General features: G+C 58.4%; 50 protein-coding genes, 1 tRNA gene and 1 riboswitch (2 of these 52 cut by a window edge). Of the genes, 27 read left to right on the top strand and 24 right to left on the bottom strand.

Annotation, left to right across the window (positions count from 1 at the left end):
• Nucleotides 1–303 carry the 5' portion of a glutathione S-transferase family protein gene (locus N434_RS11100; protein WP_110757770.1) on the bottom strand. The gene continues 402 nt to the left of window position 1, outside the view, so only the first 303 of its 705 coding nucleotides appear in the window; it begins with the start codon at nt 301–303; its stop codon lies beyond the left edge, outside the window.
• 101 nt (nt 304–404) lie between these two features.
• Here N434_RS11100 and N434_RS11095 point away from each other — a divergent pair, with 101 nt between their 5' ends.
• The 3 genes from N434_RS11095 to N434_RS11085 all read left to right on the top strand — a co-directional run bounded on the left by N434_RS11095 (nt 405) and on the right by N434_RS11085 (nt 1,779).
• Nucleotides 405–761, top strand: coding sequence for a winged helix-turn-helix transcriptional regulator (locus N434_RS11095; protein WP_110757768.1), 357 nt, complete (start codon nt 405–407; stop codon nt 759–761).
• A 152-nt stretch (nt 762–913) separates the two neighbouring features.
• A tRNA-Leu gene (locus N434_RS11090) sits at nt 914–998 on the top strand.
• A 265-nt stretch (nt 999–1,263) separates the two neighbouring features.
• The gene (locus N434_RS11085) at nt 1,264–1,779 is read left to right on the top strand and encodes a disulfide bond formation protein B (protein WP_065118042.1); all 516 of its coding nucleotides are present in this window, start codon (nt 1,264–1,266) and stop codon (nt 1,777–1,779) included.
• A gap of 29 nt (nt 1,780–1,808) precedes the next feature.
• On the opposite strand, the gene N434_RS11080 is transcribed toward N434_RS11085, so the two are convergent.
• A complete protein-coding gene (locus tag N434_RS11080) occupies nt 1,809–2,366 on the bottom strand; it encodes an HNH endonuclease (protein WP_065118041.1) in 558 nt (185 codons plus the stop codon).
• A gap of 317 nt (nt 2,367–2,683) precedes the next feature.
• Between N434_RS11080 and N434_RS11075 the strand changes: the two genes are divergently transcribed.
• The 3 genes from N434_RS11075 (at nt 2,684) to N434_RS11065 (ending at nt 4,795) form a co-directional block, all read left to right on the top strand.
• A complete protein-coding gene (locus N434_RS11075) occupies nt 2,684–2,986 on the top strand; it encodes a hypothetical protein (RefSeq protein WP_110757990.1) in 303 nt (100 codons plus the stop codon).
• A 141-nt stretch (nt 2,987–3,127) separates the two neighbouring features.
• A complete protein-coding gene (locus N434_RS11070; RefSeq protein ID WP_110757766.1) occupies nt 3,128–3,733 on the top strand; it encodes a transglutaminase-like cysteine peptidase in 606 nt (201 codons plus the stop codon).
• 270 nt (nt 3,734–4,003) lie between these two features.
• The gene (locus N434_RS11065; RefSeq protein ID WP_110757765.1) at nt 4,004–4,795 is read left to right on the top strand and encodes a metallophosphoesterase family protein; all 792 of its coding nucleotides are present in this window, start codon (nt 4,004–4,006) and stop codon (nt 4,793–4,795) included.
• A 136-nt stretch (nt 4,796–4,931) separates the two neighbouring features.
• Here N434_RS11065 and N434_RS11060 read toward each other — a convergent pair whose 3' ends face one another.
• From N434_RS11060 to N434_RS11045, 4 genes are all read right to left on the bottom strand, one after another.
• Complete coding sequence (locus N434_RS11060; RefSeq protein ID WP_110757763.1) at nt 4,932–6,149, bottom strand: glycosyltransferase family 4 protein; 1,218 nt, start codon at nt 6,147–6,149, stop codon at nt 4,932–4,934.
• A complete protein-coding gene (locus N434_RS11055; RefSeq protein WP_110757761.1) occupies nt 6,146–7,483 on the bottom strand; it encodes a polysaccharide pyruvyl transferase family protein in 1,338 nt (445 codons plus the stop codon). The genes N434_RS11060 and N434_RS11055 overlap by 4 nt, the downstream gene beginning before the upstream one ends.
• Entirely contained in the window at nt 7,476–8,954 is a 1,479-nt protein-coding gene (locus N434_RS11050; RefSeq protein WP_110757988.1) for a lipopolysaccharide biosynthesis protein, read from the bottom strand. Before N434_RS11050 ends, N434_RS11055 begins: the two co-directional genes overlap by 8 nt.
• Nucleotides 8,955–9,026: 72 nt before the next feature.
• Nucleotides 9,027–10,262 (bottom strand): glycosyltransferase family 4 protein, encoded by a 1,236-nt coding sequence (locus N434_RS11045; RefSeq protein ID WP_110757759.1) that lies wholly within the window; start codon nt 10,260–10,262, stop codon nt 9,027–9,029.
• Between the two features lie 484 nt (nt 10,263–10,746).
• Here N434_RS11045 and N434_RS11040 point away from each other — a divergent pair, with 484 nt between their 5' ends.
• The 8 genes from N434_RS11040 (at nt 10,747) to N434_RS11005 (ending at nt 21,597) form a co-directional block, all read left to right on the top strand.
• Nucleotides 10,747–12,075, top strand: coding sequence for a hypothetical protein (locus tag N434_RS11040; protein WP_110757757.1), 1,329 nt, complete (start codon nt 10,747–10,749; stop codon nt 12,073–12,075).
• A 129-nt stretch (nt 12,076–12,204) separates the two neighbouring features.
• Nucleotides 12,205–13,323, top strand: coding sequence for an acyltransferase family protein (locus N434_RS11035; protein ID WP_110757755.1), 1,119 nt, complete (start codon nt 12,205–12,207; stop codon nt 13,321–13,323).
• 183 nt (nt 13,324–13,506) lie between these two features.
• Nucleotides 13,507–14,349 carry a hypothetical protein gene (locus tag N434_RS11030; RefSeq protein WP_110757753.1) on the top strand — a complete coding sequence of 281 codons (843 nt, stop codon included), beginning with the start codon at nt 13,507–13,509 and terminating at the stop codon, nt 14,347–14,349.
• Between the two features lie 131 nt (nt 14,350–14,480).
• Entirely contained in the window at nt 14,481–16,736 is a 2,256-nt protein-coding gene (locus tag N434_RS11025; protein ID WP_110757752.1) for a polysaccharide biosynthesis tyrosine autokinase, read from the top strand.
• Nucleotides 16,729–17,406 (top strand): hypothetical protein, encoded by a 678-nt coding sequence (locus N434_RS11020; protein WP_110757750.1) that lies wholly within the window; start codon nt 16,729–16,731, stop codon nt 17,404–17,406. The genes N434_RS11025 and N434_RS11020 overlap by 8 nt, the downstream gene beginning before the upstream one ends.
• A gap of 69 nt (nt 17,407–17,475) precedes the next feature.
• Nucleotides 17,476–19,035 carry an O-antigen ligase family protein gene (locus N434_RS11015; protein WP_181423946.1) on the top strand — a complete coding sequence of 520 codons (1,560 nt, stop codon included), beginning with the start codon at nt 17,476–17,478 and terminating at the stop codon, nt 19,033–19,035.
• A gap of 80 nt (nt 19,036–19,115) precedes the next feature.
• Entirely contained in the window at nt 19,116–20,321 is a 1,206-nt protein-coding gene (locus N434_RS11010) for a glycosyltransferase family 4 protein (RefSeq protein ID WP_110757747.1), read from the top strand.
• A 196-nt stretch (nt 20,322–20,517) separates the two neighbouring features.
• Nucleotides 20,518–21,597: an acyltransferase family protein gene (locus N434_RS11005; RefSeq protein ID WP_110757745.1), complete on the top strand. Its 1,080-nt coding sequence runs from the start codon at nt 20,518–20,520 to the stop codon at nt 21,595–21,597.
• A gap of 79 nt (nt 21,598–21,676) precedes the next feature.
• Here the strand turns inward: N434_RS11005 and N434_RS11000 are convergent, their stop codons facing one another.
• Entirely contained in the window at nt 21,677–22,771 is a 1,095-nt protein-coding gene (locus tag N434_RS11000; protein ID WP_110757743.1) for a glycosyltransferase family 4 protein, read from the bottom strand.
• 54 nt (nt 22,772–22,825) lie between these two features.
• On the bottom strand, nt 22,826–23,974 hold the full coding sequence (locus N434_RS10995; protein WP_110757986.1) for a glycosyltransferase family 4 protein: 1,149 nt from the start codon (nt 23,972–23,974) through the stop codon (nt 22,826–22,828).
• A gap of 421 nt (nt 23,975–24,395) precedes the next feature.
• Here N434_RS10995 and N434_RS10990 point away from each other — a divergent pair, with 421 nt between their 5' ends.
• From N434_RS10990 to eglC, 4 genes are all read left to right on the top strand, one after another.
• A complete protein-coding gene (locus N434_RS10990; protein ID WP_110757984.1) occupies nt 24,396–25,742 on the top strand; it encodes an SGNH/GDSL hydrolase family protein in 1,347 nt (448 codons plus the stop codon).
• A 114-nt stretch (nt 25,743–25,856) separates the two neighbouring features.
• Entirely contained in the window at nt 25,857–27,215 is a 1,359-nt protein-coding gene (locus N434_RS10985; RefSeq protein ID WP_110757983.1) for an O-antigen ligase family protein, read from the top strand.
• Between the two features lie 147 nt (nt 27,216–27,362).
• Nucleotides 27,363–28,451: an acyltransferase family protein gene (locus N434_RS10980; RefSeq protein ID WP_110757741.1), complete on the top strand. Its 1,089-nt coding sequence runs from the start codon at nt 27,363–27,365 to the stop codon at nt 28,449–28,451.
• Nucleotides 28,452–28,808: 357 nt separating this feature from the next.
• A complete protein-coding gene (eglC, locus tag N434_RS10975) occupies nt 28,809–30,206 on the top strand; it encodes an endo-1,3-1,4-beta-glycanase EglC (protein ID WP_110757740.1) in 1,398 nt (465 codons plus the stop codon).
• Nucleotides 30,207–30,286: 80 nt separating this feature from the next.
• Here eglC and N434_RS10970 read toward each other — a convergent pair whose 3' ends face one another.
• From N434_RS10970 to N434_RS10945, 6 genes are all read right to left on the bottom strand, one after another.
• Nucleotides 30,287–31,201: a TIM barrel protein gene (locus tag N434_RS10970; RefSeq protein ID WP_110757738.1), complete on the bottom strand. Its 915-nt coding sequence runs from the start codon at nt 31,199–31,201 to the stop codon at nt 30,287–30,289.
• Between the two features lie 24 nt (nt 31,202–31,225).
• The gene (ugpQ, locus tag N434_RS10965) at nt 31,226–31,951 is read right to left on the bottom strand and encodes a glycerophosphodiester phosphodiesterase (RefSeq protein ID WP_065118021.1); all 726 of its coding nucleotides are present in this window, start codon (nt 31,949–31,951) and stop codon (nt 31,226–31,228) included.
• Between the two features lie 11 nt (nt 31,952–31,962).
• Nucleotides 31,963–33,075, bottom strand: coding sequence for an ABC transporter ATP-binding protein (locus N434_RS10960; protein WP_110757736.1), 1,113 nt, complete (start codon nt 33,073–33,075; stop codon nt 31,963–31,965).
• Between the two features lie 5 nt (nt 33,076–33,080).
• Nucleotides 33,081–34,157 (bottom strand): carbohydrate ABC transporter permease, encoded by a 1,077-nt coding sequence (locus tag N434_RS10955; RefSeq protein WP_110757734.1) that lies wholly within the window; start codon nt 34,155–34,157, stop codon nt 33,081–33,083.
• Nucleotides 34,157–35,068 (bottom strand): carbohydrate ABC transporter permease, encoded by a 912-nt coding sequence (locus N434_RS10950; protein ID WP_065118018.1) that lies wholly within the window; start codon nt 35,066–35,068, stop codon nt 34,157–34,159. The genes N434_RS10955 and N434_RS10950 overlap by 1 nt, the downstream gene beginning before the upstream one ends.
• 67 nt (nt 35,069–35,135) lie before the next feature.
• Nucleotides 35,136–36,509, bottom strand: a complete 1,374-nt coding sequence (locus N434_RS10945; RefSeq protein WP_110757732.1) for an ABC transporter substrate-binding protein — start codon at nt 36,507–36,509, stop codon at nt 35,136–35,138.
• 93 nt (nt 36,510–36,602) lie between these two features.
• Between N434_RS10945 and N434_RS10940 the strand changes: the two genes are divergently transcribed.
• Nucleotides 36,603–37,742 (top strand): ROK family transcriptional regulator, encoded by a 1,140-nt coding sequence (locus tag N434_RS10940; RefSeq protein ID WP_110757730.1) that lies wholly within the window; start codon nt 36,603–36,605, stop codon nt 37,740–37,742.
• 27 nt (nt 37,743–37,769) lie between these two features.
• On the opposite strand, the gene N434_RS10935 is transcribed toward N434_RS10940, so the two are convergent.
• Nucleotides 37,770–38,108 carry a hypothetical protein gene (locus tag N434_RS10935; RefSeq protein ID WP_110757981.1) on the bottom strand — a complete coding sequence of 113 codons (339 nt, stop codon included), beginning with the start codon at nt 38,106–38,108 and terminating at the stop codon, nt 37,770–37,772.
• Nucleotides 38,109–38,274: 166 nt separating this feature from the next.
• Nucleotides 38,275–38,766, bottom strand: a complete 492-nt coding sequence (locus N434_RS10930) for a hypothetical protein (RefSeq protein WP_110757728.1) — start codon at nt 38,764–38,766, stop codon at nt 38,275–38,277.
• 171 nt (nt 38,767–38,937) lie between these two features.
• Here N434_RS10930 and N434_RS10925 point away from each other — a divergent pair, with 171 nt between their 5' ends.
• The 7 genes from N434_RS10925 to N434_RS10895 all read left to right on the top strand — a co-directional run bounded on the left by N434_RS10925 (nt 38,938) and on the right by N434_RS10895 (nt 45,308).
• Nucleotides 38,938–40,890, top strand: coding sequence for a BTAD domain-containing putative transcriptional regulator (locus N434_RS10925; protein ID WP_181423945.1), 1,953 nt, complete (start codon nt 38,938–38,940; stop codon nt 40,888–40,890).
• An 8-nt stretch (nt 40,891–40,898) separates the two neighbouring features.
• Nucleotides 40,899–41,327: a hypothetical protein gene (locus N434_RS10920; RefSeq protein WP_110757726.1), complete on the top strand. Its 429-nt coding sequence runs from the start codon at nt 40,899–40,901 to the stop codon at nt 41,325–41,327.
• A gap of 37 nt (nt 41,328–41,364) precedes the next feature.
• The gene (locus N434_RS10915; protein ID WP_110757977.1) at nt 41,365–42,558 is read left to right on the top strand and encodes a YcaO-like family protein; all 1,194 of its coding nucleotides are present in this window, start codon (nt 41,365–41,367) and stop codon (nt 42,556–42,558) included.
• A complete protein-coding gene (locus N434_RS10910) occupies nt 42,555–43,268 on the top strand; it encodes a TfuA-like protein (protein WP_110757724.1) in 714 nt (237 codons plus the stop codon). The genes N434_RS10915 and N434_RS10910 overlap by 4 nt, the downstream gene beginning before the upstream one ends.
• Nucleotides 43,265–44,419: a hypothetical protein gene (locus N434_RS10905; RefSeq protein WP_110757722.1), complete on the top strand. Its 1,155-nt coding sequence runs from the start codon at nt 43,265–43,267 to the stop codon at nt 44,417–44,419. Before N434_RS10910 ends, N434_RS10905 begins: the two co-directional genes overlap by 4 nt.
• 123 nt (nt 44,420–44,542) lie before the next feature.
• Complete coding sequence (locus tag N434_RS10900; RefSeq protein WP_065118010.1) at nt 44,543–44,980, top strand: helix-turn-helix domain-containing protein; 438 nt, start codon at nt 44,543–44,545, stop codon at nt 44,978–44,980.
• Nucleotides 44,981–45,074: 94 nt separating this feature from the next.
• Entirely contained in the window at nt 45,075–45,308 is a 234-nt protein-coding gene (locus tag N434_RS10895) for a hypothetical protein (protein WP_181423943.1), read from the top strand.
• A gap of 183 nt (nt 45,309–45,491) precedes the next feature.
• Here the strand turns inward: N434_RS10895 and metE are convergent, their stop codons facing one another.
• From metE to xylF, 4 genes are all read right to left on the bottom strand, one after another.
• Complete coding sequence (gene metE / locus N434_RS10890; protein WP_110757718.1) at nt 45,492–47,840, bottom strand: 5-methyltetrahydropteroyltriglutamate--homocysteine S-methyltransferase; 2,349 nt, start codon at nt 47,838–47,840, stop codon at nt 45,492–45,494.
• 100 nt (nt 47,841–47,940) lie between these two features.
• A riboswitch (cobalamin riboswitch) is annotated at nt 47,941–48,152 on the bottom strand.
• A 61-nt stretch (nt 48,153–48,213) separates the two neighbouring features.
• Nucleotides 48,214–48,996: an ATP-binding cassette domain-containing protein gene (locus N434_RS10885; RefSeq protein ID WP_065118008.1), complete on the bottom strand. Its 783-nt coding sequence runs from the start codon at nt 48,994–48,996 to the stop codon at nt 48,214–48,216.
• An 18-nt stretch (nt 48,997–49,014) separates the two neighbouring features.
• Complete coding sequence (locus tag N434_RS10880) at nt 49,015–50,319, bottom strand: sugar ABC transporter permease (RefSeq protein ID WP_474207804.1); 1,305 nt, start codon at nt 50,317–50,319, stop codon at nt 49,015–49,017.
• Between the two features lie 190 nt (nt 50,320–50,509).
• Nucleotides 50,510–51,550, bottom strand: coding sequence for a D-xylose ABC transporter substrate-binding protein (xylF, locus tag N434_RS10875; protein ID WP_065118006.1), 1,041 nt, complete (start codon nt 51,548–51,550; stop codon nt 50,510–50,512).
• A 244-nt stretch (nt 51,551–51,794) separates the two neighbouring features.
• Here xylF and N434_RS10870 point away from each other — a divergent pair, with 244 nt between their 5' ends.
• A complete protein-coding gene (locus tag N434_RS10870; protein WP_181423942.1) occupies nt 51,795–53,027 on the top strand; it encodes an ROK family transcriptional regulator in 1,233 nt (410 codons plus the stop codon).
• 19 nt (nt 53,028–53,046) lie between these two features.
• Here the strand turns inward: N434_RS10870 and N434_RS10865 are convergent, their stop codons facing one another.
• The 4 genes from N434_RS10865 to N434_RS10850 form a co-directional block, all read right to left on the bottom strand.
• Nucleotides 53,047–54,585, bottom strand: a complete 1,539-nt coding sequence (locus N434_RS10865) for a glycerol-3-phosphate dehydrogenase (RefSeq protein ID WP_110757713.1) — start codon at nt 54,583–54,585, stop codon at nt 53,047–53,049.
• 268 nt (nt 54,586–54,853) lie between these two features.
• Nucleotides 54,854–55,270 carry a methylmalonyl-CoA epimerase gene (gene mce, locus N434_RS10860; RefSeq protein WP_110757711.1) on the bottom strand — a complete coding sequence of 139 codons (417 nt, stop codon included), beginning with the start codon at nt 55,268–55,270 and terminating at the stop codon, nt 54,854–54,856.
• A 13-nt stretch (nt 55,271–55,283) separates the two neighbouring features.
• Nucleotides 55,284–57,425, bottom strand: a complete 2,142-nt coding sequence (scpA, locus tag N434_RS10855) for a methylmalonyl-CoA mutase (RefSeq protein WP_110757709.1) — start codon at nt 57,423–57,425, stop codon at nt 55,284–55,286.
• Nucleotides 57,426–57,558: 133 nt separating this feature from the next.
• Nucleotides 57,559–57,671 carry the end of an acetyl-CoA carboxylase biotin carboxylase subunit gene (locus N434_RS10850; protein WP_110757708.1) on the bottom strand. It continues 1,891 nt past the right edge of the window, so only the last 113 of its 2,004 coding nucleotides appear in the window; the start codon falls outside the window, past its right edge — the gene reads right to left on this strand; the stop codon is at nt 57,559–57,561.

Here is a 57,671-nt window from a genome sequence, read left to right as displayed (position 1 = left end):
GAACGCCATGAGCTGGTGCATGAGGTCGGCTTCACGCGACTGGGAATCGAAGCTGATGCGCCGGGCGGTGTCACGCGCCTCCAGCCAGGCAGCGATCGCCATCGTCTCGGTCAAAACCTCACCCCTGTCCGTGACGAGGACCGGGGTTTCGACCCGCCGGTTGATCCGGGTGTAAGATTGCTCCCGCATCTCGCCGAGCATATCCACCCGGCAAAGCCTGTATGGTTTGCCAAGCCATTCGAGCGCTGCGACAAGCCCCATCGAGCTTCCCGCCGGGAAGCCATAAAGTAAAATCGGTTCCATAGTTCATACTCTCAGTTTTCAAGGATGCTGCGCAGCGGGTTGAACTTATCGCCAGACGGCGCCAAGTAAATTACGAACCTTTTTGTAACCACGAGACGCCAATGAAAGACCTTGTATCCCGCTGCCCGATCGAGGAGGTCATGCAGGTGCTGAGTGGCCGCTGGCCGACGCTCCTGCTCTATTATCTGAAGGATGGCACAAAGCGCTTCAGCGATTTGCGCAGGGACAATCCCGCCATCTCGCACAAGATGCTTGCTCTGGAGTTGCGCAAACTGGAAGACGCCGGCATCGTTCACCGGACAGAGTTTCAGGGTTACCCGTTGCGGGTGGAATATGACCTGACGCCTGCCGGCAACAGTCTCGTCCCCCTGATCGATGCACTCGGCGACTGGTGGGAGATGACTGGCTCCACGCCCGAAGATGACAGCAGGCTCGCCCTCGCCTCACCGCACGGCTAAGCACGGCGGGATCACCGATGTCCCAGCAAACGGCCATGGTGATTTCGCCCGGTCAGGCGCGCAGACATTGCCGTCCCACAAGCCAAATTTCGAGCTTTTGGGGTTGCACGCATGGTCTTGCACGTGATAGACGCCGTGGCATTACCACCGTTGCCCCAATGGCGGAATTGGTAGACGCGCCGCACTCAAAATGCGGTTCCGAAAGGAGTGCTGGTTCGATCCCGGCTTGGGGTACCATTTCCAAAACCGCATCGACCTTCCTCGTGTCATCCGAGGCTTTCCAGAGCGCCATTGATGTCAGGCATGGCCGCGCGCAAGCTCACGAAAGCTTGCGCATCCGCCTCCATTTCTTACCAGGCTTTCATTTGCCAGATGCAAAGGACTGGATTAGACGAATCCCGTAACATCCACTGACACCGGCGACTTAATTTCGCCATCACGCCCGCCTTTTTGAAAGCCCGTTCGGGATATCTGCTTCTTCGCGAAGTTTGGGGAAATCTACATGGCCAATGCGACCACTGCCGATAACAGCCGCACGCTTGCCGCTCTTGCGGTAACGGCGGGAATGATCCTCACCGTCGGCTCCGCCCTCGGTTTCCAGCATATTGGCGGTTACACGCCCTGCGCCCTGTGCCTTTTGCAGCGCGATCCCTATTATTACGCCATTCCGCTGGGCATATTGGCCATTGCGACCAGCATCTTCAAACTGCCGGTTCAGATCACGCGGCTGCTTCTTGCCCTCATTGGCGTTGCGATGCTGATCGGCGCCGGGCTCGGCGTCTATCACGCCGGCGTGGAATGGGGGTTCTGGGAAGGTCCGATCACCTGCGCCACCGGCGCGCCTTCCATCACCACCAATGCCGGCGATCTCCTGGGCAATCTCAATGCCATCAAGGCACCGTCCTGCAATGACGCCGCCCTTCGGGTGCTTGGCCTTTCCTTCGCAGGCTGGAACGTCATCGCAAGCATTGCACTTGCGGCCATCGCCTTTTTTGGCGCGAGCCGTAAAAGCCGGTAAGCGGAAAACCACGTTGCAGTCCTGAATGATCAGGGCTGCAGCTCGGTGTCCCAGTAAAGATAATCCATCCAGCTTTCGTGCAGATAGTTGGGCGGGAACAACCGTCCGTTATTGTGCAGATCCTGAACCGTCGGCTGGAAGGGCTTCTGTGCCGGGAACATGCCCGCCTGCCTGGGAAGCTTGCTGCCTTTTTTGAGGTTGCAGGGCGAGCACGCCGCCACGACATTGTGCCATGTGGTTTCACCGCCATGCGCGCGCGGAACCACGTGGTCGAAGGTCAGATCGTCCCGCGAGCCGCAATACTGGCATTCGAACTTGTCCCGAAGGAAAACGTTGAAGCGGGTAAAGGCGGGATTGCGGGTGGGCTGCACATAGGTCTTGAGGCTGACGACGCTCGGCAGCCGCATGGAAAAGCTGGGGGACGACACCGCGTGATCATACTCTGCGATGATGTTCACACGGTCTAGAAAGACAGCCTTGATCGCGTCCTGCCAGGACCATAACGACAAGGGATAATAACTCAGTGGCCTATAGTCTGCGTTCAGAACGAGCGCCGGCAGGGCCTGTGGTGAAACTGCAATCGTCAAGGGCTTCTCCTGAGCGATTCGGCATCTGCACTTGTATATTAGGTCCGTTGTTACAGGATTGTGAAGCCTATAAATGCAGCGGATAAGAGCTTAATTTTTCGGCGGGAAAAAGGCCCTTTTATGTTCCGGACGCGTGGGAGAAAGACAAACCACCGGCCGTCGCATGGCGGCGGCATTGCCGGTGATTCGCGCACGGTCGGTCGGGAAAACGGACTCACGCTCGTTACGCCATCGATGATATGATAGCCGCGCTGACGGGAGAGCATTTTCTCCCGATCGGAACGCACATTGATCGCCCCCCGGCGGGAGGAATGCGCATGGTCTCGCACAGGCATCTGTCGAAAGCTCTGCGGGCTTGTCTGGTGACGGGTCTGCTTGCCGCTGCGACAAGTCTGGCCGTGCCGGCCCATGCGCAGCAATATCAGAATTTCGAAGTCACGCCGGACGGACGCGGCGGTGCGCAGGGCACAATCGGCGGGCGCAATTTCGAAATCGAACGCAATTATGATCGTCCGCCGGCAAGCCGCCGCTCCTCATCCGATACACGGCGCGAATTCAGAAGCACCGCGCCGCGGCAGACATGCCTTGTCGACGCCGAGGGCAGAACCCGCTGTAACTGACGCCATGCCCCCATGATGCCGGCTTTGCCGGACGGCAACAAAATTCGATTTCACTAAAAAGCAATCTATCGACTTAAACGGCCTGCAACAAAGGGCCGTTATGTTCAGGCACAGGGAAAACAACTGTGCAGGGGCAGAGACATGGCGAAGGAAAAAAGCCGTCTGGTCAAGACTTTGGCAGTCGCCGTCGGCATGGCGGCAAGCATCGCGACAACGGCACCGGCTGTCCAGCTTGGGGGCCTTGCCAAGAACCCGACCATATCACGGCCCGGCCAGTTCATGACAACGAGCCGTCCGACCATCGCGCCCATCGCCTTCGCAAAATTCTGCGACAACGCCGCCGACCAGTGCGTCCGGATCGGCGATCGCGACACGGTCGAGCTGACGAAACAGAAGCGCACGGAGCTCCAGCGCATCAATGCGGAAATCAATACGGCAATCGTCTATATCAGCGAAACGGCCGGAGAGGACGAGTGGAAGCTGAACCCGGCAAGCGGTGACTGCGACGACTACGCGGTGACCAAGCGGCAGCGCCTTTTGCGGGCCGGCTGGCCATCGGGCGCGCTGCGCATCGCCACAGCCCGCACCCCGAACGGTATCGGCCATGCGGTTCTGGTTGTCAGCACGACACAGGGTGATCTGGTGCTGGACAACCGCACCAATGTCGTCAAGCCGTGGAAAGCTGTCGATCTGAAATGGATCAAGATACAGTCGCACGAAAACCCGCGCGTCTGGCTCAAGCTTTAGAACGTCTGCCGCCAGAACCGCGCGTCCCATCCTTTCGCAACGCCGGACGGCCGTTCGATCCGCGATTTATGGCATCGTATCTTTCGAATGTGAAAGAGGATATTCTACCCTCAATTGCGACCCTGTCAGCGACAAAAGACACCGCTGACAGCGCATCTTGCCGGAGTGCTGGCGGATATCGGACCGTCCGGTCGTCCCTGCCCAGGAGGGCGATGCGGTGTCCGCATTCAACGGCCTTGACCTTGTATCGGAGAGACAGTATCGGCAGCTATGCCCAAGGTGCTCAACTGGATTCGCGGTCGTAGACAGCCAGCCCCCCGCGACGACCGGAGGCGCCGCAGGTTGGACCTTGGCGACAAGCCCGCCTCCTTTCCGATCTATGCCATTGGCGACGTGCATGGTTGCCTCGATCTGCTTTTGCAGGCGGAACGGAAAATCCTGGCGGATCTGGCGCCCGACCCTTCCCCCGCCCTGGTCGTTCTTGTTGGTGATTATGTCGATCGCGGGCCGGATTCCTGCGGTGTCCTTGAGCATCTTCTGCAGCCGCCCCCGGCGCCGCTGCGCCGTATCGCACTTTGCGGCAATCACGAGCAGCTGTTCAGCGACTTTCTCGAAAATCCGCAGGGCAACATGCACTGGCTGGATTTCGGTGGCCGCCAGACGCTTTTGTCCTATGGCGTCGATATCGACTATTTCATGCATAAGGGCCGCCTGCGGCTGCAGCCTTTCCGGGATGCGCTGATCGGTGCGATCCCGCAGGCCCACCGCCAGCTTTTATCCAGCCTGCCGATCTATGCCCGCATCGGACCCTATATCTTCGTGCACGCCGGTTTGCGGCCGGGACGTTCGCTGGATGCGCAGACCGACGAAGACATGTTATGGATCAGGGAACCGTTCCTGTCGCAGGGAGCAGGGCTGGATTTCCTTGTCATCCATGGCCATACACCGGTGACGGAACCACAGACCGGGCCGCAGCGGATCGGCATCGACACCGGGGCTTTCACGACGGGCAGACTCACAATCCTGAAGCTTTCCAATGCCGGTTTGCAGCTGATTGTCTGACGGCTGAAACAGTCACAAGGTTGCACCTGATCGGCCCGGCACAGGGTGAAATTGCAGCGTGGAGGCTTACGGTTTCAAACCCGTCTTGCGAAAAACACAGTGGTCGCGACGCCATGGCAAGCTCGGGTGGGCTCGACTATTTGCCATTCAGAATGCCCTCGAGAACCATCATCTGCTGACGGTTCCATTCAAGAGCGTCTTCAAACGCCCTGTTTCCCAGTTCCTGTCGCAGACCCTTCCCGGAGGTGAGGCGCAGGATGGCTTCGGCAAAGGCCTGGTGATCCCCATCCTCGATAACGACGACACCGTTGCGATACCGCTCCGAAAGCCCCCGCACGCCGGTACGGCTGCTGACAGTCGGAATACCGGCAGCCAGAGCATCGAGCAGTTTGATATTGATACCGGTGCCAAGCGTGATGGGATTGATAGACAGCGGCGCGCGCGAAAAGGCATCTTTCAGATCATCCACGCGGCCGAGCTTGATAACCCCTTCCCTGTCCTCGATCTTGCCGCAGATGCTGCCTGCCAGAACCAGATGAACATCCGGACGCCTCGCCCGCACCAGCGGCAGGACATTCTGCAGGAACCCATTCAGGGAAATGATATTCGCGTCATTACCGGAACCGAGAAACAGAAAATCGCTCGGCGAGAAATCTTCCACCCGCGCATGAAGATCGAGAATATGACTGACGGTCGCGACGGCAGGTGACTCCCCGCCCAGCCGCTGCCTGAATGCCTGTTCCTCTTCCTCCTGTATGGCGACGACCACATCCGCCCGGCGGAAGGCTTTGCATTCCACCCGCGGAGGCACCGAGAACCAGTATCCATATTTGTTGGCGGTCTTCACGAACGCCTTATGGCGATCGGCGAAGGAATCATGGGTATCGAGAATCCGCAGCACATTTTCCGGCAACCCCAGGAAGGCCCTTGAATGAAAGGCATATTCGACAATGACCGCGTCGATCCCTTCCCGACGCTGAATATCCCGCACATCCCGGCCGATTTCCGGGTAATAAAACTCATCGAGGTAATTATAGAAACCGCTGTCGTGACCGAGAAGCCGGTGAACCTTGCGAATGGCCCGAAACGCGGTGAAACCAGCTTCAAGAGCCATATCCTGAACGAGCCGAGATTTAAAACTGCCCCTCTGCCGGGAAATGAAATGCACGCATCCGGTCCCGAATTCAGCCTCATGCACGGCTGAATCGAAGTCGGTCGCAATCGGCGTATCGGCATAGACGAAATGTACCTCGTGCCCAAGGCTTCGGACAGCCCGCGTCAGCTGCAATATACGGCTGCGATTGCCTTCGGTCGCGGGAACGGCGGGAATGGCTGAGACGAAAGCGACTTTCATGAGATCGACTGGTTCCGCTCCGGAAAGGCCTCGAATATCTGAAAATTGCTCTTCGACAGGCCAAGAACTTCCGGCAGTTTCCGTTGCACCTGCGCGCGAAGTTCATCCGCATTATCGACAAATTCCATCAGTGCTGTCCTGATCCCCTCATCCGTATAGAAGGCGGAAGGAGAGAGCAGATCAGAGGAAGACAGGGCAAAGTGCTGATATAGCCCTTCGAACTTGCCCTGGTAAGCAATGCATATGACCGGCACGCCCTTGCCAAGCCCCGCTATAGCAAGATGCATTCTGCCGCTGACAATGCCGTCGAGCTGACCCGCGACCCCCTTGAGAACGGGAGCCGACCACTCACCCTCCAGATATCGCACCCGATCGTCGAGCGAGGGAGGCAGCAGCTCCGCAATGGCCCGAAGGCAGGACTGGTCACCAAACCCGTCCCGATAGTCATGCGGAATAAGCAGCCAGCAGACCGGTCGCGCGTCGGCCACAAACCGCAGCGCCTCCGCCCCGCGCTGGATGATCGTCTCGATCTGACTGCGATCCGCATTCTTGAACAGCATGGGATGCAGGTTAAAACCCATCACCCTGTATCCCTCGGCGCGCTTCCGCGCGATCCAGGAACTGGTATCCGCATCGGCCTCCGACGCAGCGAGACTGAAGGCTGAATCGGCAACCAGCGTCGCGTTCGTCTTCGCGAAGGATTTCAGGCGGCCGAGGGAAACCGGATCGCGCACATTGATCGAGACGCCGGAATGAAGCGCGCTGTAAAACATCGACAGAGAGGGATGCGGCGCCTCGTTGAAACTGAAGCCGAGGATGACATTTTTTATGCCGGCCGCGGCGGCGAGATCGGCACTCGCCAGAAGTTTGGCACTGACCAATGGATGGTAATATCCATCCATGACGTCAGCACCGATCACCACGACGCAATCATATCGCCTTGCCTCGAACTGGTTGCAAAGTACCCCGATGAAGTCGGCGTTTCCGAAGAGGTCAACGGGATTGAAACCTCGCTGCCGAACCAGACCGGCAGCATCTGCGCCCTCAAGCAGGACATCGATCTCGACAGCGGGATTTCGCGCGCGGGCCTGTTGCACGGTCGCCGTGATCATGGCGTCATCGCCGATGGAGCCGAAGACCGAAAAGGGGTCGCAGGCGACGATCAAGATCCGGTTGATGTGCTCTCCACCGGCCAAGGGTTTGATCCGGCGTTTCTGCTCTTGCAGCACATCGAAAAAACGGCGAATCGCGACTTCTTCATTGCGGCGTTCGTTGAACTTCACCCATTCGCGATGAAGCGGCGCGGGGAGTATTTTTTTGACGAGCTTACGCATTCGCTTCCTTCCGTGAGCGCATCTTGCTCATGACGAAAAGCAGAGCCGATCGGGCCTGCCTTCGCGCAAGCAGCGCCATGAGCGAAAAATAAATGACGACAAAGGCGGAACCGAGCATGAGGCCGGACATGAAATCGCCAAGGGCCAGGCTGGCGACTTCAGGGCGCATCCACTGAACCAGAAAAAAGCCCAGACCGCTGCTGGCGAAACTCGGCAAAAGCAGAAAAATTATTCGCAGCAACGGGACATCGAGTTCCCGCGAGACAAAAAAGAAGGTGAAGGGTGTGGAGGCAAGCTGCCCCAGAACATAAACGATCACGAGTTCACTGATACTGTCTGTCGGTATCAAGAGGATCATCAGGATCGTCGAAACCGACTTGACGGTACCTGCGATCAACACCTTGTTTGGCTGGCCGCGCGCGGAGAGGAACGGACCATTCTGAAACTGCACGCATTGCAGGGCGCCAAGAAGAAGCAGGGGCCGCGCGATCTCATCCGCCCCTTGCCATTGCGCCCCGAACAGGACGCGGCAAATCTCCGGCGCCAAAGCGGCAAAAAGCACGAAGGCCGGGGTGGAGACGATGGCCGATATCACGATCAACTGCTTGTAAAGTTCCGCCATGCGCTCGCGCTCATGCGATACGCGGGAAAGCACCGTCAGCGAGACATCATACAGGGCCGACTGAAGCAATTGCATGAGAAGCTGATAGAGCCTGCTGCCAACGGTGTAGAGCCCGAAGACCGCCACGCCATAACGCCCCAGAATGATGAAGTCGATCAGGCGCGTCGACCCGAATTCCACGATGCGCAAGCCGAGCGCCGAGGAGCCAAAACGAAGCAGTTCAACAAGGCTGCCGGGCCTCAGTGTGGTGCCCGGAAGCCAGTGGGGTTTTCGCCAAAGCCAGATCAGCGTGACGATCGTTGCAACATAGGTCTGAACGACAAGGCTCCAGACACCCAGTCCCATGATGGCGAAAGCGATCGCCACACCACCGCCGATGATATTCGAAATGAAGGTTCTGATGGCCAGCGGCTTGAAGGCGAGTGCGCGCCGATAATTCACCTCCTGAAAAAGCGACGCGGTATTCAACGGCAGCAGGATGCATATCGCCACGATGATCGGCGCCAGCCCATCAACCTCGAACCAGCTTTCCAGCTCGGACGAAAACACGCAAACGGCAGTGGCCAGAAGGGTCGCAACCGCCACCGAAACATAAAATGGCAGATTGATGTCGCTCGGCTCCAGATTGCGCTTCTGGACAATCGCATCCGCAAATCCGAATTCCGACAGCATCTGGATCAGCATCAGGACCAGTCCGGCCGCGGCGACCATGCCGTAATCGGTAGGGCTGAGGAAACGGGCGAGAACGATGAAGAGAACGGAGGTGAAAAGTTTCCCTCCCCAGTTCTGGATGATGGACCAGAACACGCCTCTCACGGCTGCGGAGCCTATTGAATTTGTATCTGCCATCCGTCCGATATGGCTTTCCACCATAAGCTTTTCCCTTCGAAGAAAACTTGCCACAGCAGATTAATTTCGCGACTAGGATGCACGTAAGGTCCGGTTCTGGGCGCCTTTCGCCAGCACGTCTTCGTAGAGCTTCACATAATTTTCGCCGACCCGCCGGGAGGTGGATTCCTCGACGATGTTTCCGAAATCGGCCTCCGTCGGCAATTGCTCACGCGACAATGTCAGCACCCGGCGGATGCGGGCGGCGAGATCGGTGGCGTTGCCCGGTTCGAACAGCCAGTCGTAATTGGTCTCGCCGATCAGTTCGGGAATGCCGCCCGAGGCCGCGCCGATGACCGGAACACCCATCGCATAGGCCTCATAGATCGTACGTGGCGAAGGTTCGGCCCAGAAAGAGGGCACGATCAGAACGTCGATCTCCTCGAAAAACTCCTTCGGCTTCGCCCAGCCGATGAACTCGATCGGCAGATCGCCCGCCTGTGCCTTGAAGCGTTCGATGGAATCGTCCATCGCCTGGCCGGCGACCAGACAGCGCCAGTTGCCATGGCCGATTTGCCTGAAGGCGTCGACCATGTTGCCAACGCCCTTTTCCGTATTGATGCGGCCGATATAACCGAAGGTCAGCGGCCGCCCGCTCCGGTCTATCCGCCGGCGGGCGACCGGATCGCCATCCGGAACGGTGCAGGAATAAAAGATGACGCGGCGCAGGCTTTCCGGAATATGATGGAAGAGCCCGTGATTGACATGCGTCCTGAGGATTTCCGTTCCGACGCTTGCGACCGCACCAATATAACGCTGGGTGAACTTCTTGGTGAAATTCACCACCTGACAGCCGAGATGGATATGCTCACAGGGCTTGCCGCCCTTGAACATGGCGGCGTTGCCGCACAGGAGATCATATTCGCAGATCGTATGGACGATCGGAATGCCGCGCCTGTGCGCCGCCCGCCAGACCAGCGTGGTCACGTCCAGCAGTGAATGGGTGTTGAGAACATCCGGCCTGAAATCATCAAGAACGGCTTCGAACTGCTTCTCGACGTTGAAATTCCATTGCTGCCTGATCTTCTGCATGCGCCGTTGCTGCGGCGTATATTGCGGCCAGTCCTCAAGCCAGAAGTCATTATTGTGGAACATGCGGTAAACGCTGACGCCATTGCGCACCGTCTTCTGCTCCGCCTGCCGTTCAATGCAGGCGGCGCCGACCGTATGCCCCATGGAAACGAGTTCCTCGGCAAGATGCTCGACCGACCGTTCACATCCCCCGACAATATGCGGCGGATAAAGACTGCTCAAATGGAGAATTCGCATGCGGATACGCTCTATTTTCCTTAATCGAAAATTTATGACTTCCGCTCTGGCCATGCCGCTCTCCCGAACTGCCGGGAGAAAGTGAGGCATTTGCAAAAAAATACAAAAGCCGGGGCGGAACTAACATTTGAAAATATGAATAACCAAAAATCCGCTTTCAAAAAGCACTGGAATTGATGGCATTTCAAGTGATTTTTTTCGCGGCGCGACAAAAGCCATTCCGTGTTGCGAAAAGAACCGGTCCCGTGTTAGGCTTCCACACATATGAAATACCCTCACCGATGCGGTCGTTTATCCGGCGCGGGTCAGCACCATTGCGTTATATTTTTATTTCGGAAACATTGATTTGAAGGCGTGCGAAATGCCGCGAAGCTCCCGGGACATTGTGATCATTCGATATTGAGAGGCGTCGCCGGTATTTGACCGGCTCCCTCCAGATCATGCCGGCGCCCCGCACTTTCGTCATGATTGTCAGGAGACGCAGATGAACGGAAAACGACCGGTCACCATGGGCCGCCTGACGCGCCGCAACCTGCTTTCGGCCGCGCCTTTCGCATTGGCTGCCGCCGGCGGCCTTTATCCTGCATCCGGGCGAGCCCAGTCCGTTTTTTCCGCCGATACCGAAACCTTTCTGGACAGTGTCGGCGTGTGCGGCCATTTCGCCCGCCCCACGGGCATTTATCCCGAAGCCTTCGAACGCATACTGCCGGAACTTGAGGCACTGGGCGTGCGCCATCTGCGCGATGAGGGGCTGATCACCGCGAGAGACAACCGCGACAGCCCCGCCTTTCGCCGCCTGCGCCGGATTGTGGCAGCCGGCCTTCGCCTCACCATCATCTGTTATGACGACCTCAATCCCTATGTCTCCACTCCGCTCGACAGGATCGCCGATTTCCACAGCTGGTGCGACGACGGCATCGTTGTCCTGGAAGGCAGCAATGAACCGACGTTGACGAAGGATCCCGTCAATGCGCCGGGCATTTCTGCACGGCATCAAACGGCACTGCACGAGATGATCCGCTCGACCCCCGAGCTGAGCGCCATCCCGCTTGCCGCACCGAGTTATGTCCTGACGAACAGGGAGCTGGCGCCTGATCTGCAAGCCATCAGCGACTACGGCAATATTCACCCCTATGCCGGAATGGAGCATCCCGAAACGACCGGACCGGGGGCCCTTTCCAGATCCGTCGCCGCCTCGACGCATATAGCAGCCGGACGGCCGGTGCTTGCCACGGAAATCGGCTATCATACCTCGATGGAACCGAAGACCTTCCATTTCCCCGTTACCGAGGGCATCAAGGCGCGCTACATGCCCCGTGCGCTTTTGTGGTGTTTCATCAGCGGCATCCGCCGGGCCTATATTTACGAAATGGTTTCGAGCTACGCACAGGACAATACGAACCCGGAATCGTCCTTTGGACTGCTGCGCCACGATCTGAGCCGTACCCCCGCTTTCGAGGCGGTGCGCGCCCTTCTTTCGCTTTGCAAGGCAACGCGGCCAGGCGGCCCGGCGGAACGGCGCCTCGATTTTTCCGGGAGCGATTCCGAACGGGTGACGTTGCAGCTGAAAAGACCGGACGGCGCGCTGCTTGTACCGGTTTGGCTTGGTATCCGGGGCTGGCAATGGCCGGCGCGGATCGAAAATCCGCCAGTCGAACGGCTGGCAGCTTTTGCAGTAACCGGGCCTCATACCAACATCATTGCACACCGCTTCGGTGACGACGGTTCCGTGAGCCAGCAGGTGATCCCCCGGCAAGATGACCAATACCGGCTTTCCGTCAGCGACCAGCTCACGGTTCTGGAGATATTCTGATGAAGAAACGGAAAATTTTGCCCTCGAAAATCTACATATATCAACAGTATAATTTGTGATATATTATTCTTAACAGACAATATATTTTCGCTAAATCGGACGAAAACATAGTGTATTTCTTTTTTATAGATGATAACGATGCAAAAAATTACGAATGAGCCCGGCGTTAGGGCACAACGCCTCGATATTATTCAGGTGATGCGTGCCGTGGCGGCAGCCATGGTCGTTGCCTTGCACGCCAATATCAACTGGGAATTCACATTCTTCCCGCTTCATGCGCTGAGGCTCGGCGCCGGCGTGGACCTGTTTTTTGTCATTTCCGGTTTCGTCATCGTTTATGCTTCCCGGCCGTATTTTGCGGCCCGCGGCGGACGCTCGGCGTTTCTCTTGCGCCGGCTTCTGCGCATTGTTCCTCTCTACTGGTTCGTGCTGACGCTGCGGGTTATTGCGCTGGCCGGGGCCGCTTTTCTCGGCGTAAAGGCATTTCCGCCACTCCAGGCAATCCTGACGTCCTATCTTTTCATTCCCTATGACGCCATGGGATATGGCGACGCCTATCCGTTTCCCATTGTCGATCTCGGCTGGACACTGAACTACGAGATGTTTTTTTATGCCGTCTTCGCGGCTTTCATCTTTCTGCCGCTCGAACGCGCCGTTCTGGCGACGGCAAGTGTGCTGTTCGTTGCCGTCCTGTCAGGCCCGGTCTTCAATCTTCCCCTGCCGTTCAGCTTCTGGCTTCAGCCGATCATTCTGGAATTCGTTGCCGGAATGGTGCTCGCTGTTCTCTTTTTGCGTGGCGTGCGCATCTCCCCGCTGATCGGCGCTGGAATGGCTCTTTGCGGCCTCGCCGTCTGGACGTTTCTGGAACTCTACATGTTCGGGGCGCCTTGCGGTCCGGGCTGTTATTCCTTTCCCCGACTGCTCGTTTTTGGCGGTGGCGCCATTCTTCTCATGGCCGCCGCCACCCTGACACGGGGCATCGCCCTGCCTCGTTTCGCGCAACCGCTTGCGGCGCTCGGGGATTCCTCCTACGCGCTCTACCTGCTGCATCCCTTCATTTTTCTGGGCTTCAAGGCTGTCTTGGGCGGCTTCACGCTCCCGCAGGGCTGGAGCAGTCTCGCCTTTCTCGTCGTCGTCGCCAGCACCGTTGCCATAGCGCATGCATTTCACATTTTTATCGAAATGCCTGCAAACGCATGGCTTCGTGATCGCCTGATAACACCCCGGCGAAAAGTCGCGACGTCCTGACGCCAGGGCAAAAATCCGGGCGCTGGCCGTTAAGGATAGGGAGAAGTTCAAATCCGCAGCCTATTTTAACACTTGAACCTTTGCTTGGGCTGTGCGATTTAAAAGAAAATTTTAAGATGTTGGATAACCATGTTCGACATCAATTGTACTTAAATTCGTATTTTAAAAATTTGGAGAGTTGTGATGTCCCGCCTTCGTAATGGCTCGACGCTCACTGGTGCAATCTTGATGACCAGTGTGGTTCTTTTTTCCGCAGCGGCCAATGCCCAGAATGTTGAAACAGCGCCGGCCCAGACGCCAGCGGCAGAGAGTGCAGCTGCAAGTGCGCCCGTGAAGGCTGCGGATGAAACCACCGCCGCATTTCTCGCTCGCGTCCACGGCACCAATCCCGATATGGTGACGCTTTCCGCCGCGGAACTGTTCAAGCAGTCGCCAACGCAGGGAACGGTTGGCGATCTGATCACCATCGCATCCAGCACCGATGCGGCCGCCGCCGATCTCACCGCGAAGGTGACGAACGGTTTTCCGGTCATCGCCGTTTCCACCAGCGCGGCGCAATTTTCCGAACAGCTTTCCGCACTGGTTCTGAGTGATTCCAGCCAGCTGCCCGCCATCGTCGCGCTCGCTCAAAAGGTCGCGAACAAGGACTTCTCCGAAGTTGTCGGCGAAGGTCTGGCGCTTGCCTATTCCACGGCGATGCAGAGGGGCAATTCGATATTGGCAGCCGCCATTCAGCTGCAGACCAAGGGCACGGGCGTACCTTCCGACCTTCTTATCGCCTTCAGCGAAAACATCGAGGGAACGGCGGCTGGTCCGGCGGCTCCTGCAGCTGCGGCCGCCGCCGCATCGCCGATCGGCGGCGCAGGGTCCACACCGGCCAGCGCAAACAGCATCGGTGGCTCGGGGACAGGCGGCCTGGCGGATGGCGGTACGGTACAAGCAGGTGGTTCTGGCGCCCCGGCTGGCCGTGGCAGATCGCTTTCAACCGGCAGCACCAGCACCGTGACAAGCACAAGCCCCGTTTGAACCTGATGTCATCGCCCTTCCACACAGGAACGGCGATCACTTGTCTTACAATGCAACCGAGACTTGGCGGGCTCTTTGCACGCCGAAAAGAGCGAGGCTGACAGTTGTTGCAAAGACACGATCCCCTGACGATGGCCGATATCGATAAAAACGCCTTCGCGGCCGATTTTATCGATATCGACGCCGCTCTTGCGACGATCCGCCGACAATGGCGTATCGTCCTTGCAACCATCGCCATCGCCGGGACAATCGGGCTCGCCTATGCCGCGACCGCTGTTCCCATCTATTCGGCCACGGCGACCCTGCTGATCGACCGCAACAACAGCCAGGTCGTTGAGCAGCTTTCGACGATTGGCGGTGTCATAGAAGATGAGGCGTCCATTCTCAGCCAGGTCGAGGTCCTGCAATCGGAAACCATCGGGCTTGCCGTCGTCGACAATCTCAACCTGACGGAAAACCAGGAATTCAGGGCCACGCGCGCATCGCTTCTAAGTTCGATGCTGGGCACGGTCCGCTCGCTGGTCAATGTCTCGCAATGGTTTTCGCCCGCAAAGGAAGCCGTTGTCGATGACGGGACGCTGAAGAGAGCGCTGTCGGACCGCCTGTTGCAGGGACTCTCCGTCAAGCGCATCGGCCGCACCTACGCGCTGGAGCTGACCTATAATTCCACCTCGCCTGCTCTCGCCGCCCAGATCGTCAACGCCGTGGCGGCCGCCTATCTGGTCGACAAGCTGAACTCCAAATACGAGGCGACAAAACGCGCCAGCGACTGGCTATCCGATCGCATCGCCGAACTGCGGCAAAGGGCGCTCGATACCGATCTGGCCGTGCAGAAATTTCGCGCCGAACATAATCTGATCGAGACCGGCAATAACGGTCTGCTTTCCGACCAGCAGCTGGCGGAACTCAACAGTGCACAGATCCTGGCACAATCCGAGACCGCCAGAGCGCGCGCGCGCGTGCAGCGTATCGAACACATCCTCGCCACCGACGATGTTGATGCGGTGGTGACCGATATTCTCGACAGTTCCGTCGCAAATGACCTGCGCAAGAAATACCTCGAATCCTCCAAGATCGAGGCCGAGATCACCGGCCGGCTTGGCAAGAACCACGTCCAGGCCGTGCGGCTGCGCAATGAAATGCAGGAATATCGCCGGTTGATGTTCCAGGAAGTCAGCCGCATCGCGCAAAGTTACAAAAGCGATCTGGAGGTCGCCGAGGCGCGGGAAAGAACGCTCGAGGCAAGCGTCGCCAAGGCCACCACTGTCAGCAATTCGGCCAGCCAGACACAGGTGCAGCTTCGTGAATTGCAGCGCGAGGCGGAAACCTACAAGAACATGTATCAAACCTTCCTGCAGCGTTATCAGGAAGCGATGCAGCAGCAATCCTTCCCCGTGACGGAAGCACGCGTGATTTCCAAGGCGATTCCGCCAAAAATCCCCAGCAAGCCGAACAAACCGATGCTTCTGGCGCTATTCATGATCATGGGCGCCGCAGCCGGCGGTGGCATCGCCATGTTCCGCGAGTTCCGTGACCGTTTCTTCCGTACCGGAGAACAGGTTCGCGATGTGCTCGGACTGGAGTTTCTCGGCAATACCCCGCTCATTCCGAACAAGCCGGTCGAGGAAATTCTCCCCAAGGCACAGGAAAGCGGTCCGACGGCCACCCGCCCGTCCGGCGTTGCCCGCTACGCCGTCGATCACCCGTTGTCCTCCTTTGCCGAAACGCTGCGCAGCACACGGCTTGCGCTCGATCTCGGCATTCCCGCCAAAAGCGGCGCGCGGGTGGTGGGTGTGGTATCGGCCTTGCCAAGCGAGGGAAAATCCACCATCTCCATCAATCTGGCACAGCTTCTGGCCGGACAGGGCGCACGGGTTTTGTTGCTGGATGCGGATATCCGCAATCCGGGCGCCACGCGCGCCCTGGGTCGTCATGCCGGAGAGGGTCTGCTCGAAGTGCTGCTCGAAGGCCGCAATGTGCGGGATGTCCTCCTGCACGATGAAAAGACAGGGCTCGCTTTCCTGCCCACCGTCGTCAAGCAGCGTGTGCCGCATTCCTCCGAGCTCCTGACATCGCCACAGATGCACAAATTGCTGGCCGAAGCGAGCGGCGTCTTCGATTATATAATCGTCGACCTGCCACCGCTCGGCCCGGTGGTCGATGCCCGGGCGATGGCAAGCCGGATCGACGGTTTCGTTTTTGTGACCGAGTGGGGTAAAACCGCCCGCAGGGCGGTCCGCAACACCATCGAAAATGAAGTCCATATCCGCAAAAAATGCCTTGGCGTCATTCTCAACAAGGTGGATACGGAAAAGCTGAAACTTTACCGGGCCTACGGCTCAAGCGAATATTATTATTCACGTTACACGCGCTATTATCATGACTAGCCGGGGCGATGTGACGCTGCTGCACAAAGTCCTCGCGGCCCTGCCGGTTCTCGTCATTTCCGCATTTGTTTTATCCATCGCGGCGCAGGCATTTTCCGAAACCCGGCGTTTTTCCGACATCGTTGCGATGGCGAGAATTGCCGACGACAAAGCCGGTCTGGCACCCGATCTCCTTGCGAAAACCGTCAGCCAGCTCCAGCCCGTCATCGCAGGGAAAATCTGTCGGGCAGATATCGTCAAGGCGGGGTTGCGACTGGTTCTGGCTGATCTCGATGCGAATATCGAGGATGCGGCAACCGAGACCACCGCAGCGCGTCTTGGCTTTGCCGAAACCTATATTCGGCATGCGCTCTCCTGTTTTCCCGCCAATGGCGATGTGTGGCTGCGCCTTGCCATGGTTCGTTCGCTGCGCAACGCCTCGCCGCTGGAGACAGCCGTATTGATGAATTTTTCCCAGCTTTACGGGCCGGCGGACGCCAATCTGATACGCGGGCGCTTTGTCATGTGGCAGCAATTTCCAAGAGGGGCCCTGCCACAGGCCGAAGCGGCCCGAGATGCGGATATAGCGGTCGTCTGCGGCAAGGAAGGGGAAATCCTGCGCTGGACCCTGCGCGATGTGTGCCAACAGGAGCAACCAGGCGAAATCAATCGCAACAAGCCGAAGCAATAAAGTCGAGCGCGCGGCGGCACGCCGTCTCGCATATCACCACCGCAACCAGGTCTTGCAAAGCCGGAACCGATGATACCCACCCTTACCCGATCCGGAATACTCTCCTCCTCGCCGTCGCGACCGGTGGTATTTCGCGATTATTTCCGGGTGATCGCCACAGGGGCGTTCTGGGCGATTTTCCTGCTGGCGCTTCTCAATCGCGGCGCAACCGAGGTTGAGAGCCGTATCGTCGTCACGCTGGCGATGTATTTCCTGCTGGTGCCCGCCATTCTTGTCTTCGGGCCACCCCGCGGCGGCACCGGCAAGGCACTCGCGGCCGCCTGCTTTCTGCTTGCGGCGCTCATCATCCAGATGCTGCTGCAGGCATCATCCCTGCCGCGCATTGCTTCGCCCAATCCGGCATGGTCCGCCGCCACCATGTTCACACAAATCGCACCGGCGGCAACCATCTCGCTCACCCCGGCGGATGACCGGCTCGGCCTACTCAGTGCCGCCCTGCCCTTCGGCGCCTTCATGGCCAGTCTCGTGATTTTCGATACTGACGAGCGCGCGGCAAAAATGCTGCGGTGGTTCGCGATAGGCGGCGGCTGGCTCGCGCTGGGGTCAATCGTGCAATTCCTGCTGTTTCCGGAAATGCTGGGCTTCATTCAGAAACGCTTCTATCTCGGCAGCCTGACCGGCCTTTTTGTCAATCGCAACACCGCCGCAACCTTCTTCGGCCTCATCCTGCTTGCGCTCTTCTCATTGTTTCACAAGAGGCTGCAGGCTCCGGACTGGCACATGGTAAGGGCGCTTGTGGCCAATCGCCTGACGGTGCCGGCCGAACAGAAGCGCCTCATCCGCAGGGCTGCCTTCATCGGCGTGCTTGCTGCCCTCTGCTTCATCGCCCTGATGCTGACCGGTTCGCGCGCCGGGATCATGTCGAGCTTTGCGGCGCTGCTTTTCCTTATTCTCCTCACCGTTTTTAACTCACCCTCGAGAACGAGCCGCAGCGCGGCTCCCCGGCGAAGGCGGCGCGGGTTCAAACGCCGGGCGGCAATCATGCTCGCCATCGCCGTCGGCCTGTTCTCGCTCTTTGCCAATCGTGTGGCGCTTCGCATGGAGACGCGGCTGGAAGACGACATGCGCTTTTGCTACATGCCGGGCATCTCGCGGGCCATCAGCGACAGCTGGCCCTGGGGATCGGGACTTGCAAGTTTTGCGGAAACCTATGCGCCCTATCATGCGGCACAATGCGGGGTGAACGCCGTCGTCACCCATGCCCATAATGTCTATGCCGAAGGCCTGCTGACGCTGGGCGCTGCCTTTCCGTTTTACGCCGCCTTTTTTGTGCTTGCCCAATTGATCATTTTCGCGTTCGGGATGCGCAGGCGCAAAAGTTATCGTTATGCCGCGCATCTCGGCCTTTCCGGTCTGGCACTTGTCGTCCTGCATTCAACCCTTGATTTTTCCTTGCAGATTCCCGGCTTCGCCATGGCCTATGCCATCTTCCTTGCTCCCGTCGTCACGCTTTGCCTCAATCCACCCGGAACAGAGCGGGATGGACGCCGACGACACAGGCAGGCTTCCGGCGAGCCTTCAACACCCGGCCATGCGCGGCTCGATGAACAGGCATTTCAACACCCCTAACACCCGGCCGCCGCGTTCCTGCCATGGATACCGAACCGGGTGACGATTGCAGAGTTGAATATAGAAGCGGAAATTTCGGTATGCGGATATTGCAGGTAACGTCGCTATTTTCTCCAGACCGGGTGGGAGGCGCGGAAATCTTCGTGGAAGACCTCGCGCGCGGGCTGGCGGGCAAGGGACATAAGGTTGCCGTGGCCGCCATTTCGCGGGAACAGCAGGCCAGGGAACAACGCGACGGCTTCACCATCCACCGCCTCGGGCATACGACGCCATTTTTCATCGGGGACTGGGAACAGCAACCGGGATGGAAGCGAAAATATTACAAGATCGCCGTACAGCTCGACCCTCGCCTCGTGCGCCGGCTCGCACGTGTCATCGATGATTTTCGCCCGGACGTCGTCAACACCCATTCGCTGTCGGAGTTGACCCCGCTGATCTGGCCGATGATCCGCAAACGGGGCATTCCGCTCGTCCATTCCCTGCATGATTTCACCAGCATGTGCACCAATGGCTCGCTGTTTCACGACGGACATATTTGTGACGGCAACAACAGGAAATGCCGCGCCTTTTCCTATCTGCACCGGCGGTGCCAATGTGCCGTCGACGCCGTAGCCGGCGTCGGTCGCGATATTGTCGAACGGCATGTGCAGGCCGGCTTCTTCTCGCATGTCCCGGCAGACCGTCGCACCGTGATCTGGAACGCCATCGCACCACCCGCCTCTCAGGAAAATCGCGCTCCCCGCGCGCCCGGACAGCCTCTCGTTTTCGGCTATCTCGGTCGTATCGAAGCCCCCAAAGGTGCCGATCTGCTGATCGAAGCGCTGCGGCTCCTGCCGCCGGAGGGCTGGCAGCTGGTCATGGCCGGTCGTGCGCCGGGGGGCATCGGCTCCTACCAGCAAAAAACCAGGGGTCTTCCGGTCGCATTTCCCGGCTATGTTGAGGCGGACACGTTTTTTGCCGGTATAGATTGTCTGATCGTACCACCTTTATGGCCGGAAGCCTTCGGGCGCACCGTTGCCGAAGCCATTCTGCGCGGCGTACCCGTCATCGGCGCCAATCTCGCCGGCGTCGCCGAACAGATTGGCCATGACAGACCCGAGCGCCTGTTTGCACCGGGCAACGCCACCGAACTGGCCGCACGCATGGCTACAGCCATGCGCAACCCCGCCATTCTCGCAGAGTCCCCGGAAACAAGAGAAAGGATTTCCCATGCCGTATCACCCGAACGGGTGATTGCGGCATATGAAGCGCTTTATTCGGATTTGCGCGACAAAATCAAACCGTAGCAGCAGATTTCGGGCACGCCTGATTGTTTTATATATTCGCGTGAACTCTACCATGCTATCGTGAGCCCTGGATTTCCCACGCCATGTCATTTTGGCAGAGGCCCGCCTATCTACTCAAGATATATTCCGTCATTCAAAAATATAAAAAATAATATTCTTTCCAATAAATTTCTCAATTACAGTTTTTGAGCCAGCAATGATTTACAATCTTCAGATTTTACGCGCATTTGCGGCGATACTGGTATTTTTTTACCATAGCGAAATTTACTGGAAAGATATTCTTCCTTCAACTTGGTTTTTTTACCTTGGCCTAGCAGGCGTCGATATATTTTTTGTTTTAAGTGGCTTCATCATGGCCGCGACAACGGCTTCGCGAGATATCACAGCCTCATCATTTCTCAGTCACCGTATTTTTCGTGTCGTTCCGCTCTACTGGATCATCACGCTGTTTTTCACTTTCCTGTTTTTGTCGGGTCTCAATCCCGTGGGCGTAACGGAGCTTACGCCGGAATATTTCTTAAAATCCTTGTTCTTCATACCTTTTTTGCGTAGCGGTGCCGCTGAGCCGATCGTGACCGTTGGTTGGACACTTAACTACGAAATCTTCTTTTACCTCATTTTTTCGATCTGCCTCTTAATTCCAAGGATCCAGCTACGACATCCGGCGGTGGCGATACTCATCCTGATCACACTTTTACCGCGATTCTTCGGATCCCAGAATTTTTACGCGACGTATTATGGAAATCCGATCATACTCGAATTCTGTTTCGGCATCGCCTGCTATCATTGTCTCGCATGGATGGAAAAGACGTGCGAGCCAAATCGGATCCTCCCTTTTGCCGCTGCTTTTCTCGTCTTGTCTTTAGTATTCCTTCTTGCCCCGACCTTCACTTTCTCCGGAACAGGAGCGTTGGCTTATTTCTCTGCCTTTGTCCGCCCATTCACATGGGGCTTGGCCAGCTTCTTCATCGTCTTGTCGGCCGTGTCTCTGGAACGAGCGGGACATATATGGCGGCGCTTTGGCTTCATCGAAATCGGCAATGCAAGCTATTCGATCTATCTTATTCACGGCTTGATGCTGCATGGGGCATCCAAGGTGGCCAAGATACTCTCATCCGATCCATTAACGTTTGCGTTGGTAACGACTATTGGCGCACTTGTCCTGTCGATTGCGGCAGGCCTCATCATGTTTCGGTATGTGGAAGCACCCCTCAACAAATCACTGCGTGGATCCTTCACGCGTTTTCTCGCTAAGCCCAGTCCCTCAACTGGCTAACACATGTCCTGAGTCATGGTGGCGACACCCCGGGAAGTCAGCCGATTTTCTTTTGCCTCGACAACGAAGCGTGGCCTTCTCACACCTTTTCATGAAAAAGCTGCGCATAGCTGTCTGCCGCCTTCTGCCATGAATATAACGCACGGTTTTCATAACCAGCCTCACGAAGAGAGTCTGCCAGAGCCGGTTCGCGGAAAAGCCGCTCCAGCGCTGCCAGAAGACTGTCCGGATCAGCGGGATCAAAGGTAAGAGCCCCCTTGCCGGCAATTTCGGGCGTGGCGGAACGGTTGGAGCAGACGACCGGGCATCCCAGTTGCTGCGCCTCCAGCACCGGAAGGCAGAACCCCTCATAGGTCGAAGGCACGCAAAGACATGCCGCGTGGCGGTAAAGCGCGGCCAGTTGCCGGTCGTCTATGCCGGAAAGCCGGATCAGCCGCGTCTTCAGCTCCGGGTCGTCCAGCATGCTGCCGATTTCCTCGGCATCATCGCGGCCGACATGCACGACATGCAGGTCCGGCATTGTCCTGCCCAGCCGCGCAAAAGCCTTGCCAAGAAGGGCGAAATTCTTGTTGGACGTCGCATTTCCGACCGCCAGTATATAGGGACCTGCAACCGGACGCGCACCGTCGGGAGCCTCGAGGCCGATCTTCAATGTACTGTCGGAATGGATCGTCATGCTTTTCCCCGCAGCGACGGGATAAAAGCGCGCCAGATCCCTGCGCGTCGCCTCGGATACACAGGTGATCTGATCCGAACCGGCCATCATCAAGCGGAAGATGAAATCGGTCGTGAGCGTCGCGCGCCAGCCGATCTGTTCGGGGATGGTCTTGAAATAAAGATCGTGAACGAGAGTAATCCGCCGTCTGCCGCCGAGCGGACTTCCGAAGGGATCGGCATTGAACAGCACGTCGATGCCCTGCCGGCGGCAAAGTGCCGGCAACACCGCGGCCTGGCGCAGCACATCGAAAACCATGATACGGGGTCGCGGCGTCTCAATCAGCTGTAACCGACTGTCACGCAGGTTTTCGGGCAATTGGGCCCGTGTCCAGGGGGAGCGCAGGATATAGTCGTCCCGCGTCTGCTCCAGCAGCCGCTCCAGCAGGCTGAAGGTCACACGGGCTACGCCGGAGGGCTTGCCGCCATACTGGCTCGGCATGTTGACGAGAATGCGCATCCTGCTCTTTCCAATTGCCCGCATTGTCCACCCCGGTCGATTATCAGCTCGGTGCTATATCGCTTCCGACAGCAGGGCAGAGACCGAACGGCAGGTCTCCTCCAGCGAAAACCGACGGTTCACATCCTCCCGTCCATTCTGTGCCAGCCTTTCCGCCAAGGCCGGTTGCGACAGGATGGAGCCGAGCGCTGCGGCCAGCGCCGAAGCGTCACCCGGCGGCACCAGAAGACCTGTTTCGCCATCCCGGATGATCTCGGTCACCCCACCGCCACGTGTGGCGACAACCGGCCTGCCACACATCATCGCTTCGACCACCACCCTGCCAAAAGGTTCGGCGACAATCGAGGTATGGGCAACGGCATCCACAGCCGCCATCAATTCCGGCACATCCGAACGGAAGCCGAGAAAACGAACGCGACCATCAAGTCCAAGACGGGATGCCTGTTCACGGATCCGCGCCTCATAGGCTTCCTGTCCGAAAAGCGCACCGCCGACGATGATGGCCTGCACGCCATCCATCGCCGCAATGGCTTCCAGGAAAACATGCTGACCTTTCCACTCACTCAGCCGGCCGAACAGCCCGACAATCGGCTGCGGTCCAAGGCCCAGTTCGCCACGCAGCCGTGCGGCTCTGTCAGGGCCGTGTACCACGGCCATTGCAGGATCGAAGCCATTGTAAACGATACGGACCTTGTCCGCCTCGCCGCCGGCTTCAACGAACGCCCGGCCGGTTTCCCCGGAATTGACGGCCACCAGCCTTGCGAAAAAGCGGGCAAAGGCCAGCGAGGCGCGGCGATTGGCGGAACTGAAGGCAGGGTCGGTGACGATATCGTGCAAAATCCAGACGAGCGGGCGGCGACTGAGTTTCGCTGCGAGCGCGCAGACAAAAAGCGCCTTTTGCGAATTGGCGCAGATAACATCGTAGTGTCTCGCCTGCCGGCTCAACTGCCAGGCAACGGCCGCCACGTCGGCCGCACCGCGCACCATCGCACCGAACGATGAGTCACGCCGGATCGACAGCATCTTCTCTCCGGCAGACAGCAGGACCGGAGGTCTGCCGGCCGCCGCCAGGTCCTCGGCGGCGCCACCGCCACTGAGAAAACAGGCGCGCCAGGAATGCGGCCCGGCCTTGATCAGATCGGCAAGGAAAAGCTCGGCTCCGCCCTTTTCTCCGGTATGGCTGACAAAAAGAGCTGACGTCATGCTGTCACCCGCCATGCGCGGATACCGCGCGGAAGCATTTGTCCGGAATGACGGGCATGATGAGACGCCCTGCGAAAAAGTTCGGCGCAGGCTGCAACGGCGGGGATATCTTCCCGCGTCGATCTAGTATAAGAATGGCAATATCTGCTTTCGATTAGAAAAAACGACATTCAAACCTTTATGCGGCTTTATATTTTAGCCGCCCGCAATAAAAATAATAATATCCCGTTTAAATATTTTAGAAAAAATTGAAGAAAATTTCATGACGTTTAATTTTGCCGCTGCTCGGCGTTCCACTCCTGACGCTTTTTCCCCGGACCTTGTGGTGGGGTTATCCTAGCGCCAGACCAGGAGAACGAACGATGACACCGCTCAAACCCAAGATATGCACATATATGCCGGCAACGGAAGAGGTGCCGGCATGATCGGCCTGACGCTTGGCATTATTCCGGGAAACACGGGTGCCGTGGTCCCTTCGCTGAACGCGCTTTCGCCCTTGCGCGCACGCCTGACCGCCGGCCAGGACGCCACGATCTTCGTGAATGGCGACAGCACCGCCTATGCCGACGCGGGACCATTCCAGCAATTCGCCACAATGCTTGGCGACCTGCACGATGCGAAGGTCGTATTGTACCGCTGGGCGGAATGGCAGACAAATGCCGCAACCGGACCGAAAGCCTATGCCGATCCGGTCACATTACGCGCCGGCGCGGGAGCCACGCTGACTGTCTATCTCGCGGCGCTGCCCGGCGGCATGGCGGGCTACATGCTTGCAGAACAGCGTGCAGCAGCGCTGAGGATCCCGCGCCCCGATCTGTGCATCCTGCATCAGGGGCACAATATGCAGAGTTTCGAAGCACCGGGCGGTATCCTGAGTTCCGGAAGATCCGCCCTGCTCGGGCCGCTCGGCATGACCGAATGGCAATGGCCTGGCGCTCCCCAGCTTATCACCACCCAGAACCCCTGGCGGGACAGTACGGATTACGACAAGGTCTATCAGGCGATCCTCGACCTGGCACGATCCCACCCGAATCTGACGCTGGCGGACACGCATGCGGCATTTGTGGCAAAGGGTAAGGATGCCGCGCTTTACCGGGACAACATCCATCCCAACGAGGCCGGCTCGCAGCTTGTCGCCCGGGTTCTGTTTGGTTCCTATCTGGCTTCGGCGGCGGATATAGGCTTTCAGACGCCTTGCTGGCCGAAGCTTCCCGCCACAAATCTCATTGCCAACGGAGATTTCACCGATTGGTCAGGTACCGCGCCGGCAGGCTGGAACCTCAGCGCACCCGGCACCGCCACCAAAAGCACCGAAACCACCTTTTCCCCATCCTTTGCTTACAGCCTCGCCTTACGCGCCAATGGCAGCCAGTCGGCCGCACTGTTTCGTTACTTCCGCAACAAGGAGGCCGCGGCGATGATCGGTAAAACCATATCCTTTTCGGTCCTCTATAAAAACAACGCAGAGCAACGACCGCCCTATATTACTCTGATTGCAAAAAGCGGCGGAGCGATACGAACGATCAGTTGCTCGGCCCTGCAATTTGCAAGTGCCATGACAACTACAAACAGCGGCTGGATGTGGGCGACAGCAAACGGAATCCCAATCGATCCCGATATCAACCCGGATGGCTATGCATTTTACCTGCGGATGCTTCCAGGCTTCGGCACCACACCACCCAGTTCCAACGAACCGCTTTATATCCAGCGGATCATTTCGGTCGAAGGTGGCCTACCAAAAGGCAATTTGAGCAGCGAAGAACCATGAGAACTGTAATGTCCGCAAGACAAATATCCATCGCCATCCTACTGCTGTCTAGCAGTGATGGTACACTTTCAACAGCGTGATAGCAGGTCTATCAGCGAAAGATACAGGCAGAAAATGACCAACAATGCCAACACAATGGCATCGCAAGGATCCTCTTTGCCGGGTTTCGTTGCCGCGATGCCATTCTACCCCTCAAAAACAGTAAATATTCCGCCGCTTCTCTTGGCTATATTCGTCTTTTTCATCGGATTCTTCATTCAATGTAATATCGTAACCAGCAATGTTGGGCTACGCTTCCTCAATATAACCGACATGCTCGTGTTAATGACGATACCGGTTCTAACGGTACTATACGTCCGGTGCCTTACCTCTTGTATCATCGCGATTTACCTCGCCCCGCTCACGTTCTTTTTTGCCCTCTCAACTTTATTTGCCGACGGCCGGGGTGACGGTGAGTTTTACACAACCGCAATGACCTATTTTTATATGATTTACTTCCTCTTCTTCACTTACGTTCTATTTAAAGAAAACCTCCTCGAAATGTTCTGTTGGGGTACTTTTGCTGGCTTTCTTGCCGTGACGACCCTCCTGTTCCTAGACACAATCATTCACGATCAGTTAGCGCCTCTGGGCCTGTCCTTTATGTTCGACGAGACTGCTGTGCTAGAAGCCGCAGCAAACGGTGAAATGAGCGCGATGCTTCTACGCATCGAAAAAGCAGGAGGAATATGGTCTGCGGGGAATATGGCTGGTCCAGCCTTCGCCCTTGCGGGCGCCGCAGCTGCATTTCTTGCCGAAACCCGCAGACGTCCCGCGCTGTTCGCCTTGTTTCTACTCATTTATCTGGCAAGCTTCACGCTAACGCTTAACAGATCTGGAGTGTTTGCTGTTCTAGCTATTGGCTTATATTTTTACGTCAGAAACTTTTCGGTCAGAATGCTCTTGAGCACATATTTAGGCTTCGTCTTATCAGCTCTCGTGATCGCCGCCATTTTGCCGTTAGGTGCCTTTGATTTTGTCGAGCAGGCTTTTTCGAAACGTTTTCTGGATGACAGCAATACCAGCAATAACCTTCAAGAACGATGGTCGACCATTAGCAGTGGATTTCAGGTAATGTTCGAGCACCCATTCGGCGTCGGCTATTCCTTAAGAAGTCAGGAACTAGCGAAAATGACGAAAGTCGGTACACCTCATAACGGTTTTTTGGCGACCGCTTATACATCCGGTATAGGCTTCTGTCTTATTAGCGCCTTTGCACTCTTCTATACAATCTTCCGCAAACGAAAAATCAGCTTTTTTGCCTATTCAGCCCTTGGAGTCGTCATCGGCTATCAGTTTGAGGAATTAAATTTCAATCCCGTCTTCATGGCGCACATTGGGCTGGCCGCCGGATATACCTTTATCGACCTTGATTTTAGAGCATTTTTGAAAAACACAGTCATGAAGACCGGAATTCTTAATAAATTTCCCTAAAAATCTATAAATCCTAGATTGCCAAATGAAAAAAAATTCGATTAATACCACAATTCATCGAAAATAAATAGTATTCACTACAAATCTATAAACTAACATTTAAAATAAATAAAATAGATATTTAGAAAAAATTTAAGAGTATTTAAAATGAATAAAAGACAACGAATTGCAAATATAGATCAATTGCGCGGCATTGCCGCTCTTTCAGTCGTTCTTGCCCACTTTGCAGCTTACTCATTTATAAATAATTCTCATATTCCCACTAATTCATACATAGAAGTATTTCTAAAAAATATACTTGTAGGTGAATATGTTAATTTCGGCCGCTTTGGTGTTATTTTATTCTTTATAATCAGTGGGTATGTAATTCCATTTAGTTTCCCAGCACGAAATCCGATTCGGGGATTTATAATAAGTCGCCTCTTCAGGCTTTATCCATTATTTTGGGCATCGCTCACAGCGGCACTAATTGTACGATTTTATGCCGGACACCACGTATCAATTTATGATATATTTGCAAACATTACAATGATACCTGATTTACTTCTTTCTCATCGCATTCTCGATGTTTATTGGACTTTAGCATATGAAATTATATTTTATACGATCGTTGCCGCAATATATGCGTTGTTCGGTCCGCTTAATTTGGCAACTGCTCGTCAAGGCGCGTTATTTTGTGCCAGCGTATCAATCGCGATTTCAATGGCGCAGATATTCGGCCAAACGATAGCTGGCGGCGACAAAATTATCCTTATAAGCTTTATGTTTCTTGGTTCTGTTATCCGAAAAAACCAAATAAACCTTAATAGAATATTCGATATCTGGCTATTTTTAGTCATAACTACGATCATTATCGGAATAATTCTAAGGGGGTATATTCATTATGTAATTTTCGTTTACGGGAATGACGTCAGATTCGAGAACTTTAACTCTATCATTGTCACTCATTGCCTTGCCATATTTATCTTTATCGGAGCACTGTCTTGGTTTGACAAATTTAACTCTCCATCTCTTATATACATGGGATACATAAGTTATTCTCTATATATCACCCACCCTATATTGATGGAAATATTTTCCCTTCTCAATTTCGACCAAATAATGATAAGAAATGGTTTGTACATACCTATTTTATTTACTTCCACGATTGCCCTGAGCGCAATCACTTACCATTTCATCGAGCGACCATTCATTCGGATGGGAAAGAGCATGAATCAAAGCATAGCTAACGCATAAATATTCAAAAACTGAATTAAATACTGAAATATGATATACATCAAAAAATACAGCACAAGAGCATGGGATATAATGTTACATCCCTTCAATACCGTGAAGTTTTTGCTTTGAATATCTACTTTCCTATCCGATCCAGAATCTGTTCGCTGACTGCAAACGCGAAGCCTTGCCCGCTTACCTAAAACGGATGCTTAAATGGGTGATCGACAGCTGAGTAGTGCACTTCTATATCGAATTTGCACCTTTCGTACTGGAAGACGCACCCCTAATTTCTGGCTCTAACAGGACGCTTTTTGCCCTGTTAGGCTGTCTCGCAGGAGGAGTGAGGAAACCAACGCTAACGGACAGGAGACGGCAATGGCCCGGACAGTGGTGAATGCGCTTGGAGACACACTCTATTATAGCGGGAGTTCCACCGGATTTTTCTCCGCCACGGGTTCCGGCCCGCTGCTCGCCGGCACAGCCGGCAATGATTCCATGTGGGGCGACAGTTCCGTCAATGTAACGATGGCGGGCGGCACGGGGGACGATATTTATTATCTTTATTCCAGCATCAACCGCGCCGTCGAAAATGCCGGGGAAGGCATCGATACCATCGATACGTGGATGAGCTATACCCTGCCCGACAATTTCGAAAATCTGAGGGTAACAGGCGACGGCCGTTATGCTTTCGGGAATTCGCTTGACAATATCATTACCGGCGGGTCGGGCAGCCAGACAATCGATGGCGGGGCCGGCAATGATGTGCTGATCGGCGGCGGCGGTGCGGATACGTTCGTTTTCACCAAGGGCAACGGCACCGACCTCATCATGGATTTCGGCGCCGACGACACGATCCGGCTCAACGGTTATGACATCACATCCTTCGACCAGCTCGTCAGCAACGCCACGCAGCAGGGCAATGATCTGTGGCTGAATTTTTCAAATGGCGAGGCCGTCGTTCTGGCCGGAACGACCGTTGACGATCTTCAGGCCAGCCAGTTCGAACTCAGCCTCGACCGCTCATCCCTGACCCAGACCTTTGCCGATGAATTCGATGCGTTATCGTTGCGCAATGGCGATCAGGGAACCTGGGACGCCAAATATTGGTGGGCCCCGGAAAAGGGAAGTTCGCTGACGACGAATGGCGAGGCGCAATGGTACATCAACCCCTCCTATGCCGGCACGTCCGAGGTCAATCCCTTCAGCGTGGAAAACGGCGTCCTGACCATTACCGCCGCCGAAACCCCGCAATCCATCGCCGATGAGGTCGAGGGTTACGACTATACGTCCGGCATGCTGAACACCTATTCCTCCTTCAGCCAGACCTATGGCTATTTCGAAATCCGCGCCGATATGCCGACCGACCGGGGCGCATGGCCGGCCTTCTGGCTTCTGCCGGAGGACGGATCATGGCCGCCGGAACTCGATGTCATCGAAATGCGCGGCCAGAATCCCAATACGCTCATCATGTCCACCCATTCCAACGCCACCGGTGAGCAGACATCGGTCATCAACAATGTCAGCGTACCGAGCACGGAAGGGTTTCACACCTACGGCGTGCTGTGGGACGCCGAACACATCACCTGGTATTTCGATGATGTCGCCGTTGCCCAGACGGATACGCCTGACGATATGCACGACCCCATGTATATGGTGGTCAATCTCGCCGTCGGCGGCATGGCGGGAACACCTTCGGCCGATGATTTCAGCGACGGCTCGCAGATGATGATCGACTATATCAGGGCCTATTCGCTTTCCGACTGGGCCGCTTGATAAAAACGCCGGCAGTCGCGTCCAGAACTGCCGGCGTTTCAGGCGTCAGCCCTTTGGGGGCCGTGCCCTGTTCGAGCTTCTCACTCGGCCGCAAGCTGCGTCCGTGCGGCATAAAGCGACATGAGGTGCCGCGCGGTTTCCAGGCTAGCCGGCTGCTCGGCGCGGTAACGACGGCCGATTTCCATCATCAGCACGGTGTCCGGCAGGAAAGTCAGTTCCGAGAAGATGCTTTCCCACTCGATATCACCCCAGCCGAGCGGCATGTGCAGGTCGCCGATACCCAGCGCGGTATTTTCCTGTGTGAAATAAGGCTCGTAAAAGCCCTGCGGCCGGCCGAAGGAATCGTGCACATGCAGGTGGCCGGCAACGGGCGCCATGGCGCGCAGCTGTTCGCGGAAGTCGAGGCCACGATAGGTGGATTCGAGATAGGCATGGCTGAAATCGATCAGCGCCACGACATTATCGTGACCGACAGCCTTGACGGTCGCTGCCACCTCGGCCGGCGTCTGACGATACTGGCCGGGTTCGGTGGAGAAGATGTTCTCAAGCGCGATACGCACGCCATAGGGTTTGCAGAATTCCGCAAGTTCGAACAGCGCTTCGCGCTCACGGGCATCGGCATCGGCCCGCTCGGCAATCTGGTCGGCACGCAGCGCGCCACTATGCTGGACGAGGATGCCCGCACCGATACGGTCGCAGAGGACAGCGAGCGCCTTGGCGGCATCGATCTGGTAACGGCAGGTGACCGGGTCCATGAAATTGGACGAAACCAGGCCATGCACGGTGTAGCGGAAATCGAACTCTTTCACGAGCGCCACGAAACGGTCGGCACGCTCTTCGATGATGCGGCCACCGGCGATCATGTCGAGGCTGGTCGCGGCGATTTCCACCGTGTCGCAGCCAATCTCGGCCAGCGCGCGCAGATCGCTTTCAAGGGTGGCCAGTTCGCCGTCGTCCGAGCCGGCGTTGAAACCGGTACCAATCAGATTGCTCATGTCTTCATCTCCACGGGATAAGGGTTAGGCGAGTTCAGGCAGCCGTGCGGTACGACGTGCCGTATCGAACAGGTCAGGGCGGTCGATATTGACGTAGTCTACTCCGGCCAATGCGATCTCATTATGAAGGTCGATGTCATCGCCGCCGTCATAAACCATGACGTCCAGACCGGCCTTGCGGCATGCCTCGACAAGACCGGGCCTGCGCATCTGCGCCGGCGTGATCTCTATGATGGAGGCATGGTGCACCGCCGCCGCCAGCGAGGGCGATTTGGCGATGTCGAGCGTCATCATCTTGCGAAATTCCGGTGCGGCCGCAGCCAGACCCCGGCGCATATCCTCGGAAAAGGAGAAGAAAAACGTATCGCGCACCATGCCGAGATCCCGCACCAGCGCAGCGACCTTGACGGGATCGCAATATTTCAGCTCGATATAAACGCCGCAGCGGCCGCGCAGATGACGCAGATAGGCATCGAGACGCGGCACGACCGCCCCCTTGAAGCTTTCGCCAAACCAGCCGCCGGCATCCAGCGCATCGATTTCGCTCGACAGGGCATGGCCGATCGGTCCCGTGCCGTTTGTGGTCCGATCGAGCGTTTCGTCGTGAAAAACGTAGAGCACGCCATCCGCGCTCTCGCGCACGTCAAGCTCGATGTAATCAGCACCCTGCTGCAAGGCGAGATCGGCTGCGGCGAAGGTGTTTTCGGGTGCGAACCGGTTCGCGCCGCGGTGGGAGACGATTTTGGGCATGGAATGTCCTGTCAGTTTACGGGCTCCGGCACGCGCGCCGGAATGGTCGAAGGATGCGAAAGGTCAGCGTGCCGTCCGGCAATGCGATTGCCGGCGGCGTCGAAAACCAGCGTCAGGGCGGATGCGCAGGCAAGGCCGACCCGTTCACCCGGTGCGTGTCTTATCGTCTCGCCATATTCCAGCGCGTGGATGATGCCGGCGGGCGTATCGACCGTATAGAAAACCTCGCGCCCCATCGGCTCGACGGCGACGATCTCGCCCCCAAGCCGTGCTTCGGCGGGTTTGACGAGCGCAATATCCTCGGGACGCAATCCGAAGGTGATCTCGCCATCATAACGGGCGTTGAGGCCGAGCCGAGCGTCGCCGATCCGTAATTCTTCGCGCTCGGCCCGCCCCTTCAGAAGGTTCATCGGCGGCGTGCCGATGAAACCGGCGACGAACAGATTGTCCGGCCGGCGATAAAGATCGTCAGGCGTGCCGATCTGGGCAATCGCACCATTGTTCATGCAGATGATCCTGTCGGCCATGGTGATCGCTTCGATCTGGTCATGGGTGACGATCAGCGTCGTGATCTTAAGCCGCTTCTGCAGGCTTTTCAGCTCGGCCCGCATGGTGATGCGCAGCGTCGCATCAAGGTTGGAGAGCGGCTCGTCCAGCAAAAGGATGTTCGGCTCCTTGACCAGCGCCCGGGCCAGCGCCACGCGCTGCTGCTGGCCGCCGGAAAGCTGCGACGGCCGCCGGTCCAGCAGCGCGGTGATCTGCACGAGGCCTGCCGCCTCTTCCACCCGCCGCGCCGCCTCATCACGCGGAACATTCTTGAAGCGCAGCGGAAAGGCGATGTTCTCCCGCACCGTCAGATTGGGATAAAGCGCATAGGACTGGAAAACGATGCCGACATTGCGGTCGCGCGCGTCGATGCGGTTGACGTTGTGACCATCAAAGGCGATCTCGCCGCCGGTCGGGGCATAAAGCCCGGCCAGCAGGAAAAGCGTGGTCGATTTTCCGCATCCGGACGGGCCAAGAACCGCGACGAATTCGCCATCTTCGATGGCAAGCGTCATCGGTTGCAGGACCCGGGTGTCGCCCCAGCTTTTGGTGACTTTGTTAAGGGTGATCCTGGCCATGGCAATTATCCTTTGATCCCGCCGAAACTCATCTGGGTGATGTATTTTTGCGTGAAGATGTAGATGATCAGCACAGGCAGCAGATAAACGATGCCGACAGCGGCGATCATGCCGTAATTCACGCCCACGCTGTCCTGTGCCACGAAGAAGAGATAGAGGCTCATCGTCATCTGGCTTTTTTCGATGAGCAGGGTCTGGACGAAGACATATTCTTCCCAGCCGCGCAGAAAGGTGAAGGTGGCAACCGCAATCAGCCCGCTTCTGACCTGCGGCAGAACCACCATGCGGAAGGCCTGGAAGCGGGTTGCCCCATCGGTGACGGCGCTCATCTCGATGTCCCAGGGAACATTGTCGAAGAAGCCCTTGAGAACAAAGATCGCAAAGGGCAATTCCAATGCGCTCATGACCAGCACGACGCCGAAGAGGTTGTTGAGCAGGCCCATGTAATGCAGCTGCACGAAGATCGCGACGGTGAGCGCCAGCGCCGGAAAGGCATGCAGCAACAGCAGCCCGCGCAGGATGTTTTCACGCCCGACAAAGGCAAAACGCGACAGCGCATAGGCCGCAGGCGTGGCGACCAGCGCCACGATCAGCGTCTGGGAAGCGGCAAACAGCAGCGAGCTTTGCATGGCGGTCCAGACGGACGGCATCAGCGCCATGCGGGTGGTGCCGGTCTTTTCAATATCGCGGCTCCACAGGAAGCTATAGTTCTCAATGGTCAAATGCGGCAGCACCAGCACGAAAACCAGCGCCGCGACAACAGCGGCAAGCGCCAGCCAGAGCAGCACGGGGTTGCGCAGACGCGCTGAAAACAGTGCGATCGCAATCGCCCCGCAATAGGCAAGGGCGGCGATTGCGCCACTGCGCCAGAGAACCAGTCGGCTGAGATTGTCGTCGGATGTCGTCAGCGATTTCACCAGCAGCCAGAGATAGGGCAGGAGAACCGGAACGGAAACGACCGTCAGGAACACCAGAATGACGGGAAGAAAGCCGGCGCGATGGGCGCGGCTGCGGCTTTCAAGACGCGCCCAGTCCGGTTTCGTATCCGAGGCACGCCGGGTGTAAGTTTGCACAAGCGTCATCACAGCACCTCGATCTTGGCGGGAGCAAATGTGGAGCGCATGTTGCTGAGGCGCCATTGAACGAGAGTGACGGCAACGCCGATGGCCATGAGGCCGAGCGCAAGTGCTGCACCATAGGCGTAAGCGCCGTTTTCGAAGGCACGCCGGTAGATATAGAGCGCATAGGTGGTTGAATCATAAACCGGGCCGCCGCCGGTGATCAGCAGAATATATTCATAGGTCGTCATCAGCGACAGCGCCTGGTAGAGCGTGATGAAGCGGATCGGGGCGGAAAGCGCCGGAGCGACGACGTGGCGCAGCACGCCCCATTCGCTGGCGCCGTCAACGCGCGCCGCATTGGCGAGATGCGAGGGTATCGAGCGGATCGATGATGTCAGGATGACCATGGCAAAGGATGCGCCGACGACACCATTTGCCACCACCACCAGAAACAACGGAAAATCATTGCGCAGGTTCAATGCCGGTGCGCCAAGCGCACCGAGGAACTGGTTGAGCAGACCCGAAGAGGTGGGATCGGCGATCCAGATCCAGAGCACGCCGTAAAGCACGGCCGGGCTCATGCGCGGCAAAAGCCACAGGCCACGGAAGAAATTGCCGATCCGGTCCGGGATCGCCGTCGTCGTGACGGCCAGCAACGCACCGAGGCCGATATTGAAGAAAAACAGCGTCGCGCCGACATAGATGAAGGTCGTCAGGAGCACGACTGGCAGGCGCACGTCACGCTGCACCATGCGCTGGAAATTCTCGACCGTGAATTTGCCGACCTTCAGATTTGCGCCCATGTCGGTAAAGGCGATCACCAGATTGACGACGATGGGCGCGAGAAAAAACACGCCGAGCAAAGCGAGAGCCGGCGCGAGGTAAAAGATCGGCCGGGCCGGGCGGCGCGCCCTGAGCTGGAATTGAGACATCACGACATATCCGTGGGAACGCAGGAAAGCCGCCCGGCGGAACCGGGCGGCATGGTTTCAGGCAAACTCAGTTGCTTGCGGCATCGCGGATTTCGATTTCCGCACCAAATTGCAGCTCGAGCTCGTCGGCAATGAAATCAACCGCCTGTTCGGCCGTCATCTTGCCGGTCTCGACCGCCTGCAGGCCGCTGAACAGCACCTTGTTGTAGCTGCCGAACTTGGTGTGGTTCGGCACGAACTGCGCGTCCTTCATCATCGGCGAAGCGGCGGAAAGAACCCAGTTGTCCCGGTATTTCGGCATGGCGGTCTGCGCGTTGCTGATGGCCGTGTGATAGGAGGTAACGGCATGCTCATTGTTGAAATAGGGCAATGTCGCCAGCGCCACGAGATCGGCGGCGAGGTCGGCATGGGCGCTCTTCGGGTTGAGCGTGTAAAGCAGCGGATGCGACAGGTTGGCCGGTTTGCCGCCCTTTTCGGCTGCCGGCGCGGAAATCCAGCCGATCTTGTTGAAATATCCCGCACCATCGGTTGGCCAGGTGGCGCCGTTCTTGTCGCCCACCTGCCAGGCAACGGCCCACACACCCTGGTGGAAGATGAAGGCCTTCTCCTGCTTGAAGGCTGTCTGGATCGCCTCCCAGCTCATGGCGGTATTGTCGACCGGAGTAACGCCCTGCTTGGCGTTGCGCTCATACCAGCCGAGCGCCTTGACCATCTCCGCCTTCGGGAAAACCAGTTTGCCGGTCTTTTCGTCCATGAACTTCACGCCATAGGACTGGAACACCATCAGATAATCGATGCCGACATTCGGACGATGCAGCATGCCATATTGCGCCGCCTTGCCGTCGACCACTTCCTTCGACAGCGCGGTCAGATCGTCGAGCGTGAATTCTCCGGCATCGACCCTGGCCGGCAGGCTCTCGATGAAGGCCTCGTCCTTGCCGATCTTGCGCAGCATGTCCTTGTTGTAAAAGAACATGCGGATTTCGGCGTCCTGCGGGATGCCATAAATCTTGCCGTCGGTGGCCTTGGCCGATTCCCACAGGACCGGCAGGATATCGCCATAGACCCAGGGAGCGGCGGCGATCCTGTCTTCCATCGCCATCGCATAACCGTCCTGCGCGAACTGGCCGATCCATTCATGCGGCAGAATATAGATATCCGGTCCCTGCCCTACCGAAAACGCCTTCAGCGTATCGAGCGCAAAGCCATCCCAGCCCTGCACGCTGCTGTTGTTCGTATCGATGACGATACGCTTGTCGACGCCGGCGGCCTTGAACTGCGCGTTCATGATGCCGGCGGCCGCCTCGATATTGGTGATGCGGGCAGGCGCATTCTTGTCGGCCAGCGTCCAGAGCTTGATGTTGATGTCTTCGGCAAAGGCAACGGCCGGCAAAAGCGCACCGAGCGCCACCGTGGCCGCCAAGGAGAGAGACTTGAACATGTGATCCATTCCCGTTGAAACTGATTATTTAATTAAGTTGCTTAATTTACAGCTTTATGACATTCCCGATGTCAAAGCGGGGAGAGCGGAACTTTGGCTGAGAAAAGAAACGGCGGGCTTTCGGGTATCGGCGCGACACAGGGTGCGCTCCTTGGCTATATCCGGCGCAAGGGCTCGGCCTCGCGGGTCGAACTTGCCGAACATTGCAGCGTAACGCCGGCCGCCGTCAGCATGATGACGCGCAACCTGCTTGAACGCGGCATTATCGAGGAAGGCGCACGCCGGCAGGAAGGCCGTGGCGCACCGCATATCGATCTCACCCTCAGGAAAAATGTCGGCTACGCGCTCGGCGCCCATGCCAATCGCTATTCGGTGATGCTGACCCTGCTGAACTTCGGCGGGGAAATCGTCGGCGAGTTGCAGATGCGCGGTTCCTACGACGCCTTTTCCGACGTCCAGCGCGCGCTTCAGGACGGTTCCGAGGCGCTGCTTTCGAAAAATGCCATCGACCGGGGTGACCTGATCGGCGCCGCGATTGCCATGCCCACCCGCTTTCGCAAGCAGGCAATGTCGCTCGACCTTGCCGAGGAGGTGATTTCCTGGGCGGGTTCCGATCTTTCAACCATGTTGCGTGACGCGCTTCGCTGCCCGGTGATCATCGAAAACGACGCCAATGCGGCCGCGATGGGCGAACTCACACTCGGCAACAAGGCGGGACACGCGAACTTCGCCTATCTCTACCTGTCCGAAGGCATCGGTGGCGGCATCATCATCAGGAACGAACTCTACCGCGGTTATCTCGGCAATGCCGGCGAGATCGGCGCCCTGCGCGGCCGTGGAGGCTCCCGCCCCTCCTTCGAAGATCTGGCGGCCTGGTGCCTTGAACATGTGGGCGAAAAACCCTCCGGGCGGGCACCCGATGTCTGGACGGAGTATCTGTCACGCAATGCCGAAATGCTCGATGCATGGCTGGACCGGGCCGGGCCGCAGGTTGCTCGCCTTGGTTTCGCCGTCAGCGCCGTGCTCGCGCCCACCGCCGTTTATGTCGGCGGCACCCTGCCGAAAATCGTTCGCGAGAAACTGGTGCAATGGCTGGATTACGAATGGTCGGACCCGTTCAACGGCTCACAGGTCATTCAGCCGCAGGTCCTGCTGCCGGAAGTCGTTGCCACGGACCCCGTGGCCTTCGGTGCGGCGGCGATGATCCTGCACGGCATCAGCGAGCTGGGCTGACGGTGTAAGCATTTGGCCGGCAAGGCCTCAGCCGAGATTGTTCACCATGAAATAGATCAGCCAGCAATGTGCGATCGCCAGCGCCGCCCAGGCCCATTTCGCGACCCTGATATCGGCATCAACGACCCTGCTGATCTCGGTCCTGCCCGGTGGCTCTTCCCTGCCCCCGCCATCCCGTACCAGGGATGGCGACGACGCCGTGGAATCCGGCTCGCTGACGACATAAATCCTGTCGCTGCGGATCGATGCACGCGGTTCGGCATCGACGCTTTCCGCAGGGGAAAGCGCATCGTCGCCGGAGACGCCATTCACCGCCAGAAGCTGTGATGACGCCCGCCTGTTACGCATGTTACCTCGATTGGGCATCATAATTTTCCACATAATAAAAATAAAAATATTCACCAGTGACACCGGACAAAGCCGTGGCTTGCCCGGGCATGTCGCCGATACGTGCCCGGTCACGCCGCACCGATCGACCAGGTATTCCCCCGTGCCCCTGCGTCCCCCGTGAACGCAAAAGCACCCTATGCAATCACCGAGCCGGACCCGCCGGCAAATCGCGCCTGACGGCGTAAGGCTTGGCCTCCCGCTGAATCAGGAAAACCGATTTCTCGACGGGAAGCGTCTCCATGGTCCGGTAGCGCTGAAACCGTCTGGAATATTCGAACCGGATCAGCCTGCCTTCGAATTTACCCGCCAGAACGCGATAGCCGTTGACGAATTCGTTCAGGATTTCCAGTTCCTCTCCCCACAGCCAGCCACCGTAAGAGGTGCCCTCGTTCGAGCGCAGGACGATTTCGAAAAAATGCCCGCCCGCCACCACCGGCATGCGGAAGAGAATATCCAGATTGTCCTCGTCCTGGTCATCACATTTTTCCGCCGACAACCTGGCATGGGCAACCTTCGCATGAACCAGCGCCGAGATCGGATAGAACGGCCGTCCCTTGAACCACATGAATTCGCTGACCGCATATCCGACATCGTCGGCACGCTGGTAAGGTTCGATACGTGGCTCGAACGCCATGTAGCTTCCGTTGAACGCTATCACTTTCGAAAATTCCCGATGCCTGCGCGCTGCATGTCCGCTGTTTTCCACCCGCCCTTCATGCTTCTGTCTGCGACAATAGGCACGCCGCGTCACACCAGCGTCAAATGGAAGGCTATGATGACTTTCAATTTCCCGGACACGTGCTAGATGATGATTCATGAGGGGACGAAAGTGGCTGGGAACGCTGAACTGATACCGATCCGGCTTTTTGGCACCCCGCGTTGTGACGCGGTGCGGGAAGCGTTTTTCCCGTCAAAGGGCTTTGCCCTGATAGCCGCCCTCATTCTCGCCCCCAACCAGTCGCTTTCCCGCCAGAACGCCGCTTCGCTCCTGTGGGAAAATGTCGAGCAGAAACGGGCGCTCGGCAATTTGCGCCAGCTGATCCTGCGTCTCCAGAAATTGCCCAATGAAGACGAAGCCATTCTTCTGACCGAAGGAAACGACCTCAAGGCCGGAAAGCTGGCGCAGCGGACCGACCTTGCGATCTTCCTTGCCGGCGCAAGAGCCGAAGACCCGATGCGGCGGCTGCAGGCGCTGCTCGAATTCGGCGGCGACCTGCTGGACGGGCTGGATGCCGGGCAGGATCACCTCTACCTCTGGCTGCTGTCTGAACGGCGGCGCCTCAAGGACCTGTTCTTCTCAAGCTACACGCAGCTTCTGGAGGAACTCACACGTTTCGGCCGCGCCAGCTCCAACGATATTGCAAGACTTGCCGAATGCGCGCGCAAGATCGAGCCGGAGCGCGAGGAAACCTACCGTGCCGCCATGGCCGCCTATGCACGCGTCGGTAATATCAGCGCCAGCGAGGGCATGTTCCAGCTTTTGCTGGAGCAGCTCCGCCAGGAAGCAGGCTCACCGGAGCCGGAGACCGTGGCGCTGAGGCGGCGGATACAGAGCCTCGCCTCGACGATAACCACCCCCGCCGAGCCGGACGAAGGCAGCCGGCGAAAAACCACGGCAAAACCGCGTGTCGCCTTCGGTCTTCCGGCGCGGGTGGACGGGCTGCCGGCATCACCCGTCATGCACGCCTTTGTCGAGGATGTCGCCAACAGCCTGGTGCGTTACCGCACCTTCACCGTTCTTTCGCCGCACAGCACCTTCGCGCTTTCCAGCAGCCGGACAGACGATGGTTACGCCATGCTGCGGGCCGATTACCGCATCATGTCGTCGGTCTTCGACGACGCCCGCATGTCGGTGGCGCTGATCGAGGAAGGGACCGGCGAGATCGTCTGGTCGCTGGAAGTGATCCTCACCGAGCGGCACATCCACGCCGCCTTCCGCCTGCTCTCCAAGCAGGTGGCGGCGGCGCTTGCCCGCGAGATCGAGCGGCTTCAGGTGGAACCAGACCGTAACCACAGCGGCGAGGCCTACCGGCAATTGCTGGAAGGCCAGCAGCTTTTGCGCGGCAAATGCGACCTGCCGCTCCTGCGCAGGGCCCGTTCGATGTTCCGCAAGGCCGTCGACCTCGATCACAGCATGGCCGTCGCCCGTGCCCGGGTGGCCCAGAGCCTGCAGCTGGAATGGCTGATGCTGGGCGGCAACGATCCGCACCTGCTGCACCGCGCCAAGGCGGAAGCGGACGCCTCCGTGGAGATCGACCCCGCCCTCGGCGTCGGCCACTGGATGTGCGCGGTGGTGGCGCTTTATCAGCGGGATTTCGACATATCCGCCGAAAAATTCTTCGAGGCGGAGGCGCTCGCCCCCAACTCGGCCGACCTCCTGCTCCAGCATGCCGATGCGCTTGCCCATTTCGGCGATGCCGAAACCGCCTGGGGAAAGTTCCAGCAGGCGATCGATCTCAATCCGCTCGCACCCGATATCTACTGGTGGGCGGGCGCCAGCATCGCCTTCAAGCGCGAGGATTACGGCGCTGCGGTGGAATTGTGCGGGCGAATGGAAAATGACGAGCCGGCCCTGCGGGTGCTGACCGCAAGCCACGCGCTGCATGGTGATTTGACCGCCGCCCGGGAAGCCGGCGGCAGGCTTCAGGAAAACTATCCGGGTATGACGGCGAGGGAGATCAGCAGCCTGTCTCCAGACCGTGACCCGATAGCGAATGAAAAATTCTATCACGCACTTCGATTAGCTGGGATCAAATAGGAGATAATATGTCCTCACATTTCTTCATTGTCGGAAAAAAGGGCTTCGGCGTTCTTTTCATTCGCACGGCGCCGCTCCGGGTCGCATCCGTATCGCATGAGACGATTGCGGCCTATGAAGCCAGCCACCCGGGCGTGGATGGCTATGCACGCGTCGCGGCTGCGGCAAAAGCCATGCTCGTTCGCCAGGATGGCAAGCCCGAGGCCGAGCTGGACCAGGTCCAGATCCAGGGCATCGAAGCCCTCGTCTCCGGCGGCGCGGTGGTTTCCGAAGCCGATTTCGCCTTCATCGGCGAAGTGAGTGACGCCGGCTGGGACTTCAACCGCATGGTGCAGGCACCGATCGGCGCGGCGCTGAAGGCGGTTGGACCGACAGGCTCCGTCACCGGCGAACTGTTCGACGCCATCCTTGCCGACGACGCCAACACTGCACCCTGATCGCGGTTACGCAGCCTTGACCGCTGGCGGTGCTCCCATATCAACGACAGCGGCCCCAGGACATGCAGACGCTTCGTTCTTCGATCCCGAACTGCTGCGGCGGTTCGGGATTACCCGTGTCGGCGATGTGACCGGTCTCGACATTATCGGCATACCCGTCTGGTTTGCGGTGCGCCCCAATTCACGCGGGCTTTCGGTTTCGCAGGGCAAGGGACTTGTCGCGGAACAGGCCCGGATCTCGGCGATCATGGAAGCGATCGAAGGCGCGGTCGCCGAAGATACCCGCAAACATCTCTCCACCTTTGGCTCCCTTGAGAACCTGCGGGAAAAAGGCATTCCCCTCGTCCCGTTCGAGACCATCGGCCGTGTCGATCCCGACCGGCTCGATGTGCGGCGCGAGCGTGCCTGGGTGAAAGGAATATCCGTTCGCCAGCAGCGCGACGTATTCGCGCCCTACGAACTTGTCGGCATGGATTTCCGCACGGATTTCCCCTGGGACAGGCACGCCTTCCTGATGAGTTCGCAAGGTCTCGCGGCGGGGTTTGACCATGACCATGCGGTTTTCCACGCCCTGCTCGAACTCATCGAAAACGACGCCTGTTTTCTCGTCGACACCTTCGAAACCCGAACGATCGTGCCGGAGCCGGTCGCGTTTCCGGCCGGTGTCGATGCGTCCTTTGACAGCCTTGTCCAACGGCTTTCGGACATCGATCTGACGCCGTCCTTCTTCGACATGACGAATGCACTTGGCGTGCCGGTGGTGATCGCAAGCCTTCCCCGCTCCGTCAACGCGCAGGACGGGCCCGCAACCCGCAGTGCGGCGGGTGCTGCCTGCCGGCCCGGAACCTATGACGCCGCCGTTGCGGCGCTGCTCGAAGCGATCCAGTCGCGGCTGACGGATATCAGCGGCGCCAGGGACGATCTCTCTCCGCTGCGTTACCAGCGGGAGATGTTGACCGCGCCCGCGTCCGGCCGGCAACCGGTGGAACGGACCCCGGTGCGGCTTGATCTTGCACAGGACGATCAAACTCTGCCGCCCTGGCGCCTGCTTGCACAACGCCTTTTCGACGCGGGGATCGACGATATTCATGTCTTTACGCTGGAAACGGGTGTTGCGGGCCTCCATGTCGTGCGGGTTCTGGCAAGCGGCCTCACCCCGACCAGCGGTGGCCTGCAGAATATTTCGCCACGAACGCTCGATCATTTCCTCAGTGCCGGAGGCCTTCGATGACGACCGTGGTTTTTGCAGGTCCTTCCATCCATGGCATCGCAGGCGAAGAAATCCCGCAGGTCGATCTGCGCGGGCCGGCTGCCTGCGGCGATATTTTCGATGCGGTGCAGCAGGGTGCCCGAACGATCGGCCTGATTGACGGCCTTTATGGCGATTGCGCCGCCGTCTGGCACAAGGAAATCCTGCATGCCCTGTCATCCGGCGTCACCATTCTCGGCGCCGCCAGCATGGGCGCCCTGAGGGCCGCGGAATGCGCCGCCTTCGGCATGATCGGTATCGGCGACATCTTCGAGTCCTATCGCGACGGGCAGCGTTTTTCCGATGCGGATGTGGCGGTGAGCCATGCGCCGGCTGAACTCGGTTATCGCCCGCTGACGATCGCACTGGTCGATGCCGAAGCCACGCTGCAGGCATGCCACGATAAAGTCACGCCGGAAGAACACGGCACCCTGCTGCGCGCCGCCCGACAGCTGCATTTCACCCGCAGAACATGGCGCACCATCGCCGCCGAAGCACGGCTTGGCTTGGAATTCGCGAATATGCTGGCGAAAGAGGCGGTTTCCTTAAAAAGAAACGACGCAGCCAGACTGCTGGCGATGCTCGATACGGGAGACCGGCCGAGCCCGCCACCGACATCGTGGAAATTCCAGAACACCGTGTTTTTTCAGCAATTGGCAGCGCGGCAAATGGCGGGAAAAAATACGCCGTGACGGCTGCCCGGTTCCCGTCCCTCGTTCCCGATTGTGGCGGACTGATCCACACAATCGCATTCGCGCTCCCGACAGCTTTTTTTACAGATGGCAGCGACAGAGAAGACGTTTCACCGCTCATTCCCCTCGGAAACCTGCTTTCGGCCCTGCCCCGCGAGATAATAGCCGTCATCGTCATCGACCGGGCCTGCATTCCATCCGCGCGGCACTGGCTTGGCGGGCTTGCGATCACCTGCGTCACTGAGCTGCTTGCCCTCGATGCAAACGGCAACATCGCGCATCCCTGGATACAGGATGTGTTCCATGTCCGGGCCGGGAGCGATGGCGCGACGACTGAACTGGTTTCAGCGAGGGGAAACCCCTGTGCCGACGCACTCGCCAATCGTTTCGGGCTCGCGACCGCCGCTGCTGACATCCTTCTGGATGGCGGCAACCAGCTGGTCGGTCTGGATTTTCGACTGGTGGGCCACTCAAGCCTGCAGGGCGGCGGGACCGGTGGTCGCCCCGCCGGGCATTTGCAACAGCGACAAAGGATACAGGCTCTCGATGGCAGGACGCTATACAGTTTCGGATACCGTCCGGAAGATCTGGGTGCCTCTGCCGCCCCGGCCGGCCTTTCCCCTGTAAAATCACCCCCTTCGACCATGCCCGGCGGGAAAATGCACCAATGTGGTTTCCATGTTGACCAGTTCGTTTCCGTCACCGGTCTCAGGCGGGACGACCGACCGCTGCTTCTGGTCGCCGACCCCATGACGCATGGGGGATGCAGCGCCCGTGCAGTCAGCGATCTCAAACAAAAACTCGATGCTTCCGTGCTTTCGCTCATCCGGCAAGGGTTCGCGATAGCGCGAAATCCCATTCCCGTTTCACCGGCCATCGACAGCAACAAATGCATTCCGCGACTTTACAACAATGTCATTCTTGAAAATGTCGCACGACCGGGTCAAATACAGCCATTCGTCTGGCTGCCCCATTTCGGCGACAGGGAGACGCTTGAATGGTTCGATGAAGAGAACCGGAAAATCTGGAAAGGGCTCGGTTTTGATTCCATTGGCGTGGCGGGATGGAGCCATCTTGCAAGCCGCAACGGGGCGTTGCGTTGCGCTACAAAGGTTATGCGCCGGGCTCCGGCGAGTGTCCCGCCACTGTAAAAACCGCGTTATCTTGTCAACAAAGGTTCATATTACCCGTGGAAATTGTGTTGAATGTCTACCTTCAACAATATTAATTGATAATTATCCGATTTAAGACCCTCACCCATGGAGGAATTTATTATGCAGCCCAAACTTCCCAGCCCGATCGACGTGCATGTGGGAACCCAGATCAGAATGCGACGCAAATCCCTCGGCATGAGCCAGAGCGCTCTGGCCGGCCGGCTCGGCATTACCTTTCAGCAGGTCCAGAAGTACGAAAAAGGCGCCAATCGCGTTGGTGCATCGCGTCTGCAGGCCATCGCATCGGTTCTCGGTGTCGACGTCAGCTCGCTTTTCGCCAATGCCACGCCCGATGTCGGAAACGACAATCCGGCCATCGGCTCGATAAACGCCATGCAGTCCTTTGTCGCTTCGAATGAAGGATTTTCGCTCAATCAGGCCTTTTCGCGAATCAAGAGCGCAAGCGTTCGCCGCAGCATCGTCGCCCTCGTGACGTCGCTCGCCGCAACCGAAACGGCGGAAAACACATCCGCGCCGGAAAAGAAAAACGACGAGTAACGCAGGTGTGACGCTCGCGTGACGCTCGATATGGTCGAAAATGAATAACGCGGCATCAGCGCGTTTTCATACTGTCGATTGTCGAGAGGGAAGCATGGTGGCGTCTACCACAGTAATACTTGAACAGGACAATGCAGACGAGATTCTGGCGCTTGGAAGGATGGTTTCCTATCTTTGCCAGCGCTCGAAATCCATGGAACTGGGCATGTCGACCTATTTCCTGGAAATGGCGCTGTTGTCGCTGGCCCAGGATATCAATCAGCACGGCCTGCCGCCCGCAGCCGTAGAGTTGAATGCCGGTGCTTTCGCCCAGGCCGATCTGCATTGAGCAATTTCATGTCCACAGCCGCATCGATGCGCGAGACAGGGTGTACCCGCACGGTCCTCCAGCCGGGGCCATCCAAGGTTAATCGGCGCATCCTGCGTCTGCGGATATTCGCATAGCCCCTCCCAAGGGATTTCATCGCAAATGATGATCGAGGCCCGGTCTTTCGCCGGGCCTCGTCCATTATCAGGATACCGTTCGCCGAAGTTCCACGGCGGCCGCAACCATGTTGACGAGCGCCGGCCTGACCTCCTCCCATTTACGGGTTTTCAGGCCGCAATCGGGATTGATCCAGAGTTGCCGGTCGTCAAGCCGTTGCCGCGCCAGCACCAGAAGATCGACCATCTCGCCCACGGCCGGCACGCGTGGCGAATGGATGTCGTAAACGCCGGGGCCGATCTGGTTCGGATATTTGTAGGTCCGGAAGGCATCCAGCAGTTCCATCTTCGAGCGTGACGTCTCGATGGAGATCACGTCGGCGTCCATCGCCGCGATCGCGTCGATGATCTGGTTGAATTCGGAATAGCACATATGGGTGTGCACCTGCGTCCGGTCGTCCACGCCGCTCGAGCAAATGCGGAAGCACTCCACGGCCCAGCCAAGATAATCCTGCCAGTCCCGGTGGCGCAGCGGTAAACCTTCACGAAGAGCTGCCTCGTCGATCTGGATCATCTGCGCACCGGCAGCCTCGAGATCATTGACCTCATCGCGAATGGCGAGCGCGATCTGGCGGCACGTCAGGCTTCTTGCGATATCATCGCGGACGAACGACCAGTTGAGGATCGTCACCGGGCCGGTCAACATGCCCTTGACGGGCTTATCAGTGAGTGACTGCGAATATTCCCACCAGCGAACCGTCATGGGTTTCGGCCGCGCCACATCACCAAAGATGATCGGCGGGCGGACGTAACGCGAGCCGTAACTCTGCACCCATGCATGCCGGGTGAAGGCGAAGCCGGAAAGCTGTTCACCGAAATATTGCACCATGTCGTTGCGTTCAAACTCACCGTGGACGAGAACATCAAGGCCGATTTCCTCCTGCCAGCGAATGGTCGCTTCGGTTTCCTTCTGCAGGAAACCTTCGTATTGCGCATCGGTCAGCGCCCCCTTCGAATGTGCGGAGCGGGCCTTGCGCACCTCTGGCGTCTGCGGGAAGGAACCGATGGTCGTCGTCGGGAAAAGCGGCAGCGCAATGGCCTGTGACTGCACCTTCTGGCGCTCGGCAAATGGGCTCACCCGTTTCCTGTCGGCCTCGCCAATCGTTGCGATACGCTTTTGCACGGTGGCATCCGTCACCTTTGGTGAGGATGCGCGTGCGGCAACCGCTTTCGAGGCAGCCTCCAGTTCCGCCGCAACAGTGGCCTTGCCCTCACCTAGAGCCTTGCCAAGTGTGGCAAGCTCATCGAGCTTCTGGGTGGCGAAGGAAAGCCAGCTTTTCAGATCGGCGTCGAGGCCGGTTTCCAGTTCGAGATCGACCGGAACATGCAGCAGCGAGCAGGAAGGCGCGATTTGAAACGCTTCCAGACCCCGCGCGGCAATGGCCACCTCCAGCCGCGTGACGATTGCGGCAAGATCGGCACGCCAGATGTTGCGACCATCAATAACGCCGAGGGAGAGGACCCGGCCGGCGGGCAACGCCTTCAACACCGCCTCGAATGCGCCGGGTGCTCGCACCAGATCCACATGAAGGCCCGCAACCGGCAGCACCGTGACAGCTTCGAGATTGTCCTCGAGCCCACCGAAATAGGTGGCGAGCAGGATTTTCAGGTCCGGCGCGGCTTTCGACAGGGCCTGATAGGCGACGGCAAGCGCATGGCGCTCACCTTCGGAAAGATCCAGCACCGCAACCGGTTCGTCAATCTGCACCCAGTCGGCACCGGCGGCCTGCAGGCGGCGCAGCAATTCTGCATAAACCGGCAGCAGCTTCGCCAGCAGATCGAGCGGCTTGAACGCGGCCTCCCGCGCCTTGGCGAGCTTCAGGAAGGTGACCGGTCCGAGGATAACGGGACGAGTGTGAATACCAAGCGCCTTCGCCTCAAGGAAATGCTCGACGGGCTTTTGCGAGGTGAGCACGAAATGCTGATCCCCGGAAACCTCCGGCACCATGTAATGATAATTCGTATCGAACCACTTGGTCATTTCCAGCGCCGGAACGCCCCGACCGTGACGGGTATTTTGCCCGTGAGCATGGCCGCAATCCGCATGGGCCTCGCTCTGGCTGCCGCGCGCCATGGCGAAATAGGTCGACAGGGAGACATCTCCACCCGTCCATTCGTAAACCGAGGGAATGGCACCCACCATCACGGCCGTATCAAGAACATGGTCGTAGAGGGAGAAATCATTGGAGGGGATATGGGTAATCCCCTTTTGCTGCTGAAGCGCCCAGTTTTCGGCGCGCAGCCGGGCAGCGGTTTCGAGCAGTTCCGTCTCGGAAATCTTGCCGGACCAGAAGCCTTCAAGCGCGAACTTCAGTTCGCGATGGCGTCCGATCCTCGGAAAACCGAGCGATGCGACTGGAATGGTCTTGTCTGGCATTGTCATACCCCATTTGGTTGTGGGGGCATGGGTAAAGCGGACGCGTGCAGGCCCGGCCTGTGCCGGACCATTGCAGCAACCACCGGGACACCCCGCCCGTGGACGTTATTTTGTCCTGGCAGGTCTCCTGGCTTACGGGTCGTCGCCTTTGCCCGTCTTCCCGGGGTTTATCCCAGTGACATGTTGGACAAAGGCTCGCCGCTTACAGTTGCGGGGGCAGCTCCGGTCTTGCCGATCGTCGGCGCACCGTATTCCCTCTTAGCTCCGGGATCGAACAAACAAGCCCGGAGAACCATGACACCCGCATTTCTCACCACGGGCGCCACAATGTCAATAGACATAAAGAAATCTTTATATCTTTATTTCTCTGAATTCAGGATACGACCGCACCGGGGCCTGGCACAGCACCCGCCGGCACCTTGCCCAGAATGATCATGCCAAGCACCTCGTCCTTGGTGACATCCTGCGTGCGGGCATGGCCCACCACCTTGCCGTTCTTCATCACGAAGACCCTGTCGGCCAGATCGAAAACGTCGTGAATATCGTGGCTGATGAGGAAGATGCCGATGCCCTGCCGCTTCAGCTCCTTGACCAGATCGCCCACCTGCGCCGTTTCCTGCGGCCCGAGTGCGGCGGTCGGCTCGTCCATGATGAGGATGCGGGCATCGAACAGAATGGCGCGGGCAATGGCGACGGATTGCCGCTGGCCGCCGGACAGTGCCTTCACCGGTTCCTTGAACCGCCGGAAATTCGGGTTGAGACGCCCCATCACCTCGCGGGCGGAAGCCTCCATGGCGACATCGTCAAGCGTGCCCCATTTCGTCTTCAGCTCGCGGCCGAGATAAAGATTGGCGGCCGCATCGACATTATCGGCCACGGCAAGCGTCTGGTAGATGGTCTCGATACCGTATTTCTTGGCGTCGCGGGGATTGCGGATATCGGCATCCTCGCCATTGATGAGGATATCGCCGCCATCGCGCCGGTAAGCGCCGGAAAGAATCTTGATAAGGGTCGATTTACCCGCGCCGTTGTGGCCGAGAAGGGCGACCACCTCACCGGGGAAAAGATCGACAGAGGCGTTTTCCACCGCATGGATGCCGCCGAAGGAAATGGAAATATTGCGCATTTCCACGAGGGGCGTGACTTGGTCGGTCATAGGAGTTCTCCTCGGTTCTTACTTGGCGCGGGCGCGGTAGATGGTGTCGAGCCAGACGGCGACGACCAGGACCACACCGACGACGATGCGCTGGAAGGGCGTATCGATGCCCACCAGCACCATGCCGGATTGCAGCGATTGCATGACGAGCGCGCCGAGCATCGCGCCCGCTATGGTGCCGACACCGCCGGCAAGCGAGGTGCCGCCGATGACGGCCGCCGCGATGGTATAAAGCTCGTCCAGTTCGCCCTGGGCATTGGTGGCCGCGTTGAGGCGGGCGGTGGAGATGGCTGCGGCGATGGCGCACAGAACGCCCATCAGCGTGAAGATCTTTACCGTCACCCAGCGGGTCTTGATGCCGGCGAGTTCGGCTGCTTCCGGATTGCCGCCGATGGCGAAGACATAACGCCCGAAACGCAGCCGTGTGGCGATAAAGGTCATGACCGCACCGACGGCAAGCGCCATCAGCACCGGAATGGCGATGCCGTGCGAAATGAACAGACCGCCTTCAGGCCAGGCGATACCATTGGCATCGGCATAGTTGCGGGCGATGTTGACCGGCCATGGGTAGCTGTTGACCACGGTTACGAAGCCGATGACGACGAGGCAGCCGAGCGCCACCAGAAAATATTCCGCCCAGACGGGCCGCAATGGAAAGCCGAAGCGGCGGCGCTGGTGGCGGGAATTGAGGATGGCCGCCACAATGGCGATGCAGGCGACGACGGCCGCGATCCAGCTCCATGTCGCACCGATCGAACCGCTGGTGCCGCCGCCCATCAGGCGGAAGGTGGAATCCATCGGCGCCACGGTGCGGCCGCTGGTGATGAACCACGTGCCGCCGCGCCAGACCAGCAGGCCACCAAGCGTGACGATGAAGGACGGCACGTTGAGGAAGGCGACGATGGAGCCCTGCAACATGCCGATCGCGCCGCCAACGAGAATGCCGGTGAGAAGCGTGACGATCCATGTGGCCCAATGTTCGAAACCGAGTATCTGCGGCAGGATTTCCGCCTGCATGACACCCATGATCATGCCGGAAAAACCGAGGATCGACCCAACCGACAGATCGATATTGCGGGTAACGATAACAAGCACCATGCCGGTTGCCATGACAGCGACGGAGGCGGTCTGCACCGAGAGGTTCCAGAGGTTTCGCGGCGTCAGGAACAGGCCGCCGGACAGGATATGAAATCCGATCCAGATCAGAAGAAGCGCGCCGACCATGCCGAGCAGTCTGGTATCCAGCTCGGTTGCGCTGATGAAGCGCGTTATCGAGCCTGTCTTTTCCGTCTTTTGCGACGCTGTGGAATTGGATTGGGTCATATCGGCCATGTACTGCCGGTGCTCCTCACATCTTGGAGCGCTTTCGCTTTTCCCTGAATCGCGAAAACGCTCCAACGCTTTGTTCTGGCACATTTCCGGACGGAAAACCGGGGCCTACTTTTCCTGGAAATGCTCTAAAAGGCGCCGCGCCATGAACCATGGCGCAGCGCCCGAACCGCGGCCTATTCGATCAATCGCAGGCTTTGACGGTTCCGGCCTTCACACCCTGGCAGGCCGTTTCCTTCTTGATCCAGCCGGCGTCGATGACGACGTTCAGATTGTCCCTGGTGATGGCGATCGGCTTGAGGAAGACCGATTGCATCGCCACTTTCTTCGGACCGCCATCAAAGGTAGTCACGCCCTTGATTTCCGTCATCTTCTTGCCGCCGGCCAGTTCCAGCGCGATGCCGGCTGCTTCCTTGCCGAGTTCGCGGCTGTCCTTCCAGACAGACACCGTCTGTGTGCCGAGTGCTACGCGGTTGAGCGCGGCGAAGTCGGCATCCTGACCGGAAACGGGAACCGAACCGGCCATGCCCTGCGCGGCAAGAGCGGCGATTGCACCGCCGGCCGTGCCGTCATTCGAGGCGACGACCGCATCGACCTTGTTATTATTCTTGGTCAGGAACTGTTCCATGTTCTTCTGGGCATTTTCCGGCTTCCAGCCATCGGTATAGGCTTCGCCGACATTTTTGATCTTGCCGCCGTCAATGGCCGCCTTCAGCACTTCCTGCTGACCGGCGAACAGGAAGTCCGCATTCGGATCGGAAGAAGAGCCCTTGATGAAGACGTAATTGCCTTCGGGCTTCACCTTGAAGACTTCGGCAGCCTGCAGACGTCCGACTTCCTTGTTGTCGAAGGTGATGTAGAAGGCGTTCTGGTTTTCGATCAGACGGTCGTAACCAACGACCGGAATGCCCTCGGCAACGGCCTTTTCAACAGCCGGACCGATCGCGTCGCTATCCTGCGCCAGAATGATCAGCGCGTTGGCGCCCTGCGAGATCAGCGATTCCACGTCGGTCAGCTGCTTTGCGGCGGATGATTGCGCATCGGCGGAGATGTATTTCGCACCAGCCTTGTCGAGCGCTGCCTTGATGGCTGCCTCATCCGTTTTCCAGCGCTCTTCCTGGAAGTTCGACCAGGAAACGCCGACGACGAGATCGGCCGCGATAGCCGCGGTATGCAGGGAAACGAGTACGGCTGTACCCGCCAAAAGCTTGGCAAAAGAATTCATGATGTCCTCCCGGTAAGGGCGAAGCCCCACACCTCCATGCAGGGAAAACGCCCGGAAAAAAGCTGACGGTCTCTGTGGTTTCACAATTTTCTCGACAGTCGAGAAAATTAATGTCAGAGATTCCCCATGCTGTCAACAACGGCTGCGGGCAGCATCCGGGTGCCTTGATCTTCGCTCTGGCATGCGCCATCAGAGTGGATCAGCACGACAGGAAAAAGGCCGTTCAGGGAGCATGCCCCAGCCCATGTCCGCCATTGCAAGTACGGAACTGGTGCGCCAGAAAAACAGCCTGTCGGTGATGGCGGCCCTGCGCCTGCACGGCAGCCTTTCCCATACCGACATGTCGTCTTTCACCGGGCTTGCCTCCGCAACCGTCTCCGCCATCACCACCGAGCTTGAGCGGGCCGGGCTCATTCTGCGGAAAGAGCAGCTCGCCACCGCCGGCCGTGGCCGGCCACGCATTCTCTTCGGCCCGCGCGGCGCTTTCTGCCATGTCGCCATAGTCATCATCTCTTCCGACAGCGTGCAATATTCGCTGGTCGATTATGCCGGCAAGCTGGTGGACCGCTTCACCGAACAGAGGATCACGGCTGAAAAAGGCACATTCGGCGGCGCGATCCTCGCCGGTCTCGCAAGGCTTGCCGATCGCTCGCGCATCGACCGGCACGATATTCTCCAGGTTTCGATCAGCAGCAAGGGGCTAGTGGATGCGGCAGCTGCAACGCTTGTCTGGTCGCCGGTTCTCGGTGACGAGAGGATCGATTTCCAGCGGCTGGTTTCCGGGGACGGCCGCATTCGCGTGACGCTGAACAACGAGACGCTGCTAGCCGCAAAAGCCATCTGGATGCGGGAGCAGGCACGGGAAAACCCGGCGCCGGAGGCCCTCGTCACCCTGTCGCTCGGCCACAGTATCGGCCTTGGCATCGCCCGCGCCACGGGCGGCGCAATCGAGGTCAGCGCCCCCAATTTCGGCCATATGCTGCATCTGGCAGACGGCGCGCTGTGCCGTTGCGGCACTAAAGGCTGCATCGAGGCCTATTCCGGGTTTTACGCGATCCTGCGTTCTGCTTTCGAAGCCCCGCCACAGGCGGAGCCGGCGAAATTCGTGCCGATCGCCGAGGTGGACAAGATCGCCGCCTCGGCCCGCACCGGCGCCCGCATGGCGAGGTTCGCCTTCCGCACCGCCGGCCTTGCGCTTGGCAACGGCCTTTCACGCCTCTTCAGCCTGCATGGCCATATGCCGGTCTTCATCACCGGCCCCGGCACACGTTATTTCGATCTTCTGGAAAGCGGCCTGCGCGACGGCCTTGCGCAATCGCAGGCGGTGCGTTTCGGCGGCATGCCGAAAATCGCCATAGCGCCCAACGAGCCGGAACTGGTGTTCGAAGGGCACATGGAACACGCGCTTTCAGCCGCAGACGACTATATCCTGAGCGCCGACGGCCCGGAGAAGCCGACAAAGAGTTCCGGGAGCTGACGGGGCAACCAGCGGATTTTCAGGCCCGCTCCGCCACGGCTTCGGCCTTTTGCCCGCCACCCATCAGCACCGCCACGAAGGCATCGAGATCAGCGGCCTCGTCCTTGTTCAGGCGCAGGCCCTGTTTCGTGCGCCGCCAGAGAATATCCTCGGCCGCGCAGGCCCATTCGTGCTCAACCAGCCAGCGCACCTCGCATTCATAAAGCGTGCCGCCGAAATGCCGGCCGAGGCCGGAGATATCGGCGGCGCTGCCCAACAGTTCCGCCGCCTTGGTGCCGTAGTTTCTGACAAGTCGCTCGGCATGGCGTCCATCAAGGAAGGGATAACGGGAAACAAGTCCCCGCACCTGCGTCTCATATCTCTCCGCGCCGAAATCGCCGCCCGGCAGGTGGGAACCCGCCGTCCACGGCTTGCCCTTTTCGCCGATCGCCGCACCGATCTTTTCCAGCGCATGTTCGGCGAGCCGCCGATAGGTGGTGAGCTTGCCGCCGAAAACATTGAGGAGTGGAGCCTCTCCCTCTTCAACCTTCAGCACATAATCGCGTGTGGCTTCCTGCGCTTTTGAAGCGCCGTCATCAAAAAGCGGTCGCACGCCGGAATAGGTCCAGACGATATCTTCCGGCCGGACCGGCTCGTTGAAATAGTCGCTTGCCGCGTTGCAGAGATAGGAAATCTCTTCCTCGGAAATGCGAACCTTGGCCGGATCACCCTTGTAATCGCGATCCGTTGTACCGATCAGCGTGAAATCCCGCTCATAGGGAATGGCGAAGATGATGCGGTTATCCGGGTTCTGGAAGAAATAGGCGCGCGGATCGGAAAACTTCTTGCGCACGATGATATGGCTGCCCTGTACGAGCCGGACATTATGAACATCCTTGCGGCCGAAGACGCCTGAGAGCACGGTATCCACCCAGGGACCGGCGGCATTCACCAGCATGCGCGCCTTGTGCGTGGCCGCCCGTCCGGTTTTTTCGTCCAGCGTCTCGATGTGCCACAACCCGCCTTCGCGCCGCGCCGAAACGACGCGTGTGCGGTTCATGATTGTCGCGCCACGATTGGCCGCGTCGCGCGCGTTGAGGACCACGAAACGGGCATCATCCACCCAGCCATCGGAATATTCGAAAGCTCTGGCAAATGTCGGCTTCAGCGGCTTGCCCGCCGGGTCCTTGCGAAGATCGAGCGTGCGGGTCGCCGGCAGAAGCTTGCGGCCGCCGAGATTGTCATAAAGAAACAGGCCGAGCCGGACCATCCAGGCCGGGCGCACGCCGCCTTTCTGGATGGGCAGAACGAAACGCATGGGCCAGATGACATGCGGCGCCATGGCCCAGAGGATTTCCCGCTCCATCAGCGCTTCGCGCACGAGGCGGAATTCGTAGTGTTCGAGATACCGCAGGCCGCCATGGATGAGCTTGGTGGCGGCGGAAGAGGTGCCCGAAGCAAAATCGCCCTTTTCCGCAAGCGCCACGGAATAGCCCCTGCCCACGGCATCGCGGGCAATGCCGCAGCCATTGATGCCGCCGCCGATGACAAAAAGATCGAAAATGTTTTCGCCGGACATGAAGCCTCCGCGACAATGCAGGGGAGAAACCCCTTATGGAAAGACAATTATATAAAAACGAAAACAAAACGAATGTCAAAAGAAAACAAACGAACCATGGAAACGCAAATGAAAGCGCCGCCGTGGGCGGTGCTTCACAACGTCATCCTCCCAGGAGCATTTTCGCTTTTCTGTGAATCGCGAAAGCGCTCCAACTCCTTGTTTGCCGCATTTCCGAACGGAAAACCGGGGTCCACTTTTCCTGGAAATGCTCTAGGAGATTTATGTTTCAGCCATATGTCTGAGAAACCTGCTCAAGCTCATAGAGCACGCCGCCCATATCCTTCGGATGCAGGAAAAGAACGGGATTGCCATGCGCGCCGATCTTCGGCTCGCCATCGCCCAGAATACGAACGCCCTTTTTGACGAGATCGTCGCGGGCCGCGACAATGTCAGGCACTTCGAAGCAGAGATGATGCGTGCCGCCGCCTGGATTTCTCTCGAGAAACGCGGCTATCGGCGAATTTTCGCCGAGCGGATAAAGAAGCTCGATCTTGGTGTTGTCAGCCTGAATGAACACAACCGTCACGCCGTGTTCGGGTAGCGATTGCGGTTCCGAGACATTTGCGCCCAACGCCCTGTAACGGGCAACGGCGGCATCGAGATCGGGCACCGCGATGGCGACGTGATTTAGTCTTCCGAACATGGCCGTCTTTCCCTCACACGTTCCGCCGGATACCTTCCAGCAGGTCGAGCACCTTGTTGGCGGCATCCATGACATTGGTGCCGGGGCCGAAGATTGCCGAGACCCCGTGGTCGAGCAGGAACTGATAATCCTGCCGCGGAATGACGCCGCCGACCACGACGATGATGTCGTCCGCGCCCTTCTGTTTCAGCGCCTCGACCAGCTGCGGCGCCAGCGTCTTGTGGCCGGCGGCGAGCGACGACATGCCGACCACATGCACCCTGTTCTGAACGGCGAGATCAGCCGCTTCCGCCGGTGTCTGGAACAGCGGACCGGCCAGCACATCGAAACCGATATCACCGAAGGCGGAGGCAATGACCTTCGCGCCGCGATCATGCCCATCCTGCCCGAGCTTGGCGACCATGATGCGCGGCCTGGTGCCGATCCTCTCAGCAACACCGGAAAGCCGGGCGGCGAGCGTGGCAAGTTCTGGCTCATCCTTGTAAGCCTCGCCGTAAATATCGCTCACCACCTCCGGCACGGCGGCATGATCGCCGAAGGCCGCACGCAGCGCATCGGAAATCTCTCCCACCGTGGCGCGGGCGCGGGCGGCGACAACGGCGGCTTCGAGAATATTGCCCTTGCCGCTGCGGGCGACTTCGGAAAGTGCTGCCAAAGCGGCGGTCACGTCCTTGCCATCGCGGCGGCGGCGTGTCTCTTCGATGCGGCGGATCTGCGCGGCGCGCACGGCGGCGTTATCGATATCGAGAACATCGATATCTTCCTCGTTTTCGAGACGGTAACGGTTGACGCCGACGATGACCTCCTCGCCCTTGTCCACCGCCGCCTGCCGGCGTGTCGCCGCCTCCTCGATCAAACGTTTCGGCAGGCCTTCGGCCACGGCTTTTGTCATGCCGCCCAGCGCCTCCACCTCCTCGATCAGCGCCCACGCCTTCTCAGCCAGCTCATCCGTCAGGCTTTCAACATAATAGGAGCCAGCCAGCGGATCGACGACCTTCGTAACGCCGGTTTCATGCTGAAGGATGAGCTGGGTATTGCGGGCGATGCGGGCGGAAAACTCCGTCGGCAGCGCAATCGCCTCATCGAAGGAATTGGTGTGCAGCGACTGCGTGCCGCCCAGCACGGCGGACATGGCCTCGAAAGCGGTGCGGACGATATTGTTATAGGGGTCCTGCTCCTGCAGCGAGACACCCGAGGTCTGGCAATGGGTGCGCAGCATCAGCGACGAGGCTTTATGCGGCTTGAACTCCTCCATGATGCGCGACCAGAGCAGGCGCGCGGCGCGAAGCTTGGCGGCCTCCATGAAGAAATTCATGCCGATGGCGAAAAAGAACGACAGGCGGCCGGCGAAGTCATCGACATTAAGCCCCTTGGCCAGTGCCGCCCGCACATATTCGCGGCCATCCGCCAGCGTGAAGGCCAGTTCCTGCACCAGCGTCGCACCCGCTTCCTGCATGTGATAGCCGGATATGGAGATGGAGTTGAATTTCGGCATCTCCTTCGCCGTATATTCGATGATGTCGGCAATGATCCGCATCGAGGGTTCCGGCGGATAGATATAGGTGTTGCGGACCATGAACTCCTTGAGGATATCGTTCTGGATGGTGCCGGAAAGGGCGGCGCGGGGCACGCCCTGCTCTTCCCCCGCAACGATGAAACTGGCAAGCACGGGAATGACCGCGCCGTTCATGGTCATCGACACCGAGACTTTTTCGAGCGGAATGCCATCGAACAGGATTTTCATGTCCTCGACGCTGTCGATCGCCACGCCGGCCTTGCCGACATCGCCCTCCACACGCGGATGATCGCTGTCATAACCGCGATGGGTGGCGAGATCGAAGGCCACGGAAACGCCCTGCTGACCGGCGGCGAGCGCCTTGCGGTAAAAGGCGTTCGAGGCTTCGGCCGTGGAAAAACCGGCATATTGGCGGATGGTCCAGGGCCGCCCGGCATACATGGTGGCGCGCGGGCCGCGCGTGAAAGGCGCAAAGCCCGGCAGGCTGTCGAGATGGGAAATCTTCTGAAGATCGTCAGCGGTATAGAGCGGCTTGACCTCGATACCTTCGGGCGTGTGCCAGACGAGCGTTTCCGGTGAACGCTTCAGCTCTTTTTCGGCAAGCTGCAGCCAATCCCGCACCGTTTTTTCACCCGACATGCATCTCTCCCCTTCTGCATTTCATTTTAGCACTGTGGCCGGTGATCGTGACGAAAATCGAACGATCCGCCCGCAGGTCCGACCCCGTAAACCGCTCCGGCCCACATGCGTTCCGGAAAAACGGCAGCGGCCGTCACTCGAATTCGAGGATGATTTCATCCACCGCGAGGCTGTCGCCCGGTTTTGCCGCCACTCTGGCGACGCGGCCGCGTTTTTCCGCACGCAGGATGTTTTCCATCTTCATGG

This window comes from Rhizobium sp. UGM030330-04, assembly GCF_003208455.1.
GTDB classification, from domain to species: Bacteria; Pseudomonadota; Alphaproteobacteria; order Rhizobiales; family Rhizobiaceae; genus Agrobacterium; species Agrobacterium rhizogenes_A.
Note: the sequence above shows the minus strand (reverse complement) of the source record. Positions and strands in the feature narration are given on the sequence as shown.

Excerpts from the sequence above, each read along its gene's own strand:
- eglC (WP_110757740.1), top strand. The coding sequence starts at position 28,809 with ATGGCCCGGACAGTGGTGAATGCGCTTGGAGACACACTCTATTATAGC.
- N434_RS10880 (WP_474207804.1), bottom strand. The coding sequence starts at position 50,319 with ATGACCCAATCCAATTCCACAGCGTCGCAAAAGACGGAAAAGACAGGC.
- N434_RS11050 (WP_110757988.1), bottom strand. The coding sequence starts at position 8,954 with ATGGCAGATACAAATTCAATAGGCTCCGCAGCCGTGAGAGGCGTGTTC.
- xylF (WP_065118006.1), bottom strand. The coding sequence starts at position 51,550 with ATGAATTCTTTTGCCAAGCTTTTGGCGGGTACAGCCGTACTCGTTTCC.
- N434_RS10990 (WP_110757984.1), top strand. The coding sequence starts at position 24,396 with ATGATCGGCCTGACGCTTGGCATTATTCCGGGAAACACGGGTGCCGTG.
- N434_RS10970 (WP_110757738.1), bottom strand. The coding sequence starts at position 31,201 with ATGAGCAATCTGATTGGTACCGGTTTCAACGCCGGCTCGGACGACGGC.
- N434_RS11075 (WP_110757990.1), top strand. The coding sequence starts at position 2,684 with ATGGTCTCGCACAGGCATCTGTCGAAAGCTCTGCGGGCTTGTCTGGTG.
- N434_RS11005 (WP_110757745.1), top strand. The coding sequence starts at position 20,518 with ATGATTTACAATCTTCAGATTTTACGCGCATTTGCGGCGATACTGGTA.
- N434_RS10945 (WP_110757732.1), bottom strand. The coding sequence starts at position 36,509 with ATGTTCAAGTCTCTCTCCTTGGCGGCCACGGTGGCGCTCGGTGCGCTT.
- N434_RS11065 (WP_110757765.1), top strand. The coding sequence starts at position 4,004 with ATGCCCAAGGTGCTCAACTGGATTCGCGGTCGTAGACAGCCAGCCCCC.
- N434_RS10930 (WP_110757728.1), bottom strand. The coding sequence starts at position 38,766 with ATGGCGTTCGAGCCACGTATCGAACCTTACCAGCGTGCCGACGATGTC.
- N434_RS11040 (WP_110757757.1), top strand. The coding sequence starts at position 10,747 with ATGAACGGAAAACGACCGGTCACCATGGGCCGCCTGACGCGCCGCAAC.
- N434_RS10925 (WP_181423945.1), top strand. The coding sequence starts at position 38,938 with ATGATGATTCATGAGGGGACGAAAGTGGCTGGGAACGCTGAACTGATA.
- N434_RS10910 (WP_110757724.1), top strand. The coding sequence starts at position 42,555 with ATGACGACCGTGGTTTTTGCAGGTCCTTCCATCCATGGCATCGCAGGC.
- N434_RS10960 (WP_110757736.1), bottom strand. The coding sequence starts at position 33,075 with ATGGCCAGGATCACCCTTAACAAAGTCACCAAAAGCTGGGGCGACACC.
- N434_RS10900 (WP_065118010.1), top strand. The coding sequence starts at position 44,543 with ATGCAGCCCAAACTTCCCAGCCCGATCGACGTGCATGTGGGAACCCAG.
- N434_RS11055 (WP_110757761.1), bottom strand. The coding sequence starts at position 7,483 with ATGCGTAAGCTCGTCAAAAAAATACTCCCCGCGCCGCTTCATCGCGAA.
- N434_RS11085 (WP_065118042.1), top strand. The coding sequence starts at position 1,264 with ATGGCCAATGCGACCACTGCCGATAACAGCCGCACGCTTGCCGCTCTT.
- N434_RS10950 (WP_065118018.1), bottom strand. The coding sequence starts at position 35,068 with ATGTCTCAATTCCAGCTCAGGGCGCGCCGCCCGGCCCGGCCGATCTTT.
- N434_RS10985 (WP_110757983.1), top strand. The coding sequence starts at position 25,857 with ATGACCAACAATGCCAACACAATGGCATCGCAAGGATCCTCTTTGCCG.
- scpA (WP_110757709.1), bottom strand. The coding sequence starts at position 57,425 with ATGTCGGGTGAAAAAACGGTGCGGGATTGGCTGCAGCTTGCCGAAAAA.
- N434_RS11035 (WP_110757755.1), top strand. The coding sequence starts at position 12,205 with ATGATAACGATGCAAAAAATTACGAATGAGCCCGGCGTTAGGGCACAA.
- N434_RS11010 (WP_110757747.1), top strand. The coding sequence starts at position 19,116 with ATGCGGATATTGCAGGTAACGTCGCTATTTTCTCCAGACCGGGTGGGA.
- N434_RS11030 (WP_110757753.1), top strand. The coding sequence starts at position 13,507 with ATGTCCCGCCTTCGTAATGGCTCGACGCTCACTGGTGCAATCTTGATG.
- N434_RS11000 (WP_110757743.1), bottom strand. The coding sequence starts at position 22,771 with ATGCGCATTCTCGTCAACATGCCGAGCCAGTATGGCGGCAAGCCCTCC.
- N434_RS10870 (WP_181423942.1), top strand. The coding sequence starts at position 51,795 with ATGTCCGCCATTGCAAGTACGGAACTGGTGCGCCAGAAAAACAGCCTG.
- ugpQ (WP_065118021.1), bottom strand. The coding sequence starts at position 31,951 with ATGCCCAAAATCGTCTCCCACCGCGGCGCGAACCGGTTCGCACCCGAA.
- N434_RS11095 (WP_110757768.1), top strand. The coding sequence starts at position 405 with ATGAAAGACCTTGTATCCCGCTGCCCGATCGAGGAGGTCATGCAGGTG.
- mce (WP_110757711.1), bottom strand. The coding sequence starts at position 55,270 with ATGTTCGGAAGACTAAATCACGTCGCCATCGCGGTGCCCGATCTCGAT.
- N434_RS11070 (WP_110757766.1), top strand. The coding sequence starts at position 3,128 with ATGGCGAAGGAAAAAAGCCGTCTGGTCAAGACTTTGGCAGTCGCCGTC.
- N434_RS10865 (WP_110757713.1), bottom strand. The coding sequence starts at position 54,585 with ATGTCCGGCGAAAACATTTTCGATCTTTTTGTCATCGGCGGCGGCATC.
- N434_RS11020 (WP_110757750.1), top strand. The coding sequence starts at position 16,729 with ATGACTAGCCGGGGCGATGTGACGCTGCTGCACAAAGTCCTCGCGGCC.
- N434_RS11045 (WP_110757759.1), bottom strand. The coding sequence starts at position 10,262 with ATGCGAATTCTCCATTTGAGCAGTCTTTATCCGCCGCATATTGTCGGG.
- metE (WP_110757718.1), bottom strand. The coding sequence starts at position 47,840 with ATGCCAGACAAGACCATTCCAGTCGCATCGCTCGGTTTTCCGAGGATC.
- N434_RS10935 (WP_110757981.1), bottom strand. The coding sequence starts at position 38,108 with ATGCCCAATCGAGGTAACATGCGTAACAGGCGGGCGTCATCACAGCTT.
- N434_RS11015 (WP_181423946.1), top strand. The coding sequence starts at position 17,476 with ATGATACCCACCCTTACCCGATCCGGAATACTCTCCTCCTCGCCGTCG.
- N434_RS10955 (WP_110757734.1), bottom strand. The coding sequence starts at position 34,157 with ATGACGCTTGTGCAAACTTACACCCGGCGTGCCTCGGATACGAAACCG.
- N434_RS10995 (WP_110757986.1), bottom strand. The coding sequence starts at position 23,974 with ATGACGTCAGCTCTTTTTGTCAGCCATACCGGAGAAAAGGGCGGAGCC.
- N434_RS10980 (WP_110757741.1), top strand. The coding sequence starts at position 27,363 with ATGAATAAAAGACAACGAATTGCAAATATAGATCAATTGCGCGGCATT.
- N434_RS10895 (WP_181423943.1), top strand. The coding sequence starts at position 45,075 with ATGGTGGCGTCTACCACAGTAATACTTGAACAGGACAATGCAGACGAG.
- N434_RS10920 (WP_110757726.1), top strand. The coding sequence starts at position 40,899 with ATGTCCTCACATTTCTTCATTGTCGGAAAAAAGGGCTTCGGCGTTCTT.
- N434_RS11025 (WP_110757752.1), top strand. The coding sequence starts at position 14,481 with ATGGCCGATATCGATAAAAACGCCTTCGCGGCCGATTTTATCGATATC.
- N434_RS11060 (WP_110757763.1), bottom strand. The coding sequence starts at position 6,149 with ATGAAAGTCGCTTTCGTCTCAGCCATTCCCGCCGTTCCCGCGACCGAA.
- N434_RS10885 (WP_065118008.1), bottom strand. The coding sequence starts at position 48,996 with ATGACCGACCAAGTCACGCCCCTCGTGGAAATGCGCAATATTTCCATT.